The sequence below is a fragment of the Streptomyces pimonensis genome, from assembly GCF_041380215.1.
GTDB lineage: Bacteria > Actinomycetota > Actinomycetes > Streptomycetales > Streptomycetaceae > Streptomyces > Streptomyces pimonensis.
In genome coordinates, this window is record NZ_JAHWZY010000049.1 from 1 (window position 1) to 42,271 (window position 42,271).

32 protein-coding genes, 1 pseudogene and 1 riboswitch are annotated in these 42,271 nt (G+C 73.8%); of the genes and pseudogenes, 27 read left to right on the forward strand and 6 right to left on the reverse strand.

All coding sequences use genetic code 11. The features are described from left to right. The first annotated feature begins 519 nt into the window (after positions 1-519). The 21 genes from KYY02_RS30380 to KYY02_RS30480 all read left to right on the forward strand — a co-directional run bounded on the left by KYY02_RS30380 (position 520) and on the right by KYY02_RS30480 (position 28,031). The gene (locus KYY02_RS30380) at positions 520-1,998 is read left to right on the forward strand and encodes a sugar transferase (protein WP_371243583.1); all 1,479 of its coding nucleotides are present in this window, start codon (positions 520-522) and stop codon (positions 1,996-1,998) included. Positions 1,999-2,071: 73 nt separating this feature from the next. After that, positions 2,072-3,388 (forward strand): nucleotide sugar dehydrogenase, encoded by a 1,317-nt coding sequence (locus KYY02_RS30385; protein WP_371243586.1) that lies wholly within the window; start codon positions 2,072-2,074, stop codon positions 3,386-3,388. Beyond that, entirely contained in the window at positions 3,378-4,658 is a 1,281-nt protein-coding gene (locus KYY02_RS30390; protein WP_371243588.1) for a glycosyltransferase family 4 protein, read from the forward strand. The genes KYY02_RS30385 and KYY02_RS30390 overlap by 11 nt, the downstream gene beginning before the upstream one ends. Next, the gene (locus KYY02_RS30395; protein WP_371243590.1) at positions 4,655-6,043 is read left to right on the forward strand and encodes a Wzz/FepE/Etk N-terminal domain-containing protein; all 1,389 of its coding nucleotides are present in this window, start codon (positions 4,655-4,657) and stop codon (positions 6,041-6,043) included. The genes KYY02_RS30390 and KYY02_RS30395 overlap by 4 nt, the downstream gene beginning before the upstream one ends. Then, positions 6,040-7,593 (forward strand): Wzz/FepE/Etk N-terminal domain-containing protein, encoded by a 1,554-nt coding sequence (locus tag KYY02_RS30400; protein ID WP_371243592.1) that lies wholly within the window; start codon positions 6,040-6,042, stop codon positions 7,591-7,593. The genes KYY02_RS30395 and KYY02_RS30400 overlap by 4 nt, the downstream gene beginning before the upstream one ends. Before the next feature lie 3 nt (positions 7,594-7,596). Then, positions 7,597-9,528, forward strand: coding sequence for an asparagine synthase (glutamine-hydrolyzing) (asnB, locus tag KYY02_RS30405; RefSeq protein ID WP_371243594.1), 1,932 nt, complete (start codon positions 7,597-7,599; stop codon positions 9,526-9,528). Between the two features lie 16 nt (positions 9,529-9,544). Further along, a complete protein-coding gene (locus KYY02_RS30410) occupies positions 9,545-11,731 on the forward strand; it encodes a bi-domain-containing oxidoreductase (RefSeq protein ID WP_371243596.1) in 2,187 nt (728 codons plus the stop codon). After that, positions 11,728-13,692 carry a heparinase II/III family protein gene (locus tag KYY02_RS30415; protein ID WP_371243598.1) on the forward strand — a complete coding sequence of 655 codons (1,965 nt, stop codon included), beginning with the start codon at positions 11,728-11,730 and terminating at the stop codon, positions 13,690-13,692. The genes KYY02_RS30410 and KYY02_RS30415 overlap by 4 nt, the downstream gene beginning before the upstream one ends. Positions 13,693-13,704: 12 nt before the next feature. Next, entirely contained in the window at positions 13,705-15,225 is a 1,521-nt protein-coding gene (locus KYY02_RS30420) for a right-handed parallel beta-helix repeat-containing protein (protein WP_371243600.1), read from the forward strand. After that, positions 15,218-16,459: an O-antigen ligase domain-containing protein gene (locus KYY02_RS30425; RefSeq protein ID WP_371243602.1), complete on the forward strand. Its 1,242-nt coding sequence runs from the start codon at positions 15,218-15,220 to the stop codon at positions 16,457-16,459. Before KYY02_RS30420 ends, KYY02_RS30425 begins: the two co-directional genes overlap by 8 nt. A 2-nt stretch (positions 16,460-16,461) precedes the next feature. Continuing rightward, positions 16,462-17,736 carry a glycosyltransferase gene (locus KYY02_RS30430; protein ID WP_371243604.1) on the forward strand — a complete coding sequence of 425 codons (1,275 nt, stop codon included), beginning with the start codon at positions 16,462-16,464 and terminating at the stop codon, positions 17,734-17,736. Continuing rightward, a complete protein-coding gene (locus tag KYY02_RS30435) occupies positions 17,733-18,968 on the forward strand; it encodes a methyltransferase domain-containing protein (protein WP_371243606.1) in 1,236 nt (411 codons plus the stop codon). The genes KYY02_RS30430 and KYY02_RS30435 overlap by 4 nt, the downstream gene beginning before the upstream one ends. Beyond that, a complete protein-coding gene (locus KYY02_RS30440; protein ID WP_371243607.1) occupies positions 18,965-19,765 on the forward strand; it encodes a glycosyltransferase family protein in 801 nt (266 codons plus the stop codon). The genes KYY02_RS30435 and KYY02_RS30440 overlap by 4 nt, the downstream gene beginning before the upstream one ends. Further along, positions 19,762-20,409, forward strand: a complete 648-nt coding sequence (locus tag KYY02_RS30445; RefSeq protein WP_371243609.1) for a PIG-L deacetylase family protein — start codon at positions 19,762-19,764, stop codon at positions 20,407-20,409. The genes KYY02_RS30440 and KYY02_RS30445 overlap by 4 nt, the downstream gene beginning before the upstream one ends. Before the next feature lie 3 nt (positions 20,410-20,412). Further along, complete coding sequence (locus KYY02_RS30450; RefSeq protein ID WP_371243611.1) at positions 20,413-21,438, forward strand: NAD-dependent epimerase/dehydratase family protein; 1,026 nt, start codon at positions 20,413-20,415, stop codon at positions 21,436-21,438. After that, positions 21,426-22,709: a DUF4910 domain-containing protein gene (locus tag KYY02_RS30455; protein ID WP_371243613.1), complete on the forward strand. Its 1,284-nt coding sequence runs from the start codon at positions 21,426-21,428 to the stop codon at positions 22,707-22,709. The genes KYY02_RS30450 and KYY02_RS30455 overlap by 13 nt, the downstream gene beginning before the upstream one ends. Before the next feature lie 5 nt (positions 22,710-22,714). After that, complete coding sequence (locus KYY02_RS30460) at positions 22,715-24,001, forward strand: MATE family efflux transporter (RefSeq protein WP_371243615.1); 1,287 nt, start codon at positions 22,715-22,717, stop codon at positions 23,999-24,001. Next, positions 23,998-24,945 (forward strand): glycosyltransferase family 2 protein, encoded by a 948-nt coding sequence (locus KYY02_RS30465; protein ID WP_371243617.1) that lies wholly within the window; start codon positions 23,998-24,000, stop codon positions 24,943-24,945. Before KYY02_RS30460 ends, KYY02_RS30465 begins: the two co-directional genes overlap by 4 nt. Further along, entirely contained in the window at positions 24,942-26,150 is a 1,209-nt protein-coding gene (locus KYY02_RS30470) for a polysaccharide pyruvyl transferase family protein (RefSeq protein ID WP_371243619.1), read from the forward strand. Before KYY02_RS30465 ends, KYY02_RS30470 begins: the two co-directional genes overlap by 4 nt. Then, entirely contained in the window at positions 26,147-26,698 is a 552-nt protein-coding gene (locus tag KYY02_RS30475; protein WP_371243621.1) for a dTDP-4-dehydrorhamnose 3,5-epimerase family protein, read from the forward strand. Before KYY02_RS30470 ends, KYY02_RS30475 begins: the two co-directional genes overlap by 4 nt. Before the next feature lie 7 nt (positions 26,699-26,705). Continuing rightward, on the forward strand, positions 26,706-28,031 hold the full coding sequence (locus KYY02_RS30480; RefSeq protein WP_371243623.1) for a glutamate-1-semialdehyde 2,1-aminomutase: 1,326 nt from the start codon (positions 26,706-26,708) through the stop codon (positions 28,029-28,031). A gap of 12 nt (positions 28,032-28,043) precedes the next feature. On the opposite strand, the gene KYY02_RS30485 is transcribed toward KYY02_RS30480, so the two are convergent. Together KYY02_RS30485 and KYY02_RS30490 are read right to left on the reverse strand one after the other, a co-directional pair. Beyond that, positions 28,044-28,697 (reverse strand): phosphatase PAP2 family protein, encoded by a 654-nt coding sequence (locus KYY02_RS30485; protein ID WP_371243645.1) that lies wholly within the window; start codon positions 28,695-28,697, stop codon positions 28,044-28,046. A gap of 107 nt (positions 28,698-28,804) precedes the next feature. Then, positions 28,805-29,249, reverse strand: a pseudogene (locus tag KYY02_RS30490) (ATP-binding protein). A gap of 177 nt (positions 29,250-29,426) precedes the next feature. On the opposite strand from KYY02_RS30490, the gene KYY02_RS30495 reads away from it, so the two are divergent. Beyond that, positions 29,427-30,731 (forward strand): hypothetical protein, encoded by a 1,305-nt coding sequence (locus KYY02_RS30495; protein ID WP_371243625.1) that lies wholly within the window; start codon positions 29,427-29,429, stop codon positions 30,729-30,731. A gap of 112 nt (positions 30,732-30,843) precedes the next feature. After that, positions 30,844-31,044, forward strand: a complete 201-nt coding sequence (locus KYY02_RS30500; protein ID WP_371243627.1) for a hypothetical protein — start codon at positions 30,844-30,846, stop codon at positions 31,042-31,044. 199 nt (positions 31,045-31,243) lie between these two features. Here KYY02_RS30500 and KYY02_RS30505 read toward each other — a convergent pair whose 3' ends face one another. From KYY02_RS30505 to KYY02_RS30520, 4 genes are read right to left on the reverse strand one after another with little or no spacing between them, the layout of a single operon-like run. Beyond that, entirely contained in the window at positions 31,244-32,005 is a 762-nt protein-coding gene (locus KYY02_RS30505) for a hypothetical protein (RefSeq protein ID WP_371243629.1), read from the reverse strand. A 7-nt stretch (positions 32,006-32,012) separates the two neighbouring features. After that, positions 32,013-36,782 (reverse strand): putative T7SS-secreted protein, encoded by a 4,770-nt coding sequence (locus tag KYY02_RS30510; protein WP_371243631.1) that lies wholly within the window; start codon positions 36,780-36,782, stop codon positions 32,013-32,015. 2 nt (positions 36,783-36,784) lie between these two features. After that, positions 36,785-37,459, reverse strand: a complete 675-nt coding sequence (locus KYY02_RS30515; protein ID WP_371243633.1) for a hypothetical protein — start codon at positions 37,457-37,459, stop codon at positions 36,785-36,787. Next, complete coding sequence (locus tag KYY02_RS30520) at positions 37,449-37,871, reverse strand: hypothetical protein (RefSeq protein ID WP_371243635.1); 423 nt, start codon at positions 37,869-37,871, stop codon at positions 37,449-37,451. Before KYY02_RS30520 ends, KYY02_RS30515 begins: the two co-directional genes overlap by 11 nt. A gap of 259 nt (positions 37,872-38,130) precedes the next feature. On the opposite strand from KYY02_RS30520, the gene KYY02_RS30525 reads away from it, so the two are divergent. From KYY02_RS30525 to KYY02_RS30540, 4 genes are all read left to right on the forward strand, one after another. After that, positions 38,131-38,403: a beta-xylosidase family glycoside hydrolase gene (locus KYY02_RS30525; protein ID WP_371243637.1), complete on the forward strand. Its 273-nt coding sequence runs from the start codon at positions 38,131-38,133 to the stop codon at positions 38,401-38,403. 332 nt (positions 38,404-38,735) lie between these two features. Continuing rightward, a riboswitch (cobalamin riboswitch) is annotated at positions 38,736-38,866 on the forward strand. Between the two features lie 63 nt (positions 38,867-38,929). Then, on the forward strand, positions 38,930-39,970 hold the full coding sequence (locus KYY02_RS30530; RefSeq protein ID WP_503167879.1) for an ABC transporter substrate-binding protein: 1,041 nt from the start codon (positions 38,930-38,932) through the stop codon (positions 39,968-39,970). After that, positions 39,967-41,031 (forward strand): FecCD family ABC transporter permease, encoded by a 1,065-nt coding sequence (locus KYY02_RS30535; RefSeq protein WP_371243641.1) that lies wholly within the window; start codon positions 39,967-39,969, stop codon positions 41,029-41,031. The genes KYY02_RS30530 and KYY02_RS30535 overlap by 4 nt, the downstream gene beginning before the upstream one ends. After that, positions 41,028-41,906 carry an ABC transporter ATP-binding protein gene (locus KYY02_RS30540; RefSeq protein ID WP_371243643.1) on the forward strand — a complete coding sequence of 293 codons (879 nt, stop codon included), beginning with the start codon at positions 41,028-41,030 and terminating at the stop codon, positions 41,904-41,906. Before KYY02_RS30535 ends, KYY02_RS30540 begins: the two co-directional genes overlap by 4 nt. Positions 41,907-42,271 lie beyond the last annotated feature (365 nt).

Below are 42,271 nucleotides of genomic sequence, written 5' to 3' on the forward strand. Positions count from 1 at the left end.
CCGGACGGGCCGCCGGAGCGCGCGGCGGACCGAAGAAACCCGGGGGCGGTCACTCGACAATGCGTTCGTTCCCAAAGGTTGACCACAAATCACACACGAGCCCTCTACACACCGGCCCCCGATGGTCTAGATTGACCTTGCTTCAGCCGTTCGGACACGGGGCGAACGATAATGATCTTTAGGTCCGGCGTTATGGAAAACCAGCGGTCACACCTTTCACGCCGAACGCGGGAGTGATCGATTCCTGGAGCCCGAAAAGGGCCCCGGGTGCGGGGGGCACCCGGGAGGGGTCGACGGGCTCCCACCCACCTCGAGAGCCCGGCAGGACGTACGGGTCCGCCGCCGGAGTGGGTCGTCCGACCGGTTCTGAAACAGCCGGAATGACAGGTGCAGGGGCGGGGGACGGGGGGCGGGGGCCTCCCATGGGGAGGAACGGCGCGGCGCGGGGGGCGGGGGCCTCCCGGGTGGAGAAACGGTGTCAGGGGAACACGTCGAACCACTGGGGACCTGGGGGGTTCTGTGCGGCATGGGGGATTACTCAGCCCGTTTCCGTCGACGCGCGGGCGTCTGGCGAACGGGGCGATCAGCCGGCCCGCGATCGACTGGGAGCAGCGGTACCGCCGTACCGTGATCAGCGGCGACGCCGTGGCCACGGCTTGTGTGGTGGCGGCGATCGGCAATTTCTTCGGAGCCCGGGACGCGGCCAACTGGCACGAGAAATGGGGGATTCTCGCATTCGGCACCTGGCTTCTGGTACTGGGGGCGCTCGCGGTGAGCCGATCCTGGGCTCCGGCGGTCCTCGGCCAGGGGGCCGAGGAATTCCGCCGGCTCGGACGCTCGCTTTTCGCGGCGACCGTTGTTCTGGCACTCGGTGGAATCGCCCTGACCTCGCGCAACATCAAACTCTGGATCTTCGTCGCGATTCCCGCGATCGCGCTCGTCACCATGACCACGCGGTACCTGCTCCGCCTCCGGCTGCACAAGCAGCGGAAGGACGGATGGTGCCTGAGACCGGTGCTCGCCGCCGGCAGCCCGGACACGGTGCGCGACCTGATCACCCGGACCCGCAAGTTCCCGCACCTCGGCTGGCGGGTGGACGCGGTGTGCACGCCGGACGGTCTCGGGCCCGACGGCGACCATCTGGAGGGAGTACCGGTCGTCGGCCGGCTGACGGACGTCGCCGGCCACGTCCGCCGCGACGGTTACCGCGTCGTCGCGGTCACCCCGGACCCGCACTGGTCGCCGGACCGGCTGCAACGGCTGGCCTGGAACCTCGAGGGCAGCGACGCCGACATGGTCGTGGCCCCCGTGCTGATGGAGGTGGCCGGCCCGCGGCTGCACATCGACGCGGTGCTCGGGATCCCGCTGCTGCGGGTCAGCATGCCGGCCTTCACCGGGGGCCGCCGGGTGGTCAAAGGGATCGTCGACCGGCTGGGCGCGGCGCTCCTGCTGGTGCTGTTCGCGCCGCTGATGGTGTGCGTCGGGCTGCTCGTGCTGGCGACCAGCCCGGGCGGGGCGTTCTACCGCCAGCGCAGGGTCGGCAAGGACGGCCGCGAGTTCACCATCCTCAAGTTCCGCACCATGGTCGTCGGGGCCGACCGGGTCCGTGCCGGACTGGCCGACCGCAACGAGGGCGCCGGCCTGCTGTTCAAGCTCCGCCGGGACCCGCGGGTGACCCGGGTGGGAGCGGTGCTGCGCCGGTACTCGATCGACGAGCTCCCGCAGCTCCTCAACGTGCTCACCGGATCGATGTCGCTCGTCGGTCCGCGGCCTCCGTTGCCGGAGGAGTGCGCCGCGTACGGCCCGGACATCCGGCGGCGGCTGCTGGTCAAGCCCGGACTCACCGGTCTGTGGCAGATCAGCGGACGCAGCGACCTGTCGTGGGAGGAGTCGGTCCGGCTGGACCTGCGGTACGTGGAGGACTGGTCGCTCGCCCTCGACACAGTGATCCTGTGGAAGACGCTGCGCGCGGTGTTCTACGGCCAGGGGGCCTACTGATGCGCCGGGACCGTCGTCCGGCCGGCGCACGGAACGCAGGCCGCGAGGGTCTGCCTGGGGGGAGGAACGGGACATGAGAGTCAGCGTCTTCGGGCTCGGCTACGTGGGCTGCGTGTCGGCCGCGTGTCTGGCCGGCACGGGGCACGAGGTCATCGGGGTGGACGTCAACCAGGTGAAGGTCGACCTGGTCAACGACGGCAGGGCCCCGGTGGTCGAGGAGCGGATCGGCGAGCTCGTCGCCGAGGTCGTGGGGAGCGGGGCGTTACGCGCCACCCGTGACGTCCGCGAGGCGATCATGGGAAGCGAGGTGTCGCTGGTCTGCGTGGGCACGCCCTCGGAGCCCAACGGCAGCCTGTGCACCACGTACTTGGAGCGGGTCACCGAGCAGATCGGAGCCGCGCTGGCCGAGCGGGGCGGGCGGCACACCGTGGTGTTCCGCAGCACCATGCTCCCGGGCACCTGCCTGGACCTGCTGGTGCCGATCCTGGAGAAGTCCGTCGGCGGCACGGCCGGGGTGGACGTCGGGGTCGCGGTCAACCCGGAGTTCCTGCGCGAGGGCACGAGCGTGCGGGACTTCTTCGACCCGCCCAAGACCGTCATCGGCGAACTCGACCCGGCGAGCGGCGACGTGGTGGCGGCGCTGTACGAGGGCCTGCCCGGCGAGGTGTTCCGGGTGCCGATCCCGACGGCCGAGGCGATCAAGTACGCGGACAACGCGTTCCACGGCCTCAAGATCGGCTTCGCGAACGAGCTGGGCGCGGTGTGCCAGGCGCTCGGGGTGGACTCGCACCAGGTGATGGACGTGTTCCTGGCCGACCGCAAGCTGAACATCAGCCCCGCCTACCTGCGGCCCGGCTTCGCCTTCGGCGGCTCCTGCCTGCCCAAGGACCTGCGCAGCCTGGTGTACGCCGCGCAGCGGGCCGACGTCTCGGTTCCCATCCTCGCCCATGTGCTGCCCTCCAACTCCGACCACCTGCAGCGCGCGGTGGAGCTGGTGGAGCGCACCGGCAAGCGCCGGGTGGGGCTGTTCGGGCTCTCCTTCAAACCCGGCACCGACGACCTGCGCGAGAGCCCGCTCGTCGAACTGGCGGAGCGGCTCTTCGGCAAGGGGTACGACCTCAGGATCCACGACGCCAACGTGAGCCTGTCCCGGCTGCTCGGCGCGAACCGCGAGTACATCGAGACCCGGCTGCCGCACCTCGCGCACCTGCTCGCGGACTCCGTCGGCGAGGTGCTCGAGCACGCCGAGGTGTGCCTGGTCGGGACCAGGGACCCGGCCGTACTGGCGGCGCTGCCGCACGGCGACGGCCCGCTGATCGTCGATCTCGTCCGCCTTCCCGACGCCGAGGCGCGCCGGACCGAACCGGGGTACATGGGCCTTGCTTGGTGACACGTCGTCCAGGGACACGGCCGGCGGCGGCCGGCCGGGCCGGCGCGCGCTGGTCCTGGTGGAGAACCTGTCGGTGCCGTTCGACCGGCGGGTGTGGCAGGAGTGCACCACGCTGCGCGACGCGGGCTGGGAGGTGCACGTCATCTGCCCCCGCGGGACCAAGCGGGACACGGAGCCGGAGACGGTGATCGACGGGGTGCGGATCCACCGCTACCCGTTGCGCGCGGCCACCGGAGGGCCGGCCGGCTACCTGCGGGAGTACGGATCGGCGCTGTGGCACACGGTCCGGCTGGCCCGGAAGGTCGGCCCGGTCGACGTGGTCCACGCCTGCAACCCGCCCGACCTGCTGTTCCTGCCGGCCCTGTGGATGAAGCGGCGCGGCGCGCGGTTCGTCTTCGACCAGCACGACCTGGTGCCCGAGCTGTACCTCTCCCGGTTCGGCCGCGGCGAGGACCTGCTCTACCGCGCCGTGTGCGCGCTGGAACGGATGACCTACCGGGCCGCGGACGTGGTGCTCGCCACGAACGAGAGCTACCGGGACGTCGCGGTGCGCCGTGGCGGCCGGCGGCCGCAGGACGTCTTCGTGGTGCGCAGCGCGCCCGACGTCGAACGGTTCCACCCCGTGCCGCCCGAGCCGGAGTTGAAGCGCGGCAAGCCCCATCTGCTGTGCTACCTCGGCGTCATGGGACCGCAGGACGGCGTCGACTACGCCCTGCGGGCCCTGGCGAAGCTGCGCGACGAGGTCGGGCGGACCGACTGGCACGCGGTGTTCGTCGGCGCCGGCGACACCTTCGACGCGATGGTGGAGCTGTCCCGGCGGCTCGGACTCGCGGAGCAGGTGCAGTTCACCGGGCGCGTCCCGGACGCCGACCTGGTGCGCTACCTGTCCACCGCGGACGTGTGCCTCTCCCCCGACCCGCACAATCCGCTCAACGACGTGTCGACCATGAACAAGGTCCTGGAGTACATGGTGATGGGCCGGCCGATCGTCTCGTTCGACCTGAAGGAGGCGCGGGTCTCCGCCGGCGACGCCGCCCTCTACGCGTCCGCGAACGACGAGTCCGAGTTCGCGAAGCTCATCGCACTGCTGCTGGACGATCCGGGGAAGCGGGCGCTGATGGGCGGGATCGGCCAGGAGCGGATCGGCGGACCGCTCTCCTGGCGGAACTCCCAGGCGTCGCTGCTCGCCGCCTACGACGCCGCCTGCCGAGGCCGCGCCCCGGTGTCGGCGGGCGGCCCGTACCGGGCAGGGAGAAGGCCGCGCCGTTGAGCGACGACACGATACGCCTGGTCACGATCGGGCGGATGTTCCGTCGGCGCCGGCGGCTCCTCGCCGTCCTCGCCGTGCTGGGCGCGCTCGTCGGCTACGGCGCCTCCCTGCTGTTCCCGCCGCGGTACACGGCGTCGGCGTCGGTCCTGCTGCCGGGGGCGTGGGAGGAGCGCGAACTGCTGACCCAGGCGGAGATCGCGACCAGTTCGGTGGTGGTCGACCGCGCGGCCGCCGAACTCGGCTGGAGCGGGGTCGACGGCAGCGAGCTGCGGGACCGGGTGAGCGCCAGGGTCGCCGACGGGAACATCATCGAGGTCTCGGGCACCGCCGGCACCCCGGAGCGCGCACAGCGGCTCTCCGACCAGGTGGTCCAGCAGTTCGTCACCTTCGCCGCGCGGGTCGCGGGCGCCGACGTCGACTCCGAGGCGGCGGCGCGGCCCGAGGCGCTGCGGCAGCTGGTGGCGCGGACCAGCCGCCGCATCACCGAGCTGGCCGACGCCGTCGATCCCGGGCGGACCGTGGAGAGCGTGCAGACCCGCACCGAGCTCGCGAAGCTGCGCACCGCGCTGCGGGAGGCCGTCACCAGGCTGGACCAGGCCGACCCGGCCGCCGACCGGGCCACCATGGTCGTCATGGGGCCGGCGGTCCGGCCGGCCGGCGAGGCTCCGCCGACGAGGACGCAGCTCGTCGGCGGAGGGGCGCTGCTGTTCCTCCTGCTGGGGGTCGTCGGCCATCTCGCCGCGGCGCGGATGAGCCGTCGGCCGCGCACCGCGGCGGAGATCGCCGCGGCGCTGGGCTCGACGCCGCTGGGCACCGTCGAGGTGCCCGACGAACAGCCCGCGCACCGGCCGGAGGACCGTGGTCCGTGGGTCCGGATCCGCCGGCTGCTGGACCTCGACGTCCGGTGGGACGCGCCCGCCCCGCACACGTCCGGCGACGAGGCAGGCGGGCGGGTCCGCCACCGGCGGGTGTGCGCCCGTCTCCGGGACCGGCTGCCGGCCCCGCGGCGGCTGCTGGCCGTCGTCCCGGACGGCGACGGCACCGCCCGCCGGGCCGCCGGACAGCTCCTCGCCGAGGCCGGGGGCGATCCGCTGCTGCGGGTGGTGGAGGTCCCGGCGCACCGGCCGGTGGTCCCCGACCGCGACGAGGAGTCCGGTGTCCTGGTCGTGCTCAGCGCGGGCCGCTGGACCGCGGAGGAGCTCGCCGGCCTCGCCGAGGCGTGCGCGGACGCCGGGCACGAGGTCGTCGGCGCCGTCCTCGCCGACCCGGTCCGGACCCGCCCGGCCCGGTCCGCCGGCCGCTCCCGCTCCGCCGGCCGTCCCCGGGACGCCGCCACGCCGGCGCTCGCGGTGGCCGACGACACGACGGGGGGCGGTGCACGGTGACGACGCGTACGACGCCGGAGCCGCCGGCCGCCGCTCCACTGCTGGACCTTCAGGCGCTGGTGGTGGCGGTGCGCAGGCGGCGCCGCCTGTGGTGCTCGGCGGCGCTGCTGGGGCTGCTCCTCGGCGCGGCCGTGGCGGCCCTGCTGCCGCCGCCGCCGACCGCGGTGACCAAGGTGCTGGTCGCGCACCAGCAGGACCAGCCGAACGACCCCGGAACACTGATCCGCACCGACGCCGCGCTGCTGCACACCACCCGGATCGCCGGTGCGGCCCTGCGGTCCCTCGGGTCCCCGGAGAAACCGGAGGACTTCGTCGAGGAGTACGAGGGGACCGGCTTGACCAACAACCTGCTGCAGATCAACGCGACGGGTGACAGCGACGCGGAAGCGGTGGCCCGCGCCGGGGCACTGGCCGACGCGTTCGTCGCGGACCACGTGAGACGGATACGGGAAGCCGCGGACGCCGAGGCCAAGACCCTGCTCGAACAGCGGGACCGCATGCGGGACGAACTCGCCCAGGTCAACAAGGCGATCGAGGACGGACCGCGGCAGAGCGGACCGAAGGCGTCGGCGAACCTGGAGACGCTCTTCGCCCGCCGGGCCGAACTCACCTCGCGGATCACCGACTTCGGCCAGCGTGCCGCGGAGGCGCGAATCGGCACGCCCCGACTCGTCGCCGGCACGCAGATCGTGGACGCCCCGCACGCGGTACGGCACTCCCTGCCCAGGACCGCCGCCGCCAACGCCGCGATCGGGCTCTTCCTCGGGCTCTTCCTCGGGCTCGCGGTGGCCGCGGTCACCGCGGTGGTGGCGGACCGCCCCGTGCTGCGCCGGGACATCGCGGCGCACCTCGGCGCCTCGGTCCTCGCGGAGCTGCCCCGCCGGCCGGCCGGGCCGTGGCGGCGCCGGCGGGTCCGGGCGACACGCGAACGGCTCACCGCCTCCCTGGCCCGCACCGCGCGCGGCTCCGCGGAACCGGTGTCGCTGCTGGAACTGGGCTGCGCGCGCAGCACGGGCGGGATCGCCCTGGACCTCGCCCGCGCACTGGCCGCGGAGGGGCCCGTGGTCGTCGTCGACGGCCTGCCCGGCCCGCAGCTCGCCCGGCGCCGCCCGAGGCCGGGGGATCCCACCGTGGTCAGCGGCGCGGACGCCGCGGCCCTGCCACGGCAGGAGCGCCGGATCGGCGTCGGCTCGGTGGCGCCCGGCACGGCGTGGACCGACCTGCCGCACCTCGGCACGCGGACCGTGCTCGTCGTGCGCGCCGGACACGGCAGCGCCGCATGGCTGCACACCGTGGCGCGGCAGCTCGCGGACCGGCGCATCGCGGTGATCGGTGTGGTGCTGATCGACCCGGATCCACGTGACCGGACCGACGGCACGCTGTGGGACGGGTCGCGCACCGCGCCGCGCGCCCACGGCGAGCGGCCGGAACGACGGAACGGCGGGGGTACCCCCCACGCCGTCCAGGCAGTGGGCAAGGACCGGCCGCGGACGGAGCGGCTGCCGATGCCGGCGGCCCGGGTCCCGGACAGCGACCAGGAGGCGCGGTAGGACATGTGTGGCATCGCAGGCACGTACCGGTGGCCGGACGGGAAGGCCGTGACCGACCGGCTCACCGATGTCCTCGCCCACCGCGGTCCGGACGGGGCGGGCCGCTACAGCCACCCCGCCGGTGACGGCGAGGTGCACCTCGGGCACCGTCGGCTGGCCGTCATCGACCCGTCCGAGGCGGGCGCCCAGCCGATGGCCTCGGACGGCCTCGTCCTGACGTACAACGGAGAGCTGTACAACGCCCCCGAGCTGCGGACCGAGCTGGCGGCCGCCGGGGTGCGCTTCCGCGGCACCTCCGACACCGAGGTGCTCCTCGAGGCCTGGCGGCGCTGGGGCACGGCCTGCCTGCCCCGGCTGCGCGGCATGTTCGCGTTCGGGGTCTTCGACGAGCGGACCGGTGAGCTGGTGCTCGTCCGCGACCAGCTCGGCGTCAAGCCGCTGTTCCTGCTCCGGCGCGGGGACGGTCTGGTGTTCGCCTCCGAGCTCAAGGCGCTCGCCGCCGTGACCGGCGGGTCGCTGGAGGTGGACCGTGCGGCGCTGGTGGCCTCGCTGCTGTACTACTGGGTGCCGGACTCGCGGTGCGCGCTGCGCGGGGCGGAGAAGCTGCCGCCGGGGAGCTGGCTGAGGTGCCGGCCCGACGGCCGGGTGGAGCGCGGCCGGTTCTGGGACCTGAAGGACGTCGCCGCCGAGGGGGCGGAGCGGGCCCGGGCCGGTGAGCAGCCGGACCTGCACACGATCGTCGAGGAGTCGACCCGGCGGCACCTGCTCTCCGACGTGCCCGTGGCGACCTTCCTCTCCGGCGGCCTCGACTCCAGTTACCTGACGGCGCTGGCGGCCCGCGAGCGGCCCGGGATCTCCGCCTACACGATCGGGTTCCGCGCCGAGGACGCCAGGTTCGAGGCGATGCCCGACGACCTGCGCTACGCCCGGCGGGTGGCCGAGCGGTTCGGTGTCGACCTGCGGGAGATCGAGATCGCCCCGGACGTGCTCGACCTGCTGCCGCGGATGACGTACCACCTGGACGAGCCGGTCGGCGACCCCGCGGCGATCAACACGTTCCTGATCTGCTCGGCCGCCCGGGAGGCCGGGGTCAAGGTGATGCTCTCGGGGATGGGCGCCGACGAGCTGTTCGCCGGGTACCGCAAGCACCTGGCCAACCTGATCGCGCTGCGCTACCAGCGCGTCCCGCGTCCCCTGCGGCGCGGTCTGTCCGCGGCCGTGGACCGGCTGCCGGTCGCCACGAGCCGCCGGGGGTACCGGTCGGTGCGCTTCGCGAAGCGGTTCCTCTCCTTCGCCGGCCTGCCGGAGGAGACCGCGTTCCGGCGCAGCTACACCATGTACGACCGAAACGAGCTGCTCGCCCTGATCGATCCGGACCTGGCCCCGGTGGTCGACGACGTGCTGACCGAGCACGCGGACACCTACCGGGACAACGACCTCGACGACTTCGTCAACCGCATGTGCCTGGGCGACGCCCGGATGTTCCTGCCGGGCCTGAACCTCGCCTACACGGACCGCTCCAGCATGGCCGCGTCGACCGAGGTACGGGTGCCGTACGTGGACGTCGAGGTGGTCAGGGCGGCGTTCGCCGTGCCCGGCGACCGCAAGATCGTCGGACGGCAGGGCAAGGCCGTCCTCAAGAAGGCGGCCACCTCGGTCCTGCCCCGGGAGATCGTGTACCGGCCCAAGGGCCTGTTCAGCGCTCCGCTGCGGGCCTGGATGAGCCGGGACCTGGCGCCGCTGGTGCGCGAGGTGGTCAACGACGGCGAGCTCGTCCGTTCCGGGATCCTGCGCCGCGACGCGCTCCGGCGGCTCGTCGCCGAGGACGCCGCCGGGCAGCGGGACTTCTCCAAGCATCTGTGGCACGTGCTGACCCTCGAGTACTGGTACCGCGGCGCGACCTCCGGGTCCGGCCAGAACCCCCCGACGGCGTAGAGACAAGAGGACTTCGGTGAAACAGGTCGTACAGAACTACAAGAGCGGCGAGCTGGCCCTGCTCGACGTGCCGGTGCCGGGGTGCAAGCCGGGTGGTGTGCTGGTCCGCAGCGCCTACTCGCTGATCTCCACCGGGACCGAACTGATGAAGGTGTCCGAGGCCGGCATGTCGATGGTGGGCAAGGCCCGCTCCCGGCCGGACCAGGTGGCCAAGGTCGTGCAGAGCGTGGCCGTCAACGGGGTGCCCGCCACCTACCGCAAGGTGATGGGCAAGCTGGACTCCTACACGCCGTTGGGCTACTCGCTGTGCGGGGTGGTCGAGCAGGTCGGCGCCGGGATCGACGACGTGAAGGTCGGCGACCTCGTGGCCTGCGCCGGCAACGAGCACGCGTTGCACGCCGAGCTGAACTGGGTGCCGAAGAACCTCTACGTCCCGGTGCCGGACGGCCTCGCGCCGCGGCACGCGGCCTTCGGCACCGTCGGGGCGATCGCGCTGCAGGGCGTCCGCCGGGGCGAGCCGCAGCTCGGCGAGGTGGCCCTGGTCGTCGGCCTCGGCCTGATCGGCCAGCTGGTGGTGCAGCTCCTCGCCGCCTCGGGGGTCCGCGTCGTCGGGGCCGACCCCGACCCGGTGCGCTGCGAGCTCGCCGAGCGGCTGGGCGCGGCGGCCTGCGGCGACCCCGGCTCCGCGGCCGTGGAGACCGCCGTCGCCGAACTCACCGGCGGCCACGGGGTGGACCAGGTGTACCTGGCCGCCGGCGGCGGCAGCAACCAGCCCGTCGAGCTGGCCGCCCGGCTGAGCCGGGACCGCGGCCGGGTGGTCGACATCGGCAAGTGCCGCCTGGACCTGCCGTGGAACGCGTACTACGAGAAGGAGCTCGACGTCCGGTTCTCCCGCAGCTACGGTCCCGGGCGCTACGACCCGGAGTACGAGCTCGAGGGGCGGGACTACCCGATCGGCTACGTGCGCTGGACCGAGCGCCGCAACCTGGCGTGCTTCCTCGACCTGGTCGCCCGCGGCCGCGTCGACGTGGAGCCCCTGGTCTCCCGCACGGCCGACTTCGACGACGCCGTCGAGACGTACCGGAGCCTGGAGGACGGCGGTCTGAAGGCGGTGGCGGTGCTGTTCCGGTACCCCGGGCAGGACGCGGCCGAGGTTCAGGCCCCGGCGGTGGCCGTGCCCGCGGTGCGGCGCGACGGCACCGTGTCCGCCCCGGCCCGGGTCGCGGGGGCGCCGGTGCGACTGGCGTTCGTCGGCGCGGGCAACTACGCGTCGTCGATGCTGCTGCCGCACCTGGCGCAGCGCGACGGCGTCGAGCTGTCGGCGGTCGTCACCACGACGGCGCTGTCCGCGGCCAACGCGCAGCGCAAGTTCGGCTTCGGCAGGGCGACCACCGACCTCGACACCGTGCTCGGCGACGGGTCCGTCGACGCGGTGTTCGTGGTCACCCGGCACAGCTCGCACGCCGAACTGACCCGGAAGGCGCTGCTGGCCGGCAAGGCGGTGTTCGTGGAGAAGCCGCTGGCGCTCACCGAGGACGAACTGGCCGGCGTGCTCGCGGCGGTGGAGGAGTCCGGCAACGACCGGCTCCAGGTGGGCTTCAACCGGCGGTTCGCGCCGCTGCTGCGGGAGGCCAGGGAGCGGTTCGGCGCCCGCAGCGGACCGGGACACCTGCGCTACCTGGTCAACGCGGGCCGCCTCGACCACGGCAGCTGGTACCTCCGGCAGGGCAGCGAGGGCTCGCGGTTCACCGGCGAGGGCGGGCACTTCATCGACACGGCGAGCTGGCTGCTGGGGGCCGACCCGGACTCGGTGTACGCGGTCACCACGCCCGGCAACGAGGACCTCCAGGTCGTGCTGCGCTACCCGGACGGGTCCACCGCCACCATCGGTTACGTCACCACCGGCCCGTCCGGCTTCCCCAAGGAGACGCTGGACCTGGTCGCGGACGGCCGTGCGCTGCGGCTCGACGACTTCGTCCGCGCCTCCGTGTACGACGGCCGCAGGCGGTGGGTCAGTTCGCGGCTGCCCAAGGCCCGGGACAAGGGCCAGTCCGCCGAACTGGCCGCGTTCGTCAAGGCCGTGCGGGCCGGCGGGCCCATGCCGGTGCCGCTGGAGTCGCTGGTCGCCACCACGGCGGCCACCCTCGCCGTCCGAGCCGGCCTGGCCGCCGGTGCGCCGGTGACGCTGACGGGGGCACGATGACGGTGAGTTCGGGGGGGCCGGGCTGGTACCTGCGGCGGCTGTCCCGGATGGGGCCGCAGGAGGTCGGCGGCCGGGCGGTCGACGCGGTGCGCAGGCGGCGGTGGCGGTCGGCGCCGCCGCCGAAGTGCCCCGAGGCGACCGGCGCCCGGTTCACCGCGGTCCTGCCCGCGGGGGCGGTCGACGCGGTGCCGCCGGACGCCGCGAAACGCCTCGTCGCCGAGGCGGACCGGCTGATGGCCGGGCACGCCGGGTTCTTCGGGGTGGAGCGCGACGACCTGGCCGACCCGGACTGGTGGTACGACCCGAGGACCGGGCGCCGGGCGCCGGGGGGGTACGCCTTCGACGTGCCGTACCGGGACGAGGAGGCGGTCGGGGACATCAAGCAGATCTGGGAGCCGTCCCGGCACCAGTACCTCACCGTGCTCGCCGCCGCCTACGCGGTCACCGGGAACGAGCGGTACGCCGAGCGGGTGGCCGGGCACCTGCGGTCGTGGTGGACGGTCAACCCGCCGCTGCGCGGGGTGCACTGGACCAGCGGCATCGAGCTGGGGATCCGGCTGCTGTCCTGGGTGTGGATCCGCCGGCTGCTCGACGGCTGGCCGGGCGCGGCCGGGCTGTTCGAGGACAACCCGGTGGCCCGCCACCAGATCTGGCACCACCAGCGCTGGCTGGCCGCCTTCCCCAGCCGGGGCTCCTCGGCGAACAACCACGTCATCGCCGAGGCCGCCGGGCAGTTCGCGGCGTCCTGCGCGTTCGGGTGGTTCCCCGCCTCGGCGCGCTGGCGGACCGAGGCGCTGCGGTCGCTGGAGCGGCAGCTGCGCGCCAACACCTTCGGCTCCGGTCTCAACCGCGAGCTGGCCACCGAGTACCACGGACTGGTGCTGGAGCTCGGGCTGGCCGCGGTGGCCGAGGCGGACGCCGCGGACGTGCCGGTCCCCGCACCGGTCCGGCTGGTGCTGCTGCGGATGACCGACGCGCTCGCGGCCGTCGTGGACGACCGGCTGCGGCCGCCGCGCCAGGGGGACGCGGACGACGGGCACGGGCTGGTCGTGGACGGCGCGGGCACCGACCGCTGGGGCTCGCTGCTGGCCACCGGGGACGCCGTGTTCGGCCGGCTCGACTGGTGGCCGGCGGTGACCGGCACCGATGTGCGCACCCCGCTGCTGGCCGCGCTCATCCGGCCCACCGCGCCGGCCGTGTCCCGCCCGGCGAGCCGGCCGGCCCACTTCGCCGACGCGGGGCTCACCGTCCTGCGGGCTCCGGGCGGGATCTGGTGCCGCTGCGACGGCGGTCCGCACGGCTTCCTGTCCATCGCCGCGCACGCCCACGCGGACGCGCTGTCCGTGGAGGTCCGGCACGACGGGGTCGACGTGCTCGCCGACCCGGGCACGTACTGCTACCACGGGCAGCCCGAGTGGCGGCGGTACTTCCGGTCGACCCTCGGCCACAACACCCTGGAGCTGGACGGCGCCGACCAGTCCGTCTCCGGCGGCCCGTTCCTGTGGACCCGGCACGCCCGCAGCCGCGTCCTGGTCGCGGACGCCTCCGGCGCCCTCGACGGGGGAACGGCCCGCTGGTGCGCCGAGCACGACGGCTACCGGGGCTCCGTGCACCGCCGCCGGGTGGAGCTGACCGCCGCGAGCCGGGAGCTGAGGGTGGTCGACGAGGTGCGCGGCCCGCGCCGGGAGGTGCGGCTGGCGTTCCACCTCGGCCCGGCGGTCACCGCGGACCTGGCGGGGAACCGGGCCCTGCTCACCTGGCGGCGGGACGGCGAGGACCGCTCTGCGGTGCTCGACCTGCCCGGCCGGCTGTCCTGGCGGGCGCACCGCGGCGAGACCGACCCACCGCTGGGCTGGTACTCCGCGGGCTTCGGCCGCAGGGAGCCCGCCACCACGCTGGTCGGTACCGGCTTCACCGACGGCGCGCAAACGTTCACGACCGTGCTCGGGTTCCACGGCTGAGGAGGGGGACACGTGGGGAGCAAGGGGCGGCGCCGGGCGTTGCCGGCGGCACCGCTGGCGCTGGTCCTGCTGGCGGCGACCGGCTGCGAGGGCACGCCGGACGCGCGGCCGGAGCCGTCCGCCGCGCCGTCCGGGTCCGTGGCCCGGGTGTGCGCCGCGCCCGCGGCCGGGCCGGCGAAGGCGCCGGCGGGCGCGGTGACGGTCGATCCCGCGGTCCCCGGCGACCTGGCCGCGAAGACCAGGACCAGTCCCCCGCACACCACGTTCTGGCTGCGGCCGGGCACGCACCGGCTCGATCCGGACCGCTACGCCCAGGTCGTCCCCAAGGAGGGGAACCGCTACCTCGGCGCGCCGGGCGCGGTGCTCGACGGCCGCAGGACCAACCAGTACGCGTTCGGCGGCACCGCTCGCGACGTCACCATCCGCCATCTGACCGTGCAGGGTTTCGTCGCGCCGCACGACGAGGGCGTGGTCAACCACGACTCGGCCGACGGGTGGACGATCGAGCACGCGACGATCCAGAGGAACTCCGGCGCCGGGTTGATGGCCGGCGCCCGCCAGAAGGTCCGCGCCAGCTGTCTGCGCGACAACGGCCAGTACGGCATGAACGCGTACAAGGCCGGCGGCCGCATCAGCGGCCTGGTGGTCGAGGGCAACGAGATCACGGGCAACAACACCGACGACTGGGAGCGGCGGCGGCCGGGCTGCGGCTGCACCGGAGGCGTCAAGTTCTGGGCCGTCGACGGCGCCGACGTACGCGGCAACTGGGTGCACGACAACCGCGGAGCCGGGTTGTGGGCGGACACCAACAACAACGACTTCCGCATCGAGGGCAACGTGCTGGAGGAGAACGACGGCGCCGCGCTGATCTACGAGACCAGCTACAACGCGGTCATCCGGAAGAACACGATCCGGCGGAACAACTGGGTCGAGGGCCGCAGGTACGCCGACCGCGGCGACTCCTTCCCGTACGCGACCGTCTACCTGTCCGAGTCCGGCGGCGAACCCCGGGTCCGGGCCCGCACGGACAGGATCGAGATCCACCGGAACGTGCTGGAGGACAACTGGTCCGGTATCACCCTGTGGGAGAACGCCGACCGGTTCTGCAACAGCCCGGCCAACACCTCGTCCGGTGACTGCACGCTGCTGGTGGAGGACAAGGACCGCTGCGCACAGCCGGCGATCGCCACCGCACCGCTCTACGCCGACTGCCGGTGGAAGACCCAGCGGGTGGACATCCGCGGCAACCGCTTCGTGCTGGACAAGTCCGTCGTCGACTGCGCGGTGAAGTGCGACCGCATGGCGGTGCTGGCCAACTACGGCACCTACCCGGACTGGTCGCCGTACCAGGGCGAGCGGGTGGCCGAGGCGATCACCCTGGAGCAGCACAACCGCTGGCACGACAACGTCTACGTCGGGCCGTGGACGTTCGTCGTCCACGATCCCAGCCGGACACTCGACTTCGGGCAGTGGCAGGGCACGCCGTACCGGCAGGACGCGGGCAGCACCCTCCGCGCAGGGGACGGTGGTTGAGGTGGACGCCGGCCACGCGCCGAAGGCCGTCGGGGCGGCCTGGGGACTGCTGGTCCTCAACACGCTCGGCTCCGCCGGGGCGAAGACCGTCGTCCCGCTGCCCCGCTCCCTCATCCAGATGGTCACCATGGGCGCGCTGGTCGCCGCGTTCACGCTGGCGCTGACGGTCAACCTCCGGCTGCGCGTCCGGCCGAGCGCCTACCTGTTCCTGCTCACCCTGCTGCTGGTGCCGAGCGTGATCTCCAGCGCGGACCTGGACTCCGGGTTCGGCGCGCTGTTCCGCTGCGCCCGGCTGGCCCTCTTCGTCGGCACGCTGTGGCTGCTCAGCCGCTGGTGGGACGGCGGTCAGACGTTCGTCCGGCACCACATCCGGATGTACTTCCTGGTCCTGGGGTCGGTGGCCGCCGGCCTGGTCGTCTCGCCGGGCGCCGCCCTGCCCGAGCTCTACGGCGGCCGGCTGGTCGGCGCGTTGTGGCCGCTCACCCCGCCGCAGATCGGACAGTACGCCGCGGTGATCATCGGGCTCACCGTGCTGCTCCTCCTGGGCCGCCGGACCGACCGGCGCAGCGCGGCGCTGGTCGTCGTGCCGTCGCTGGTCCTGCTGGCGCTGACCCACACCCGGACGGCCACGCTCGGACTGGTCGCCGGACTGGTGCTGGCGATCGGCTCGCTCGTCCTGACCAGCGCCGCCGCCCGCCGGTTCTTCACCTGGGCGGTGCTGTGCGCCGTCGTGGCCGCGGTGGGGTTCGGCTCCGCGCTGCAGGCGTGGTTCCTGCGCGGACAGAGCCAGGAGAACTTCACCAGCCTCACCGGCCGGGCCAAGGTCTGGGACGCGTTGCTGACGGCGCCCCGGACGACCTCGGAGTTCCTGCTCGGCACGGGCCTGGGCGACAAGTCGTTCGGCGGGCTGCCGATCGACAACAGCTGGCTGGCCGTCTACCACGAGCAGGGGACGGCCGGCGTCGCCCTGGTGGCGGCGGTCTTCGTCGTGCTGGGCGGCGTCGCGCTGCTGCGGCCGCCGTCGCTGTCGAGGGCCTGCGCGATCTTCCTGATCGGCTACTGCGCGATCGCGTCGTACACCGAGGCCGGGCTGGGCGACGCCTCGCCGTACCTGCTGCACCTGGCCGTGGCCGCCTCGCTGCTCGCGGCGCCCGCCCCGGCCGCTCCCCTCCCGGGACCCGACGCCCCCCGACGACGTGTTCCGCGCTGGGCCCGGACATCGGAGGTGACCTGAGCATGCACGTCCTCGTGGTGCACAACCGCTACGCCTCGGCGCAGCCGAGCGGGGAGAACAAGGTGGTCGACCAGGAGGTGGCGCTGCTGCGCGGGGCCGGCCACCGGGTCGGGGTGTTCGAACGGCGCAGCGACGACATCGCCGCCCGGTCCCTGCCGGCCAAGGCCGCGCTGCCGTTCCTCGTGCCGTGGAACCCGGGGGTCCGCGCGGAGCTCGCCGCCCGGCTCCGCGCCGAACGGCCGGACGTGGTGCACGTCCACAACGTCTTCCCGCTGCTGTCGCCGGCGGTGCTGGCCGCCTGCGCCGACGCCGGCGTGCCCGTCGTCGCCACGCTGCACAACTACACCCAGGTCTGCCCGCCCGGCACGCTCCAGCGGGACGGCCGGCCGTGCACCGAGTGCGTCGGGGCCGCACCGCTGCCCGCCGTCCGGCACGGCTGCTACCGCGGCTCCCGTCTCGCGACGGTGCCGCTCGCGGTCAGCCTGTCGGTCAACCGGCGGCGGTGGTGGACCGGCGTGGAGCGGTTCTTCTGCATCTCCGCGGCGCAGCGCGAGGTCCTGGTGCGGGCCGGCATGCCGGCCGGACGGCTGGCGGTGAAGCACAACTTCGTGCCCGACCCGGACGCCCGCCGGACGGGCGCCGGCGAGCACCTGCTCTACCTCGGCCGGCTCGCGGAGGCCAAGGGCGTCCGGCTGCTCATGGCCGCGTGGGACGAGATCGCCGCCGGCGGCGGTGCGGGCGTGCCGCTCGTGATCGCCGGCACGGGGCCGCTGGAGCCGGAAGTGACCACCTGGGCGGCGGGCCGGGACGACGTGCGCTACGTCGGCCTGTACGACACCGAGGAGTGCCGTCGGGCCGTCGCCCGGTCGGTCGCCGTGCTGGCCCCCTCGACGTGGCTGGAGGCGTTCGGCCTGGTGGTCGTGGAGGCGATGGCGGCGGGCGTCCCGGTCGTCGCCGCCGGTCACGGCGCCTTCGTCGAACTCGTCGAGGACGGAAGGACCGGGCTGCTGCACCGGCCGGGGGACGCCGCCTCGCTCGCGTCCTGCGTGCGCCGGATCACGGCCGACCCGGCCCTGGGCCGGGAGATGGGCGAGGCGGCCCGGCGCCGTTACGAGCAGGGCTTCAGCCCGGCCGTCGGGCTGGAGCGCCTGGTGGAGGGGTACCGCACCGCGATCGCGGGTCGGTCCGGCGGCGGGGACGGCCCGCCGCCGACAGGGAACGAACACACTGGCCCGCGGCGGGGACACCCCCGCGGGCGGGATGGGGGCAGTAGATGACACGATGCCGACTCTGCGGCTCGGCGGCGCTGGAGAGCGTCGTCGACCTCGGCGCGACCCCGCCGTGCGAGAGCTTCCTCGCCGCGGACCAACTGGACCGGCCGGAGCCGGCGTACCCGCTGCACCTGCGGGTCTGCACCGGCTGCTGGCTCGCGCAGATCCCCCCGCTGATCACGCCGGAGGAGACGTTCAGCGAGTACGCGTACTTCTCCTCCTACTCGACCTCCTGGGTGGAGCACGCGCGCACGTTCGTCGCCGACGCCGCGGCGAGGGTGGGGCTCGGCCCCGACGCCTTCGTGGTCGAGGTCGCGAGCAACGACGGGTACCTGCTGCGGCATGTGGTGGACCGGGGGATCCGCTGCCTCGGCATCGAGCCCTCGGTGAACGTCGGCGCCGCGGCGCGGGAGGCGGGAGTGCCCACGCTCACGGAGTTCCTGACCCCGGACACCGGGGCCGGCGTACGCGCCGAGCACGGCCCGGCGGACCTGGTCGTGGCCAACAACGTGTACGCGCACATCCCCGACGTCGTCGGGTTCACCAAGGGCCTGCGCGCCCTGGTCGCCGACGACGGCTGGGTCTCCGTCGAGGTACAGCACCTGCTGACCCTGATCGAGGGGAACCAGTACGACACGATCTACCACGAGCACTTCCAGTACTACACGGTCGCGTCCGCGGCCCGCGCGCTGGCGAGCGGCGGACTCACGCTCGTGGACGTCGAACTGCTGCCCACGCACGGCGGGTCCATCCGGCTGTGGGCCCGGCCGGACGAGGCGGCCGGCGAGCCGTCCCGCCGGGTGGACGACGCGCTGGACCGGGAGAAGGCCGCCGGACTGCGGGAGCTGTCCGGGTACGCCGAGTTCTCCGCCCGGGTGGCCAAGGTGCGCCGGGACCTGCTGCGGTTCCTCATCGACGCGGCCGAGCGCGGCGAGACCGTCGTCGGCTACGGCGCCCCGGGCAAGGGCAACACCCTGCTCAACCACTGCGGCATCCGGCCCGACCTGCTCCCGTACACGGTCGACCGCAACCCCTACAAGCACGGCAGGTTCACCCCGGGCACCCGCATCCCGGTCCTGCCGCCCGAGCGGATGACCGCCGACCGGCCGGACTACGTCCTCGTCCTGCCGTGGAACCTGCGGGACGAGCTGATCGAGCAGCTGTCGTTCGTGCACGAGTGGGGCGGCCGGCTGGTCTTCCCCATCCCGGAACTGAGCATTGTCGAGGTCGAGCGATGAAGGTCGTACTGTTCTGCGGCGGTTACGGGATGCGGATGCGCAGCGGAGCCGCCGACGACGTGCCCAAGCCGATGGCGATGGTCGGGCCGCGACCGCTGATCTGGCACGTCATGCGCTACTACGCGCACTTCGGGCACAAGGAGTTCATCCTGTGCCTCGGGTACGGGGCGCACCACATCAAGGACTTCTTCCTCAACTACGAGGAGACGACGTCCAACGACTTCGTGCTGCGGGGCGGGCGGACCGAGCTGCTGTCCACCGACATCGCGGACTGGACGATCACGTTCGCGCAGACCGGCATCGAGTCGCCGATCGGGGAGCGGCTGCGCCGGGTGCGGCACCACCTGGACGGCGACGAGATGTTCCTCGCCAACTACGCCGACGTGCTCACCGACGCCCCGCTTCCGGAGATGATCGACCGCTTCGCCCGGCGCGACGCCGGCGCGTCGATGATGGTGGTGCCGCCGCAGTCGTCGTTCCACTGCGTGGAACTGGGTGAGGACGGCCTGGTGGGCGGCATCACCGCGGTGAGCGAACTGCCGCTGTGGGAGAACGGCGGCTACTTCGTGCTCCGCCAGGAGGTCTTCGACCACATACCGGAGAACGGGGACCTGGTCGCCGACGGATGCGCGGGACTGGCCAAGCGAGGGCGGGTGACGGCGTACCGGCACCGCGGCTTCTGGAAGCCGACCGACACCGTGAAGGAGCGGGCCGCGCTCGACGCCGCCTACGCCCGGGGCGACCGGCCGTGGGCCGTGTGGGAACGGGACGGTGCGGACGCCGGGGTGAGGGCGTGATCCGGCTCGGGGCCAGGCGCCTGGACCGGATCGTCGCGGTGGGCGCGCACTGCGACGACATCGCCATCGGCGCCGGCGGCACCCTGCTGACGCTGTGCCTGGCGCGGCCGGGCATCCGCGTCGACGCGCTGGTGCTCTCCGGCGGCGGCGGCGAGCGGGAGCAGGAGGAGCGGGCCGCGCTCGCCGCCTTCTGCCCGGACGCCGACCTGCGGCTGACCGTGCTCAAGCTGCCGGACGGCCGGATGCCCGCGCACTGGGAGGAGGCCAAGACCGCGGTCGAGGAGCTGCGCGGACGGACCGAGCCGGACCTCGTGCTCGCCCCGCGCACCGAGGACGCGCACCAGGACCACCGCGGCCTGGCGAAGCTGATGTCCACCGCGTTCCGCGACCACCTCGTGCTCGGCTACGAGATCGTCAAGTGGGACGGCGACCTCGGCCGCATGGCGGCGTACCAGCCGCTGTCACCGGAGATCGCCGAGCGGAAGGTGCGGCTGCTGCAGGAGCACTACCCCTCGCAGCGGCACCGGCCCTGGTACGACCGGGAGGCCTTCCTGGGCCTGGCCCGGATCCGCGGCATCGAAAGCCACGCGCGCTACGCCGAGGCGTTCGCCGTCACCAAACTCACTCTCGACCTGGGGGAATGAACCGTGCGCGTACTGCTGACCGGACACCAGGGCTACCTGGGCACCGTGATGGCGCCCGTCCTCGCGGCCGCCGGGCACGAGGTCGTCGGCCTCGACTCCGGCCTGTTCGCCGACTGCGTCCTCGGCCCGGCGCCCGCGGACCCGCCGGGGCACCGGGTGGACCTGCGCGACGTCACGGCCGAGCACGTGGCCGGGGTGGACGCCGTGATCCACCTGGCCGCGCTCTCCAACGACCCGCTGGGGTCGCTGGCGCCGGAGCTCACCTACGACATCAACCACCACGCGTCCGTGCGGCTGGCCGGGCTGGCCCGCGACGCCGGGGTCCAGCGTTTCCTGTACGCGTCGACCTGCTCGGTCTACGGTGCCGCCGGCGGCGACGACCTGGTGGGCGAGGACGCCCCGCTGCGCCCGGTGACGCCGTACGCGGAGTCCAAGGTGCGGGTGGAGGACGACCTGCACGCGCTGGCCGACGGCGACTTCAGCCCGGTGTACATGCGCAACGCCACCGCCTTCGGCTTCTCGCCCCGGCTGCGCGCCGACATCGTGCTGAACAACCTGGTGGGCCACGCGCTGCTGACCGGTGAGGTGCTCGTGCTCTCCGACGGCACCCCCTGGCGCCCGCTGGTGCACGCCGCCGACATCGCGCGGGCCTTCACCGCCGCGCTGACCGCGCCGCGGGAAGCGGTGCACGACCGGGCGTTCAACATCGGCAGCGAGACCAACAACGTCACGGTCGCCGAGATCGCCGGGCAGGTCGCCGAGGCGGTGTCCGGCTCCGAGGTGGTGATCACCGGGGAGACCGGCGCCGATCCGCGGTCGTACCGGGTGGACTTCTCCCGGTTCCGCGCCGCGGTGCCCGGCTTCGACTGCGAGTGGACGGTGAAGCGGGGCGCGCTCGAACTCGCCGACGCCTACCGGGAACACGGGCTGACCCGGGAGGACTTCGAGCAGCGCTTCACCCGCCTCGCCGTGCTGCGCGCGAAGTCCGACGCCAAGGCCGTCGACGACACCCTGCGGTGGCGCCGGTGAGCGAGGTCGGCGAGGAGATGCACGCGCTGGTGGAGCGGTTGTACCCGCTGTGCCGGAGCATCACCGGCGACGGCGTGCGCGCCACCCTGGAGATCGTCGGCGAGTACGTCCCGCTCGAGGTGCACGAGGTGCCGACCGGGACCCGGGTGCTCGACTGGACGGTGCCGCAGGAGTGGAACATCCGGGACGCGTACGTCGCCGACGCCTCCGGCCGGCGGGTCGTCGACTTCCGTGCGTCCAGCCTGCACGTGCTCGGCTACAGCGTGCCGGTGTCGGCGACCATGCCGCTGGCCGAGCTGCGCCCGCACCTGCACACCCTGCCGGACCGTCCGGCCTGGGTGCCGTACCGCACGAGCTACTACCAGCCGCAGTGGGGGTTCTGCCTGGCGCAGGAGACCCTGGACGCGCTGCCGGACGGCGAGTACGAGGTGCGCATCGACTCCACGCTCGCCGACGGCCACCTCACCTACGCCGAGCACGTGGTCCCCGGGCGGGTGCCCGACGAGGTGATCGTCTCCTGCCACGTCTGCCACCCGTCGCTGGCCAACGACAACCTGGCCGGCATCGCGGTGGCGGTCTTCCTGGCGCGGGCGCTGGCGGAGCGACAGCCCCACTACACCTACCGGTTCGTCTTCGCCCCCGGCACCATCGGGGCGATCACCTGGCTGGCCCGCAACAGGGAGCGGGTGGAGCGGGTCAGGCACGGCCTGGTGCTGGCCTGCGCCGGCGACCCGGGCGACCTGACGTACAAGCAGAGCAGGCGCGGCGACGCGGAGATCGACCGGGTGCTGCGGCACGTGCTGGCCGTCTCCGGGCGCCCGCACCGCATCACCGAGTTCACTCCGTACGGCTACGACGAGCGGCAGTACTGCTCACCCGGGTTCGACCTCGGTGTGGGCTCGCTCAGCCGGACCCCGTACGCCGGGTACCCCGAGTACCACACCTCGGCGGACAACCCGGACTTCGTCTCCCCCCGGGCGATGGCGGACACCCTCGCGGTCTGCCGCGAGGCGTTCGCCGTCCTGGACCGCAACCGGCGGTACGTCAACCTCAGCCCCTACGGCGAGCCGCAGCTCGGCCGGCGCGGGCTGTACGACTCGCTCGGGGGCCGCAGCGACGCCAAGCAGGCCCAGATGGCCATGCTCTGGGTGCTCAGCCTCTCCGACGGGGAGCACAGTCTGCTGGACGTCGCCGAGCGGTCCGGGCTGCCGTTCGACACCGTCGCGGCCGCGGCCGACGCCCTGCACGGCGCCGGGCTGCTCAAGACGTGACGCCCGTGACCACCGGGGGGGAGACGACGGCACCGGCCGGGTCCGCCCGGCGGGGCGTCCTCGGGCGGCTGTCCTGGGGGCTGGCCGACCAGGCGGCCTCCAGCATGAGCAACTTCGTGGTGGGCGTCTACGTGGCCCGCACGCTGGGGGTGAGCGCGTTCGGCGTGTTCAGCCTCGCCTGGGTGACCTACGGCGTGGTGCTCAACGTCTCCCGCGGAGTGGCCACCGACCCGCTCGTGGTGCGCTTCAGCGGCGTGCCGGACGCGTCCTGGCGCGGGGCGGCGGCCCGGTCGTCGGGTGCCGCGCTCGGCTCCGGCGCCGCCCTCGGCGCGGCGTGCGTGGTGGCCGGTCTCGCTCTCGGCGGCCGGGTGGGGACCGCGTTCGCCTGTCTCGGCGTCGTCCTGCCCGGACTGCTGCTGCAGGACGCGTGGCGGTTCGCGTTCTTCGCCGCCGGCGCCGGGCGAAAGGCGTTCGTCAACGACGTCGTGTGGGGCGTCGCGCTCGTTCCGGCCATGGTGGCGGCGGCCCGCGTGGGCGGCGTGTCCGCCTTCGTGCTCGCCTGGGGCGGCTCCGCCGCGGTGGCCGCGGCGTACGGCTGCTTCCAGTCCGGCATCCGGCCCCGGCTGTCCGGAGCGCGCGCGTGGGTGCGCGAGCACCGCGACCTCGGCTACCGGTACCTGGTCGAGAACGTCGCCAACAGCGGCGCGAGCCAGCTGCGGGCGTACGGGCTCGGCGTGATCGTCGGGGTCGGCGCGGTGGGCGTGGTCCGGGGGGCCGAGCTGCTGCTCGGCCCGTTCCTCGCGCTGCTGATGGGACTGTCGCTGGTCACCGTCGCGGAGGCGGCGCGGGTGCTGCGGCGGGCCCCGCACCGCCTCGGCGGGTTCTGCCTCCTGCTCGGCGGCGGACAGGCCGTCGCCGCCCTGCTCTGGGGCGGGGCCCTGCTGCTGGTGCCGGACCGGCTCGGCGAAGCCGTGCTCGGCGGCGTCTGGAGCGCTGCCGCGGAGCTCGTCGTGCCGGTCACGCTCGGCGTCGCGGGCGCCGGTCTCGGCACCGGCGCGGCGGCCGGGCTGCGCGCGCTCGGCGCGGCCCGGCGCAGCCTGCGCAGCCAGCTGATCGCCTCCGTCTGTTACGTCACCGGCGGGCTCGGCGGGGCGGCCGCGGCCGGCACGGCCGGCTCGGCCTGGGGCGTCGCCGCCGCGACCGTCTGCAGCTCGGCCGTGTGGTGGCTGCAGCTGCGGTCCGCCCTGCGCGAGCACCACCAGAACACCATCCGTGAAGTGAGGACGCCATGACCGCGCAACCCAGGCTGAGCATCGGCCTGCCCGTGTACAACGGCGAGGAGTACCTGGCCGAGTCGTTCGAGGCCCTGCTGGGCCAGACCTACGAGGACTTCGAGCTGGTCGTCTCCGACAACGCCTCCACGGACGGGACCCGGGACATCTGCCGGAAGTACGCCGCGCGGGACTCCCGCATCCGGTACATCAGGCTGTCCCGGAACATCGGCGCCGCACCGAACCACAACTACGTGTTCACCGAGTGCCGCGGCGAGCTGTTCAAGTGGGCCTCGCACGACGACCTGTACGCCCGGGACCTGCTGCGGCGCTGCGTTCAGGCGCTGGACGAACGGCCCGAGGTGATCCTCGCCCACGCCGACCAGGCGGTCGTCGACGGCGACGGCCGGGTGAAGGTCCCCTACCCGTACGGGCTCGCCACCGCATCGCCGCACGCGCCGGAGCGCTTCCGCAGCCTGCTGTTCGAGCCCGGCGGCGACGACTTCTACGGGGTGATGCGGGCCGACGTGCTGCGCCGGGTGAAGCCGCACGACAGCTACCACCACGCGGACCGCACGTTCGTCGCCGAGATCACCCTGCACGGGCCCTTCCACCAGGTGCCGGAGCTGCTGTACTTCCGCCGCGACCACCCCACCCGCGCCGAGCGGGCGAACCCCTCCAAGCGCTCCCGGTGCGTCAACCTGGACCCGCGCCGGGCCGGCCCGCTGCACCCGACGCCCCGGCTGCTCGCCGAGTACGTCTGGGGCTTCGTCTCGGCGGTCCGGCGGGCGCCGCTGTCCCCGGCCGACCGGCGCGCCTGCTACCGCCACCTGGCCGCGTGGATGACCAGCCGGGTCCGGCCGGGCGCCGGCGAGCGGGTCGAGGACCGCGCCCCGGTCGCCCCGGACCGGCTCACCGTCTCCGTCGACGCCCTCGTCGCCGGCCGTGAGGGGAGGCGGGCGTGACCGCCGCCCGCGTCGGGGTGTTCGGCCTGCTCGGCTCCGGCAACCTCGGCAACGACGGGTCGCTGGAGGCCGTGCTCGGGTACCTGCGCGCCGCGCACCCGGAGGCGGTCGTGGACGCGCTGTGCGGCGGACCCGAGGTCGTGACGGCCCGGTACGGGATCCCCGCGACGCGGCTGCACTGGTACCGCGGGGAGTACCGGACCGCGTCGCGGGCGGGCGCGATCGCGGGGAAGGGGCTGGGCAAACTCGTCGACGCCGTCCGCACCGCCGCCTGGGTGCGCCGGCACGACGTGGTGATCGTGCCGGGCATGGGTGTCCTGGAGGCCACGCTGCCGCTGCGGCCGTGGGGTTTCCCGTACGCGCTGTTCCTGCTCTGCGCGAGCGGCAGGCTGTTCGGCACCAGGGTGGCGCTGGTCGGCGTCGGCGCCGCCCCGATCGGCAGCCGGCCGACCCGGACCCTGGTGCGCTGGTCGGCACGGCTGGCGGCCCACCGGTCGTACCGGGACACCCTGTCCCGCGACGCGATGCGGGCGATGGGCGTGGACACCACGTGCGACGAGGTCCACCCGGACCTGGCGTTCGCCCTGCCGGCGCCGCCTGCGCACACCTCCTCGGGCCAGGTCTGCGTCGGCGTCATGGACTTCCACGGCGGCGACGACGACCGCGCCCGGGCGGAGGAGATCCACCGGCGCTATCTCGACGGGGTGACCCGCTTCGTCCGCGCGCTGGCCGAGGAGGGCAGGCCGGTCCGGCTGCTCACCGGCGACGCCTGCGACACGGCGGTGGTCGAGGCGATCCTCGACGCGGTGGACTCGCCGCTGGTCACCGCCGCCGGGGCCACCTCGCTGGCCGACCTGATGGAGGAGACGGCGGCGGCCGACACCGTGGTGGCGACCCGCTACCACAACCTGGTCTGCGCGCTGAGGGCCGGCACCCCGACGCTCGCGCTCAGCTACGCCGCGAAGAGCGACGCGCTGATGGCCCGGATGGGGCTGGGCGCGTACTGCCACCCGGCCCGCGAGGTCGACGCCGGCCGCCTCCTCGAACAGTTCCGGGCGCTGGAGGGGCGGTCCGCCGAACTGCGGCGGACCCTCACCGAGCGCAACCGCGTCACCACCGAACAACTCGACCGCCAGTTCACCGCGTTGACGACGGCCCTGTTCCCGTCGACCGACCACACCCACGCCGTACGGGAGACATCTTGAAGGTGACCGAAGTCCCGGCGATCGCCGGCGCGTACCTGTTCGAGCCGACGCCGCACACCGACGAACGCGGCTTCTTCTGCCGCACCTTCGACGCCGACGTGGTCCGCTCGGTGGGCCTCGACCCGGACGTCTTCGTCCAGGACAGCCTGTCCCGTTCGGTCCGCGGCGTGCTGCGCGGCCTGCACCTGCGCTCCGGCGCCGGCGAGGCCAAGCTGGTGCGGTGCTCGTACGGGAGGATCCACGACGTCGTCGTGGACCTGCGGCCGGACTCGCCGACCTACCTGGGCCGGGCCTCCTTCGAGCTGTCCGGCGACACGCAGACGACCCTCTACGTCCCGGCGGGGTGCGCGCACGGCTTCCAGGCGCTGACCGGGACCGCCGACACCTCGTACCGGATCGACCGCCCGCACGACCCGGCCGAGGACGTGACGATCGCCTTCGACGACCCGGAACTCGCCATCGACTGGCCGCTGCCGGTCACGTCCATGTCCCGGCGGGACCGGGAGGCGCCGAGCCTCGCCGAGGTCCTGAAGCACCTGGGGAAGTGAGGCCGCAGTGACCACCGAAGAGTTCGAACTGCCCCGCTCGCGGGAGGCGAACGAGCGCCTGCACGCCCTGGTCCCCGGCGGCGCGCACACCTACGCCAAGGGCGACGACCAGTACCCCGAGCACCTGGCCCCGGTCATCAGCCACGGCCGCGGCGCCCACGTGTGGGACGTCGACGGCAACCGCTACGTCGAGTACGGCTCCGGCCTGCGGTCGGTCAGCCTCGGTCACGCCCACCCGCGCGTGACCGAGGCGGTGCGGCGGGAACTGGACCGCGGCGGCAACTTCGTCCGGCCGTCCGTCGTGGAGGTCGAGGCCGCGGAGCGCTTCCTGGCCACGGTGCCGACCGCCGAGATGGTGAAGTTCGCGAAGAACGGCTCCGACGCCACCACCGCCGCGGTGCGCCTCGCCCGCGCCGCCACCGGGCGCCCGCGGGTGGCCCTCTGCGCCGACCACCCGTTCTTCTCCGTCGACGACTGGTTCATCGGCACCACGCCGATGTCCGCCGGCGTTCCGGCGGCGACCACCGACCTCACCGTGGCGTTCCCCTACGGCGACCTGGCCGCCACGGAGGAACTGCTGAACCGGTACGAGGGCGAGATCGCCTGCCTGATCCTGGAGCCGGCCACCCACACCGAGCCGCCGCCCGGCTACCTCGAGGGCCTGCGCGCACTGGCCGACCGGCACGGCTGCGTCCTGGTCTTCGACGAGATGATCACCGGCTTCCGCTGGTCCGAGGCGGGCGCCCAGGGCCTGTACGGCGTCGTCCCCGACCTCTCCACGTTCGGCAAGGCGCTGGGCAACGGGTTCGCCGTCTCCGCGCTGGCCGGGCGCCGCGAGCTGATGGAGCGGGGCGGGCTGCGCCACTCCGGCGAGCGGGTGTTCCTGCTGTCCACCACACACGGTGCGGAGACCCACTCCCTGGCCGCCGCGATGGCCGTACAGGCCACCTACACCGAGGAGGGCGTCACCGCGCGGTTGCACGCCCTCGGCGAGAAGCTGGCCGCCGGCGTCCGCGAGGCCGCGGCCGGCATGGGCGTCGGCGACCACGTCGTCGTCCGGGGCCGGGCCAGCAACCTGGTCTTCGCCACCCTCGACGAAGACGGGCGGCCGTCCCAGGAGTACCGCACCCTGTTCCTGCGCCGGCTCCTCGCGGGCGGGGTGCTGGCCCCCTCGTTCGTGGTGAGCAGCGCGCTCGGCGACGCCGACATCGACCACACCGTCGAGGTCGTGGCCCAGGCGTGCGCGGTGTACCGCAAGGCACTGGACGCCGGCGACCCAGCCCCCTGGCTGGGCGGACGCCCGGTGAAGCCGGTCTTCCGCCGGCTGGCGTGACATGACGTGCTGTCAGGGGCGCCGCTCCCGGCCGGCGCCGGCCACCCGGTCGACCCACCACGCGGCCGCCGGTGTCACCGCCAGCGCGGTGCACCAGCCGCCGAGGACGTCGGTCGGGTAGTGCGCGCCCAGGGCGACCTGGGCCCAGCCCATCGCGGCGCCCACGACGAGTGCCGCGCCGAGCACGAGTGACGTGCCGGCCGTCCTGCCGAGGCCGAGCCGGCCGGTCGCGAGCAGCGCCACCACGAGGGCGAACGCGGTGAGGAAGGCGGTGTGCCCACTCGGGTAGGACAGGTTGGCGTCGCCGTGGATGGTCCGCCCCACCAGAGGCTTGAGCACCTTGGTCACCCCCACGGCCGGACCGGTCCCGACCACGACCAGCACCGCCGCGCGGGGCCACCGGAGCAGCAGACAGCCCGTCACGGCGGCCCCGGCCAGCACCGCGGCTCCCACGGGCTCCCCCAGGAAGTCCGTGGCCAGGGCGGCGTGCCGCCACGGCGGCCCCACTCCGTCCACCGCGATCCGCGCGTCCACCCCGCCGGGCTCGCCGTCGCCGGCGTACACGACCCCGAGCGCGGCGACCACCAGCGCGGCGAGGGCCGCGATCAGCCCGAGCCACGCGCGCAGCGGCGGGGGCAGCACCTCGGGCGCCGGCCGGCCGGTCACACGCCGGCCGCGGGCGGGCCGGATCAGATCCTCCACCATCGGTCCATCATCGCCGCCGCGCCCGCCGGATGCCCCGCCCTGTGGACAACTCACCCGTGACGGCCGCGTCAGCCGGGCAGGTCCCGTTCGGCGACGACCGTCCTGCCGACGGGAGGCGGTCCAGGACCTCCCACCGGTCGGCGAGCGCCTCCACCAGGACCATGCCCCGGCCCGTCTCCGCGAGCGGCGGGTGCGCGGTGGGGACGACGGGCCGGCCCTCGCTCGGGTGTCCGGGGCCTCGATGCGCAGGTTCCGGCCGAGCAGACCGACGACGACCTCGAAGTCCCGTCCGGGGACACGTCCGTGCGTGACGGCGTCGGCCGCCGGCTCGGCGACGAGCAGGGCGGCGGTGTCGGACGCCTCGCTGCCGTGCGGGACGCCCCGGGCGTCGAGCCGGTGCAGCACGAGGTGGCGGGCGAGGCGGGCGCCGCGCGGGGTGGAGCCGAGCCGCTGGGTGAACACACGTACGGTGACGGGCCCTTGGCGGGTCGCGGAGATGGGTGGTGGTGTCATGTGCCCCATGTGGTGGGGCACCCGGGCCGTTCACCAGCAACGACCCGCGTACGCCGAGGTGCGTACGCACACATGTGGTGAACGGCGCGGACGCTGGAAGTCGCGCACCGCGTGCACGGAGCATCGAGCGCCTGCCCGGGGCGCGATGTGATCCGTATCCTGGGGTCCGCCCGGCCCATGGCCACCCGTTGCGTACCGGAGGCATCCCCGTTGAACGCGGACCTCAGTTCCGTCACCGGCGTCCGGCAGACATTGGCCGTCGTCCTGCCGGTCCGGTTCACCGCGCCCGCCGACTGGCCGGCCGGCCCCCTGCCCTTCGAACTCGGCAGCCGTCGCACCGATGCCACCACCCGGCGGACGTACTTCACCCCGGCCGCCGCCCGCGTCCTCTACGGCACACCCGAAAGGCCGTGTCGCTGGCACCGGTTCATGGACGTGCAGCACGGGCCCCTGCACCTCAGGGGGATCGAGTTGTTGCGCACGGCCACCGCCCGCCACCCGGACCACGGGCTGGCGGTGCTGCACTTCGACGTCGAAGGCCCCCACCTGCTGGAGACGCTGCGTGCCATCGGCCACCGCAGCCCCGCCGCCCCCGACCCGCTCGACGGCCCGCTCTCCCCCGGAGCGCTGCTGGCCGGTATCGCCGAACCGCGCGGCGCCGCCGCCCCGTTCGCGATCGCCCGCCCGTACACAATCGCGTTCCTCACACCCGGCGCACAGCACACTCCCGCACTGCGGCAGGACGGACGGCTTCCGGAGACGGCCGACCAGTGGCTCTGGTACCTCGCCTCGAGGTCCACGGAGGCCGACTTCCCCACCCCGCTCGAGCAGTGGCCCGACCGGACGGAAAACGCGCTGCGCATATCCGCCGACTGGAGCGCTCTGGTGCTACGCCACGGTGCGGCCTTCCTCGGACACCGCGCCGACCCGGGAGAGAACGACTTCTACGGCTTCGCGCAGTTGCACGGCCGCACCGTCTACCTCGACGCCCTGCTGCTCGGCAGCATCCAGCGCGACCACATCGACGAACTGACCGATGACCTCGCCGGCGTCTTCGACGGCCCGAAGCTCGCCCGCCGTATGTCCACCCTCGAACGGCACATCGCCACGTTCCGCAGCACCTACTGGCGTCAGCACCTCACCGCCCACGGTCCGGCCAACGAACTGCTGTTGGGTTTCCAGACCCAGTACCGCCTCGCGGAGCGCTTCGGCGAGATCCTCGCCGAAGCGGCGGACTACGCAAGGCTGGTGCAGACCCAGGAGAGTCAGCAGATCGCGGGCGCACTCGGTGTCCTGACCGTTCTGGGCCTGCCGGTCGGTACAGCCCTGAGCATCCTCCAGGTGCTCGGTGCCAAGGGAGTCGTCGCCGTCCTCGTCGCACTCGCCGCCGCGCTGGCCACCACGGCCCTGGCCCTCACCACGCGCTACGGCCGCCTCGTGCTGTCCTCATTGCGCGGCAGGGGACCCGACGGCGGCCGGTGACGCCCGGCCCCCGTCACCGGGACGAGCACAGCGGCGGGATACCGCCTGTTCCCGCCCTTGATCACGCGCCAGCCTGCTGGCCGCGAACCGGGAAAAGGATGTGGGACACGGAGTGGGAGCCAATGAGGGGGAGCCGCTCCGGCTGTACGGGAAAGTCCCGAGCTATACGGAATCGGCCCCCGAGGTCTTCCTCGGCACGGCGAGGAAGGCAGCGGAGTCGGTCCTGTCGGACATTGCGGTGCGGGAGGCGGAGGAGGCCAGCATCATGCGCACCATCGACCCCTCTGCTTTCGCGGAGCGGGAGAACTGGTAGCCGCGTGTCCTGGACGACGTGCGGCACACCCTCAACTTCCATTTGCTCTTCTTGCCCACTACCCGGAACCGCTTTCTCCGGGACCTGTCGTCCCAGTATCAGGCTGTCCGGCTCAGAGGGGGGACCTCAGTCGGCGCACGCCCGTCGATCCGCACAGACCGCCGCACCCGAGCCCCCGTTCCTTGGTCTTCGTCCTCGTTCACCAGTTCCCGTAGTCCTCCACGTAGGTGGCGATCAGCTCGAGCAGGGCGTCGGCCCGGTGCCGGTCCTCGCGTTGCTCGCGCAGGGCCTTGTCGGCGGCCTGGAGGCGGGCCAGGGCGGCCGGTTCACCGTCGACCAGGTCGTCGACCACCGCCACCGTGGTGACCAGGTCCAGGCATTCGGTGAGCAGACGGCGGGTGGCCGGGACGGGGGGAGCGGGGTCGGGGGCGGCGAAGCCGGTGGTCAGGTAGCGCGCGGGGTCCGTGAGGCTCCAGCCGGCGACGGTTCCGTGCTGGACGAGGAGCGCCACGTCGGGGGCGATGCCGATGCGGGCATCCAGCGGTTCGTCGAGGACGTCGAGGTCGCGCAGGCAGGTCAGCACGGCATCGCCGGGAGCGCGGCACAGCACCGTGCACATCTCGTGGCGGAAGTCCCTGACCTCGTCCGCGCGGAGTCCGCCCGGGCGTACTTCAGGCGGGACGGGAAGGCGGGCCGAGTCCTCGGCTGAGGCGGACTCTTCCGGAATTCGGAATTCAGCCCCGACCAGATGTCGGTCGCTCGGGGCGAAGCGGAAAACGTCGGGGAGGTCCCACAGCAGGTCCTGGCTGCCGAACGTGTCCGCGAGGAACTTCTCCCGCTCCACCCGGTCCGCATAGGGGGAAACGATCAGGGAAGTACCGAGGAGACGGGGAACGAGGTCGAGCGGCTCGTCCGTCACCGTCGCGGACCAGCCGCCGTCGAACTTCAGTTTCGTCGTCATCACTGCCTCATCTGATCTGTACCGCCGGAGGCTGGAAGCGGCCGTCCTTGGCGGGAATTCTGCCGTTCACGATGTCCTCGTGCGTCACCGGGGCGCCGGGGTCCGTGGGTTTCCCGCCGAGCGCCGTGGCCCCGGACTCGCCCTTGATGCCCGAGGGACCGTACGCCGTGATGGCCTGGCCCTGGGTGGTGCCGGGGCCGTCGATCACCACGATGTCGTCACCCTGTCGGAAGGTGAACGTCCCGGCCGTGCCCGTCGAGTGGTACACGGCGTCCGGGTTCTTGAGGATCTCGACGACCCGTTCGTCGCCGAAGGCGTGCCGGGTGTCCCCGTGGTAGTCGTGGCGCTTCCTGAACCCGCCGTCCTGTGCTCTCTCGACGATGTCGTCCACGACCTTGTTGATCCGCTTCTGGGCCCTTTCCTCCTTGGTGTACTTGGGCATCAGGCCCAGCGGGTCGCACCCGCTGTGCGGGTTGTCCACGTACGCGACGGGGTTCGGCGCGGGGGCCAGGCCGAGGGGGTCCGGGGAGGTGTAACGGCCGGTCTCGGGGTCGTAGTACCGGAGGCAGTTGTAGTGGAGGCCGGTCTCGGGGTCGTAGTACTGGCCGGGGAAGCGCAGCGGGGTGTAGGCGCTGCTGTCGCGGGCCCAGGCGGTGGTGCCCCAGAGCGTGCTCCGGGTGTGCCAGGCGATGTCGCCGGTCTCGTCGATGAGTTCGGTGGGGGTGCCGACGAGGTCGGTGGCGATGGCGAAGAACCGGCGGTCGATCTCCTCCTGGCCGCTGTCGGCCGTGAGGATGCGTTCGGTCTGGGTCAGGGGGACGACGTCCCGGTGGTCCCAGGTGAGGACGACCGTGTGCGGGTCGTCGGGTCGGTGGCTGGTCTGTTCGCACAGGGTGAGGCCGTCCCAGGTGAAGCGGACCTCCTCGACCACGCTCTCGCCGTCGGCCGCCAGGCGCTGCTTCGCGGTGCGGCGGCCCAGCGGGTCGTAGCGGTAGCGCCACCGAGTTCCGTCGGGGGTGGTGACGGAGGTGAGGCGGTTCTCCGTGTCCCACGCGTAGCGCCAGGTGTCGGGCTTGCGGGACAGGCGGGTCCTCTGCCGCAGGGTGACGCGGCCCAGGGCGTCGTGCTCGAAGCGGACGCCGCCGGCGCGGGTGATGCGGGTGCCGCTGTAGGCGCGCTCCCCGGTCGCCTCACCGCCCGGATGCCGGTCCGGCCAGGTCGCCGAGGTCTGGTTGCCCGCGTCGTCGTACGCGTACCGCTCCGTCCATCCCGGCGCGCGGACGGCGGTGACCCGGCCCAGCGGGTCCAGGTCGAAGGTGCGGGTGCCCGACAGCCGGTCCGCGACCGAGGTGAGGTGGCCGTCGGCGCGGTAGGCGTAGGCACGGCCGGTGACGGTGCGGGCTCCGGCGGTGGTGTGCTGCGCGGTGAGCCGTCCGGCCTCGTCCCAGGCCGACGTCGTGGTGAGCGCGTCGGCGAAGACGCGGGCCAGCTCGCGGCCGGCGGCGTCGTGGGTGAAGTCGATCCGCCGGCCGCCCGTGGTCAGCCGCAGGGGGAGCCCGCCGGATCCGTAGGAGTAGGACGTGACGTGGCCGGTGGGCGTGGTCCGGCGGATACGCCGCCCCAGGTCGTCGTAGGAGTACACGAGCGGGCGGCCGTCCGACAGTTCCGTCTTGACCTGCCCGCGACGGTCGTACTGGTACCGCAGTTCGCCCTCCGGGCCGACCGCCTCCAGGAGGCGCCCGGCCGGGTCGTAGGCGTAGGTCGTCACCCGCCCGTCGACGACCTTGCGGAGCACCCGGCCGAGCCGGTCGCGCTCGAAGGAGACGGTCCCGCCGAGGGCGTCGGTCCGCTCGGCGAGCCGGCCCGCGGCGTCCGTGCGGTAGGTCAGGGTGCGTCCGTCGAAGTCGGTCTCGGACACGATGTTGCCGACCGCGTCGTACTCGTAGGTCCAGGCCAGACCCTGCGGGTTGGTGACCCGGGTGAGACGCAGGTCGTTGTCGTGCTCGAACGCGTAGCGGGCGCCGTCGGGCCGGGTGCCGGCGAGCGGGAGGTCGAAGTGGGTGTACTCGTAGCGGGACACGCCGCCGGCGGCGTCGGTGTGGGTCAGGCAGTTGCCCTCACCGTCATAGGTCCATGACTCGGTGGCGCCGCCCGGGGCGGTACGGCGGGCGAGCTGCCCGTCCGCGGTCCACTCCAGTCGGGTGACCCCGCCCGTCGGGCCGGTGACGCGGACCGGGCGGCCGAGCCCGTCCCGCTCGGTGCGGGTGGTGGCCCCGGACGGGTCGGTCACCTCCACCACCAGCCCCGCCGCGTCGCACACCACCCGGGTGGTGCCCCCGAGGGCGTCGGTGACCGAGGTGAGCCGGCCGGCGCCGTCGTAGGAGGTGCGGGTGGTACGGCCGGCCGGGTCAGTGACGGCGGTCCGGTTGCCGCGTTCGTCGTACGTGTACGCCGTGCGGGCGCCGTCCGGTCCCGTGACCTCCACCGGCAGCTCGAACGGACCGCGCTCGACGCGCAGTCCGGAGCCGTCCGGACGGACGGCCGAGACCAGCCGCCCCTCCTCGTCGTACGTGAAGCCGGTGGTGCAGCCGAGCGGGTCGGTGCGGGTGAGCAGGTTGCCGTGGGTGTCGTGGGTGAACCGGGTGGTGTGGCCGAGCGCGTCGGTCGTGGCGATCACCCGGCAGCGGTGGTCGACGAGGTGGCGGGTGGTGCGGCCGTCGGCGGTGGTGAGCGTGGTGGTGCGGTGGCCGGTTTCGGGGTCGGGTTCGGTGTAGGCGAGGGTGATCTGGACGTGGCCGGCCTCGCCGCCCTCGGCGACGACGCGGTCGCGGTCGTCGTAGACGTAGTCGTAGCGGCTTCCGTTGGAATCGATCCAGGCGGTGACGCGGCGGTGGTCGTCGTAGACGAAGGCGGTGGTGGCGCCGGAGGGCTTGGTGGCGGTGGCGAGGTCGCCGCCTTCGTAGCCGTAGGCCATCAGCGGCAGGTCGGTGCCGTCCTCGCCCGCGCCGGCCAGCAAGAGGGCGGTGATCCGGCCGTCGGCGCAGGTCAGCTTCACCTGGTGGCCGGCCGAGTGGACCAGGGCCAGCGGCAGGCCGTCGTCGGCGCGGTCGACGGTGACGGTGTGGCCGTTGCGGTCGGTGAGGGACGTCAGCCAGGCGGTTCCGTCGCCGCCGGGTTCGACGCCGGGCGGGGCGGTGAAGTGGCGGGTCAGGCCGGTGTCGGGGTCGGTGAGCGTGTAGTCGCCGTCCCCGTCGCGGGCCAGCAGGGTGCGGGCGGTGCCGGAGTCGGGGCGGGCGGGGGTGCCGGGGACCGGGTGCGGATAGGTGATCAGGAGGCCGTCGGCGCCGGCGTGGACGACGCCGACCGGGTCGATCTCCAGGCGCTCGTCGACGGTGGACGTCCAGGACGGCCCCAGGAAGCGGCCGGCCGTGCAGCCGGACTCGGTGCGCCGGGTGAACACCAGCGGCAGGATGCCGGGGATCTCCACATCCGTCTGGGGCAGGAACATCCGGCCCGAGGCGAGGTCGACGGGGTCGGTGCCGTCGGTGGTGCGGGTGCCGTCGGGGCGGTCGTGGGTGCCGCCGGGGGCGTCGTCGACCAGGTTGCGGAGACGGGCGGCGTCGGCGGCGTCCGCGGCGATGCGCACGCTCTTGACCGCGGCGCCGCCCCCGCCGGTGGCCGCGGTCAGCGCGAGGTCGGGGACGAGCCGGCCGAAGCCCTCGTAGGGGTCCTTCATGAAGTCGCCGACCATCTGCCTGCCGGTGCCCACCGGGTCGTTGGCGGCCAGCACCAGGCCGGAGGCCAGGTTGTTGAGGTTCGTGGCGTACTCGGCGGGGTGGGTGATGTTGTACGGGTCCAGCGGGTTGATCCCGCGCACGAAGTTCACCAGCCCCGCGCTGCCCTTGATGATCCCGCCGCGGACGTGGTCGCCCATGATCTGCCACTCCCGCAGGCCGTCACCCGCCTGCTGCGCGTACGACGGCTTCTCGGGGGCCAGGTCCCGCGCCGCGCGGACGGCGCTGCGGGCGGTCTCCGCGGCCGTGTTCCGCTGCTCGCGGGCGTCGGCGAGGATCTCCTGGGCCTCCTGCATCAGCTTCCTGCCCGGGTCCTGGAACGTGGCGGCGGGGCGGGGCGGCAGCGTGGACGGGTCGCGCTGCTCCGGGGGCTGGGCGTTGTAGCGCTCGACGGCCCTGTTGTAGCCGTCGACCTTCTCGCGGTGGGCGTCGGCGGCGTCCTCGGACGCCTCGACCCCGTCCTTCCACTTCTCGATCGCCGTCTGCGCCTGCCCCTGTGCCCAGGTCACGGTGGAGGCGAACGACTCCAGCGCGGCGGCCGCCTCCTCACAGGCGTCGGCGCCCCTGAACCACTTGGGCGGCTGGGTGCTCACCGCCGTGCGCAGCGCCTCGGCCGCCTTGCCCTCGAGCCGGGAGGAGTCCAGGCCCTTCAGCCCCTCGCCGGCGTCGTCGAACGCCTTCCGGAAGGCGCGGAGTTTCCCGGCGGTGGAGCGGATCTTCTCCGGACTGCCGTAGATGAGCTTGGTCTTGTCCTCGGTCTGCCCGAGGTCCAGCTCGTCGACCTCGGCGCCCATCCGGTTCGCGACCGAGCGCGACTGCTCGCGCACCCAGTCCGCGCCGGACTCCCAGCCGACGTCGTCCAGCCGGTCCGCGGTCCAGTTCCCCGCGCCCTCGACCCGGTCGCCGACCCACTCGACACCGTCCTCGACCGCGTCCTCGACCGAGTCCGGCGTGATGTCCTTGATGAAGTCGCCGATGCCCACGTTCAGTCACCCCCGCCGTCGCCCGGCCCGCCCTGTCCACCCTGCTGCTGCGCCTGCCGGGCGCGTTCCTCGGGCGAGGGACCGAACGTCTCGTCCAGCGCCCGGTCCCACTCCTGCTCGTCGACGCCCAGCGCCTCGTTGAGCATCTCCGACCGCCGGCCGCCCTGTCCCTCCGTGAGCAGCGTCCGGCCGGTGTCCTTCCAGGTCTGCTCCATCTCCTGGCCCGCCCGGTCCCACGACCCGGCACTCCAGTCCGGGTCCAGGGCGTCCGGCGTGAACACCTCGCCCCAGCCCTGTCGGGTGATCTCCTCCTCGGAGGCGTGCGGATTGCCACCCGCCACGGAGTTGACCCCCACCTTCAGCGCCCCCTCGACGTACTGGTCGTGCTCCCACTGCGTGCCGGCCGCCAGACCGAGCCGGTCCGCGAGCTCGCTGGCGTCGTGCACCAGGGCGCGCACGCCCCACTCCCAGCGCTCGCAGAAGTCCTCGAAATCGACCGACAGCCCGTGGTGCCCGGCCTCCATCCCCGTCATCGACAACTGGGAGAAGCCCTTGCCCATCACCGAGCCGGTCGCGCCGCCCAGGTCGCCCAGCCCGTCGATGGTGGCGCCCACACCCTGCGTGAACTTCGCCACCGACGCCTCGTCGAAGCTCAGGTCCAGCCCGTCACCGCCCACGACCACGCTCCTCCCCGGCCGTCCCGGCATCGACGGCGGCCCCGTCCGGAACGATCCCGGTGACCGGCGGGAAGAACATCGACCCGTCCTCGGTGGCGATGTCCACGGCGAGGCCGGCGGGCTCTCCCAGGCCCGGCACGATCTCGTCCACGATGCGCGCGCCCAGCAGCGCGGCGTACTCCACCGGCCGCTCCCCCGGCCCGTGAACAAGCGCGAACCGGGCCAGCGCCGTCTCGTCCGTGAAGGCGCACACCCACCGCACCCCGCCCGAACGCGCGCTCCACAGGCGCCCGTCGACGGACGGGACCAGCAGGACCGTCCTGCGCATCTCGCCGACCAGCGCCCGGGGGTCGCCGACCCCCGCCCGCCGCTCGGCGATCCGCTCGGCCAACGCCGTCCTGGGCTGCTCCACGACCCCTCCCTCGTTCCGGACGATGCCTGATGAGACCGTAGGCCATGACGCGCGGGGCCGGGGTGACGGTTCTCATGTCCCGTGAGGACGCGGCGCGGGCGCGGACGGACCTGTGGCCACGGTCTGTCGGCCGGCACGGCGGACCGTGGCGTGGCCGGTGTCCGCCGGCGCCTCCACCACTTGAACGCAAGCGCGTTCGACATCACGGTCCGTGCTTCCACGGTGCGGTCGTCCAGGGTTCGAGAGGCACACGAGGCGCATGCGGCAGTCAACCGCCCAGATCATCCGCAATCCGGTCCTGCCGGGTTCGCACCCTGATCCGTCCGCGCTGCGCGTGGGCGCCGACTGGCACCCCGTCGGACCGCCCCTCGACGCCACCGTCCTGTCCGACGAGCACGCCGAGGAGTTCGAGGACGGCCGGATCCGGGCCCTCGGCCTCACCGGCGCGTTCGCCGGCCTGTGGGCCTGGGACCTCACCGGGGGCGGTCTGCCCGCCGATTTCGACGAGGCGGCCTGGCGCGCGCTCCGTTGACGTCGTATGACGCGCCCCCGGGAAGACCCTTCGAGGGCGGAGCCGTGGTCCAGCGGGCTGTGCCGGCCTGCGGCGGCCGGTGGTTCAGGGGATGGCCGGGGCCGGGGAGGGACTGCCCGCCGTGGTCACCGGGGCGCGGTGCGACGGCTCCGTCGCCCTGCCCGAAGGCGGCCGTACCGGCCGGGCACGGGGCCTCGGCAGCCGCCCGCCGCAGGCCGGCGGACGCGTGCGCCCGGAGCCCGGGACGGGTGCTTCGGGCCGCACCCGCGGGGCTGTGGTAGCTTCCGAACGCCAGTCGAACCCGTGCACACGGCCTTCCGCGTGCACGGGTCAGGGAATCCGGTGGGAGCCCGGAACTGACGCGCAGCGGTGAGGGTGACGGGCGGGGCAGCAGCCACTGGACGACGGTCACAACCGGGTCCGGGAAGGCGTTCCGCCGGGGTGATCCCGAGTCCGAAGACCTGCTGGCGACCGATCGTCCGCACGGGCCCCGCGTATGGGTCCTGACGTTGAGGAAGCCGCCACCGTGCATCTGCCACGTCCCGCCCGCTGTTCCGTCCTGCTCCTGACCGGGGCGCTGTTGCTCACCGCGTGCGGTTCCGGCGCGGGGTCCGGCTCGTCCGGAAAGCCCGCCCCCGCCGGAGCGCGGGCCGTCACGCTCGACAACTGCGGGCAGGAGGTGACGGTCGGGGCCCCGCCGAAGCGGGCCGTGTCCCTGAACCAGGGCACCACCGAGATCCTGCTCTCCCTCGGCCTGGCCGACCGCATGGTGGGGACGGCCACCTGGACCGACCCGGTCATGAAGGGACTGGAGCGGGCCGCCGCGAAGGTGCCCCGGCTGGCCGACGACCAGCCGTCGTTCGAGCGGGTCCTGGACGTCGAACCGGACTTCGTGGCCTCCTCCTTCGCCTCCACCCTGGGCAAGGGCGGGGTGGCCCCCCGCGACAGGTTCGAGGAGCTCGGCGTGCCCACGTACCTCTCGCCCGCCGACTGCGAGGGCAAGGACAACAGCGGCGACGGCGACGGCTCGCGGACGAAGCCCCTGACCATGGACACCGTCCACCGCGAGGTGCGGGAACTGGCGCGGGTCTTCGGGGTGGAGGAACGGGGCGAGAGGCTGGTCGCCCGGCTGGGGAGCCGGGTGGCGGAGGCCGCGTCCGGGATCCGCGCGGGGGACACCACCGTGCTGTACTGGTTCGCGAACCAGGAGTCCCCCTACATGGCGGGCTGCTGCGGTGCGCCCGGCGTCATCACGAACGCGCTCGGCGCGAAGAACGTCTTCGACGACACCACGCAGGAATGGCCCCAGATCAACTGGGAGACCGTCGCCGACCGCGACCCCGACGTGCTCGTCATCGGCGACCTCACCCGCAGGTCGCAGACCGCCGAGTCGGCCGAGAAGAAGATCGCGTTCCTGGAGTCGAACCCGGCGACGAGGAACATGGAGGCGGTGAGGGAGAAGCGGTACGTGCTGCTCAGCGGGCAGGCCATGAACCCGACGATCCGCACCGTCGAGGGCGTGGAGAAGGTGGCCGCCGCGCTGCGCGAGTACGGGCTCGCCGGATGACCACCACGCCGCGGTCCTCCCCGGCCCGCCCGCCGCGGGGCGCCGCGGGTGCGCTGCGCGGCGTGGCCGGCCTGGGCGCCGGGCTGGCGGTGCTCGCCGCGTCCGTCGCCGTGGCCATCACCATCGGCCCGGCGGACATCGGTGTCGGCGACGCCTGGTCGGTGGTCGCCTCCCGTCTGGGGTGGGGCACGACGGAGCTGACCCCGATCCGGGAGGGCATCGTCTGGAACCTGCGGCTGCCGCGCACCCTGCTCGCGGCGGTGTGCGGTGCCGGGCTCGCCGTGTGCGGCGCGGTGATGCAGTCGTTGCTGCGCAACCCGCTCGCCGACCCCTTCGTCCTGGGCGTCTCCTCCGGGGCGTCGACCGGCGCCGTCGTCGTGATCGTCCTCGGCGCCGGCGGCGGTGTCCTGTCCGTCTCCGGCGGCGCGTTCGTGGGCGCGGTGGGCTCGTTCGCGCTGGTGCTGCTGCTCAGCCACACGCTCGGCGGGACGACGGACCGCGTGGTGCTGTCCGGAGTGGCCGCGATGCAGCTGTTCTCCGCCCTGACCTCGTTCGTGGTGACGACGACGGCCGACGCGGAGACCACCCGGGGCGTGCTGTTCTGGCTGCTCGGGTCGCTCGGCGGGGCCGGCTGGACCGAGGTGGGGCTGTGCCTGGCCGTCCTGGCGCTCGCCCTCGTGGTGTGCCTGGGGCACGCACGCACCCTGGACGCCTTCGCCTTCGGCCGGAACGCCGCGGCGACCCTCGGGGTCGCGGTCGCCCGGACCCGACTGGTGCTGCTGTGCGTGACCGCGCTGCTGACCGCCGCGCTGGTCAGCTCGGCCGGTGCGATCGGCTTCGTCGGCCTGGTCCTGCCGCACGCCGCCCGCGCCCTCGTCGGCCCGGGGCACGCCCGGCTGCTGCCGGTCACCGCGCTCGCCGGGGCGGTGTTCCTGGTCTGGGCCGACACCCTGGCCCGTACCGTCCTCGATCCCCGGGAGGTGCCGGTGGGCGTGGTGACCTCGCTGGTCGGCGTCCCGGCGTTCGTCCTGGTGCTGTACCGCACGAGGAGGATGCGATGACGGCCGGCGCCCAGCGGCGGGACGGGGTCGCCCGGCGCCCCGGCCCCGGGCGGGCGACCGCCGGACAGGCGTCCACCGGGGAGCCGCCCGCCGGGTCGCCCACCCTCGCCGCCGACCGCGTGAGCCGCGGCGTCGACGGACGGCTGATCCTCGACGGCGTGAGCCTCGCTCCCCGCCCCGGCTCCGTGACCGGGCTGCTCGGCCCCAACGGCTCGGGGAAGTCGACGCTGCTGCGGCTGCTGGCCGGCGTCCTCGCCCCCGCCTCCGGCGTCGTCACCCTCGACGGGCGTCCCCTCGGCGACTGGGGCCGCCGGTCCGTGGCCCGGCGCGTGGCCGTCGTCGAGCAGCACGCCGACACCCTCGTCGAGCTGACCGTCCTCGACGTCGTACGCCTCGGCCGCATCCCGCACCGCCGCGCCTGGACCCCCGCGACCGCGGCGGACGAGGAGGCCGTGCGCACCGCCCTGGAGCGCACCGGCCTCGCCGACCGCGCCGACCAGCCCTGGCACACGCTCTCCGGCGGCGAGCGGCAGCGCGTGCAGATCGCCCGCGCCCTGGCCCAGGAACCGCGCGAGCTGCTGCTGGACGAACCGACCAACCACCTCGACATCCAGCACCAGCTCGACCTGCTGAACCTGGTCGCCGAGCTGCCCGTCACCAGCGTCGTCGCCCTGCACGACCTGAACCTGGCGGCCATGTACTGCGACCAGGTCGTCGTGCTCCGGCAGGGCCGGGCGGTCGCCGCCGGCACCCCGGGCGGCACGCTGACCGAGTCCCTGATCGCCGACGTCTACGGCGTACGCGCCGCGGTCACCCGCCCCGGCCCCGGCGACCGGCCGCACATCCGCTTCCTGGGCACGGTGGCCGGGAACTGACGACGGCCGGCGCCCGGGCGACGGAGTCCGCGGGGAGCGTGCGGTCCGCCTGCGGACCGCACCACGGTCGTGGTTCGGCCGGGGCCGTCGCGGACCGGGTCACCGTGGCCGATGTCGTTGGTCCAAGCCGACGACCGCGCGTCCGGACCGGGCTTCGCGGGGCGACGTTTCCCGCACACCAGCACGGTTACCCATGGTGTGTCGTGCCCCACGCGTCCCGGCGCCGGGGGCGGTCGTTCGCCGACGGCATCGGAAAGGGAGCCTGCATGGCCAGCACGAAGGTGTCCGACTACGTTCTCCGGCGGCTGCGTGAGGCCAACTGGTACGCCCGGCACCTGCGGCTGCGCGGCCGGATGCGCGGCTCC

Excerpts from the sequence above, each read along its gene's own strand:
- KYY02_RS30385 (WP_371243586.1), top strand. The coding sequence starts at position 2,072 with ATGAGAGTCAGCGTCTTCGGGCTCGGCTACGTGGGCTGCGTGTCGGCC.
- asnB (WP_371243594.1), top strand. The coding sequence starts at position 7,597 with ATGTGTGGCATCGCAGGCACGTACCGGTGGCCGGACGGGAAGGCCGTG.
- KYY02_RS30415 (WP_371243598.1), top strand. The coding sequence starts at position 11,728 with ATGACGGTGAGTTCGGGGGGGCCGGGCTGGTACCTGCGGCGGCTGTCC.
- KYY02_RS30430 (WP_371243604.1), top strand. The coding sequence starts at position 16,462 with ATGCACGTCCTCGTGGTGCACAACCGCTACGCCTCGGCGCAGCCGAGC.
- KYY02_RS30435 (WP_371243606.1), top strand. The coding sequence starts at position 17,733 with ATGACACGATGCCGACTCTGCGGCTCGGCGGCGCTGGAGAGCGTCGTC.
- KYY02_RS30440 (WP_371243607.1), top strand. The coding sequence starts at position 18,965 with ATGAAGGTCGTACTGTTCTGCGGCGGTTACGGGATGCGGATGCGCAGC.
- KYY02_RS30465 (WP_371243617.1), top strand. The coding sequence starts at position 23,998 with ATGACCGCGCAACCCAGGCTGAGCATCGGCCTGCCCGTGTACAACGGC.
- KYY02_RS30495 (WP_371243625.1), top strand. The coding sequence starts at position 29,427 with ATGGCCACCCGTTGCGTACCGGAGGCATCCCCGTTGAACGCGGACCTC.
- KYY02_RS30505 (WP_371243629.1), bottom strand. The coding sequence starts at position 32,005 with ATGACGACGAAACTGAAGTTCGACGGCGGCTGGTCCGCGACGGTGACG.
- KYY02_RS30525 (WP_371243637.1), top strand. The coding sequence starts at position 38,131 with ATGCGGCAGTCAACCGCCCAGATCATCCGCAATCCGGTCCTGCCGGGT.
- KYY02_RS30535 (WP_371243641.1), top strand. The coding sequence starts at position 39,967 with ATGACCACCACGCCGCGGTCCTCCCCGGCCCGCCCGCCGCGGGGCGCC.
- KYY02_RS30540 (WP_371243643.1), top strand. The coding sequence starts at position 41,028 with ATGACGGCCGGCGCCCAGCGGCGGGACGGGGTCGCCCGGCGCCCCGGC.